At 68.9% G+C, this 57,671-nt stretch carries 47 protein-coding genes and 1 tRNA gene (2 of these 48 only partly in view); 27 read left to right on the top strand and 21 right to left on the bottom strand.

Annotated elements, in window-relative coordinates:
• Positions 1-365: the 3' portion of a GNAT family N-acetyltransferase gene (locus ACZ63F_RS28150; RefSeq protein ID WP_352355821.1), read on the top strand. The gene continues 88 nt to the left of window position 1, outside the view; 365 of the gene's 453 nt are visible here — the last part of the coding sequence; the start codon falls outside the window, past its left edge; the stop codon is at positions 363-365.
• A gap of 97 nt (positions 366-462) precedes the next feature.
• Here the strand turns inward: ACZ63F_RS28150 and ACZ63F_RS28145 are convergent, their stop codons facing one another.
• Positions 463-1,848, bottom strand: a complete 1,386-nt coding sequence (locus tag ACZ63F_RS28145) for a serine hydrolase domain-containing protein (protein WP_469714847.1) — start codon at positions 1,846-1,848, stop codon at positions 463-465.
• Between the two features lie 81 nt (positions 1,849-1,929).
• On the bottom strand, positions 1,930-3,405 hold the full coding sequence (dnaB, locus tag ACZ63F_RS28140; protein WP_093500880.1) for a replicative DNA helicase: 1,476 nt from the start codon (positions 3,403-3,405) through the stop codon (positions 1,930-1,932).
• Positions 3,406-3,864: 459 nt separating this feature from the next.
• Here dnaB and ACZ63F_RS28135 point away from each other — a divergent pair, with 459 nt between their 5' ends.
• Positions 3,865-5,202 carry an MATE family efflux transporter gene (locus tag ACZ63F_RS28135; protein ID WP_469714845.1) on the top strand — a complete coding sequence of 446 codons (1,338 nt, stop codon included), beginning with the start codon at positions 3,865-3,867 and terminating at the stop codon, positions 5,200-5,202.
• Positions 5,203-5,371: 169 nt separating this feature from the next.
• Here ACZ63F_RS28135 and rplI read toward each other — a convergent pair whose 3' ends face one another.
• The 4 genes from rplI to rpsF form a co-directional block, all read right to left on the bottom strand.
• Complete coding sequence (gene rplI / locus ACZ63F_RS28130) at positions 5,372-5,818, bottom strand: 50S ribosomal protein L9 (RefSeq protein ID WP_093500876.1); 447 nt, start codon at positions 5,816-5,818, stop codon at positions 5,372-5,374.
• Between the two features lie 18 nt (positions 5,819-5,836).
• A complete protein-coding gene (gene rpsR / locus ACZ63F_RS28125) occupies positions 5,837-6,073 on the bottom strand; it encodes a 30S ribosomal protein S18 (RefSeq protein WP_003949403.1) in 237 nt (78 codons plus the stop codon).
• A gap of 48 nt (positions 6,074-6,121) precedes the next feature.
• Positions 6,122-6,709: a single-stranded DNA-binding protein gene (locus tag ACZ63F_RS28120; protein WP_469714842.1), complete on the bottom strand. Its 588-nt coding sequence runs from the start codon at positions 6,707-6,709 to the stop codon at positions 6,122-6,124.
• 75 nt (positions 6,710-6,784) lie between these two features.
• A complete protein-coding gene (gene rpsF / locus ACZ63F_RS28115) occupies positions 6,785-7,075 on the bottom strand; it encodes a 30S ribosomal protein S6 (RefSeq protein WP_093500872.1) in 291 nt (96 codons plus the stop codon).
• A gap of 262 nt (positions 7,076-7,337) precedes the next feature.
• On the opposite strand from rpsF, the gene ACZ63F_RS28110 reads away from it, so the two are divergent.
• From ACZ63F_RS28110 to ACZ63F_RS28100, 3 genes are all read left to right on the top strand, one after another.
• Entirely contained in the window at positions 7,338-7,640 is a 303-nt protein-coding gene (locus ACZ63F_RS28110; protein ID WP_382725158.1) for a hypothetical protein, read from the top strand.
• A 161-nt stretch (positions 7,641-7,801) separates the two neighbouring features.
• Complete coding sequence (gene femX, locus ACZ63F_RS28105) at positions 7,802-8,923, top strand: peptidoglycan bridge formation glycyltransferase FemX (protein ID WP_469714839.1); 1,122 nt, start codon at positions 7,802-7,804, stop codon at positions 8,921-8,923.
• Between the two features lie 83 nt (positions 8,924-9,006).
• Positions 9,007-10,038, top strand: a complete 1,032-nt coding sequence (locus tag ACZ63F_RS28100; protein WP_093500866.1) for an alanine racemase — start codon at positions 9,007-9,009, stop codon at positions 10,036-10,038.
• A gap of 109 nt (positions 10,039-10,147) precedes the next feature.
• Here the strand turns inward: ACZ63F_RS28100 and ACZ63F_RS28095 are convergent, their stop codons facing one another.
• Both ACZ63F_RS28095 and ACZ63F_RS28090 read right to left on the bottom strand, forming a co-directional pair.
• Positions 10,148-11,647 (bottom strand): glycosyltransferase family 87 protein, encoded by a 1,500-nt coding sequence (locus ACZ63F_RS28095; RefSeq protein ID WP_469714837.1) that lies wholly within the window; start codon positions 11,645-11,647, stop codon positions 10,148-10,150.
• A 131-nt stretch (positions 11,648-11,778) separates the two neighbouring features.
• Positions 11,779-14,421 carry a transglycosylase domain-containing protein gene (locus ACZ63F_RS28090; RefSeq protein WP_469714835.1) on the bottom strand — a complete coding sequence of 881 codons (2,643 nt, stop codon included), beginning with the start codon at positions 14,419-14,421 and terminating at the stop codon, positions 11,779-11,781.
• A 362-nt stretch (positions 14,422-14,783) separates the two neighbouring features.
• Between ACZ63F_RS28090 and ACZ63F_RS28085 the strand changes: the two genes are divergently transcribed.
• From ACZ63F_RS28085 to ACZ63F_RS28075, 3 genes are all read left to right on the top strand, one after another.
• Entirely contained in the window at positions 14,784-15,467 is a 684-nt protein-coding gene (locus ACZ63F_RS28085; RefSeq protein WP_352355804.1) for a PadR family transcriptional regulator, read from the top strand.
• 43 nt (positions 15,468-15,510) lie between these two features.
• Entirely contained in the window at positions 15,511-16,593 is a 1,083-nt protein-coding gene (locus ACZ63F_RS28080; protein WP_469714832.1) for an inositol-3-phosphate synthase, read from the top strand.
• Positions 16,594-16,732: 139 nt separating this feature from the next.
• Positions 16,733-18,007 (top strand): MFS transporter, encoded by a 1,275-nt coding sequence (locus ACZ63F_RS28075; RefSeq protein WP_469714830.1) that lies wholly within the window; start codon positions 16,733-16,735, stop codon positions 18,005-18,007.
• A 117-nt stretch (positions 18,008-18,124) separates the two neighbouring features.
• On the opposite strand, the gene ACZ63F_RS28070 is transcribed toward ACZ63F_RS28075, so the two are convergent.
• Positions 18,125-19,567, bottom strand: coding sequence for a CCA tRNA nucleotidyltransferase (locus ACZ63F_RS28070; protein ID WP_469714828.1), 1,443 nt, complete (start codon positions 19,565-19,567; stop codon positions 18,125-18,127).
• Between the two features lie 288 nt (positions 19,568-19,855).
• Between ACZ63F_RS28070 and ACZ63F_RS28065 the strand changes: the two genes are divergently transcribed.
• From ACZ63F_RS28065 to trxA, 7 genes are all read left to right on the top strand, one after another.
• Positions 19,856-22,288, top strand: coding sequence for a DUF6049 family protein (locus ACZ63F_RS28065; RefSeq protein ID WP_469714826.1), 2,433 nt, complete (start codon positions 19,856-19,858; stop codon positions 22,286-22,288).
• A gap of 45 nt (positions 22,289-22,333) precedes the next feature.
• On the top strand, positions 22,334-24,631 hold the full coding sequence (gene murJ, locus ACZ63F_RS28060) for a murein biosynthesis integral membrane protein MurJ (protein WP_469714824.1): 2,298 nt from the start codon (positions 22,334-22,336) through the stop codon (positions 24,629-24,631).
• A 118-nt stretch (positions 24,632-24,749) separates the two neighbouring features.
• Complete coding sequence (locus ACZ63F_RS28055; protein ID WP_469714822.1) at positions 24,750-26,474, top strand: protein kinase family protein; 1,725 nt, start codon at positions 24,750-24,752, stop codon at positions 26,472-26,474.
• A 35-nt stretch (positions 26,475-26,509) separates the two neighbouring features.
• On the top strand, positions 26,510-27,235 hold the full coding sequence (gene sigM, locus ACZ63F_RS28050) for an RNA polymerase sigma factor SigM (protein ID WP_469714820.1): 726 nt from the start codon (positions 26,510-26,512) through the stop codon (positions 27,233-27,235).
• Positions 27,232-28,155 carry an anti-sigma factor family protein gene (locus ACZ63F_RS28045; RefSeq protein ID WP_469714817.1) on the top strand — a complete coding sequence of 308 codons (924 nt, stop codon included), beginning with the start codon at positions 27,232-27,234 and terminating at the stop codon, positions 28,153-28,155. Before sigM ends, ACZ63F_RS28045 begins: the two co-directional genes overlap by 4 nt.
• A 191-nt stretch (positions 28,156-28,346) precedes the next feature.
• The gene (trxB, locus tag ACZ63F_RS28040; RefSeq protein ID WP_469714815.1) at positions 28,347-29,315 is read left to right on the top strand and encodes a thioredoxin-disulfide reductase; all 969 of its coding nucleotides are present in this window, start codon (positions 28,347-28,349) and stop codon (positions 29,313-29,315) included.
• Positions 29,316-29,361: 46 nt separating this feature from the next.
• Positions 29,362-29,694: a thioredoxin gene (gene trxA / locus ACZ63F_RS28035; RefSeq protein WP_351956824.1), complete on the top strand. Its 333-nt coding sequence runs from the start codon at positions 29,362-29,364 to the stop codon at positions 29,692-29,694.
• A 52-nt stretch (positions 29,695-29,746) separates the two neighbouring features.
• Here trxA and ACZ63F_RS28030 read toward each other — a convergent pair whose 3' ends face one another.
• From ACZ63F_RS28030 to rpmH, 9 genes are all read right to left on the bottom strand, one after another.
• Positions 29,747-30,364 carry a GNAT family N-acetyltransferase gene (locus tag ACZ63F_RS28030; RefSeq protein ID WP_469714813.1) on the bottom strand — a complete coding sequence of 206 codons (618 nt, stop codon included), beginning with the start codon at positions 30,362-30,364 and terminating at the stop codon, positions 29,747-29,749.
• Between the two features lie 328 nt (positions 30,365-30,692).
• Positions 30,693-31,814, bottom strand: coding sequence for a ParB/RepB/Spo0J family partition protein (locus tag ACZ63F_RS28025; protein ID WP_469714811.1), 1,122 nt, complete (start codon positions 31,812-31,814; stop codon positions 30,693-30,695).
• A complete protein-coding gene (locus ACZ63F_RS28020; protein ID WP_352355881.1) occupies positions 31,811-32,884 on the bottom strand; it encodes a ParA family protein in 1,074 nt (357 codons plus the stop codon). The genes ACZ63F_RS28025 and ACZ63F_RS28020 overlap by 4 nt, the downstream gene beginning before the upstream one ends.
• Positions 32,885-33,182: 298 nt before the next feature.
• Entirely contained in the window at positions 33,183-33,899 is a 717-nt protein-coding gene (gene rsmG / locus ACZ63F_RS28015; protein WP_469714809.1) for a 16S rRNA (guanine(527)-N(7))-methyltransferase RsmG, read from the bottom strand.
• 116 nt (positions 33,900-34,015) lie between these two features.
• Positions 34,016-34,528, bottom strand: coding sequence for a Jag family protein (locus tag ACZ63F_RS28010; protein ID WP_294009301.1), 513 nt, complete (start codon positions 34,526-34,528; stop codon positions 34,016-34,018).
• 15 nt (positions 34,529-34,543) lie between these two features.
• Positions 34,544-35,881 (bottom strand): membrane protein insertase YidC, encoded by a 1,338-nt coding sequence (gene yidC, locus ACZ63F_RS28005; protein ID WP_469714807.1) that lies wholly within the window; start codon positions 35,879-35,881, stop codon positions 34,544-34,546.
• Between the two features lie 3 nt (positions 35,882-35,884).
• Complete coding sequence (gene yidD / locus ACZ63F_RS28000) at positions 35,885-36,250, bottom strand: membrane protein insertion efficiency factor YidD (RefSeq protein WP_294011403.1); 366 nt, start codon at positions 36,248-36,250, stop codon at positions 35,885-35,887.
• Positions 36,247-36,618, bottom strand: a complete 372-nt coding sequence (gene rnpA / locus ACZ63F_RS27995; RefSeq protein ID WP_469714805.1) for a ribonuclease P protein component — start codon at positions 36,616-36,618, stop codon at positions 36,247-36,249. Before rnpA ends, yidD begins: the two co-directional genes overlap by 4 nt.
• 21 nt (positions 36,619-36,639) lie before the next feature.
• A complete protein-coding gene (gene rpmH / locus ACZ63F_RS27990) occupies positions 36,640-36,777 on the bottom strand; it encodes a 50S ribosomal protein L34 (protein ID WP_015659252.1) in 138 nt (45 codons plus the stop codon).
• A gap of 373 nt (positions 36,778-37,150) precedes the next feature.
• On the opposite strand from rpmH, the gene dnaA reads away from it, so the two are divergent.
• The 9 genes from dnaA (at position 37,151) to ACZ63F_RS27945 (ending at position 50,112) form a co-directional block, all read left to right on the top strand.
• A complete protein-coding gene (gene dnaA, locus ACZ63F_RS27985; protein WP_469714803.1) occupies positions 37,151-39,166 on the top strand; it encodes a chromosomal replication initiator protein DnaA in 2,016 nt (671 codons plus the stop codon).
• Between the two features lie 930 nt (positions 39,167-40,096).
• A complete protein-coding gene (gene dnaN / locus ACZ63F_RS27980) occupies positions 40,097-41,227 on the top strand; it encodes a DNA polymerase III subunit beta (RefSeq protein ID WP_189262851.1) in 1,131 nt (376 codons plus the stop codon).
• Positions 41,228-41,413: 186 nt separating this feature from the next.
• Positions 41,414-42,289, top strand: a complete 876-nt coding sequence (gene gnd / locus ACZ63F_RS27975) for a phosphogluconate dehydrogenase (NAD(+)-dependent, decarboxylating) (protein ID WP_469714800.1) — start codon at positions 41,414-41,416, stop codon at positions 42,287-42,289.
• A gap of 91 nt (positions 42,290-42,380) precedes the next feature.
• Positions 42,381-43,502, top strand: a complete 1,122-nt coding sequence (gene recF, locus ACZ63F_RS27970; RefSeq protein ID WP_469714797.1) for a DNA replication/repair protein RecF — start codon at positions 42,381-42,383, stop codon at positions 43,500-43,502.
• A complete protein-coding gene (locus ACZ63F_RS27965) occupies positions 43,499-44,032 on the top strand; it encodes a DciA family protein (protein WP_351956815.1) in 534 nt (177 codons plus the stop codon). Before recF ends, ACZ63F_RS27965 begins: the two co-directional genes overlap by 4 nt.
• Before the next feature lie 374 nt (positions 44,033-44,406).
• Positions 44,407-46,488, top strand: a complete 2,082-nt coding sequence (gene gyrB, locus ACZ63F_RS27960; RefSeq protein ID WP_469714793.1) for a DNA topoisomerase (ATP-hydrolyzing) subunit B — start codon at positions 44,407-44,409, stop codon at positions 46,486-46,488.
• Between the two features lie 42 nt (positions 46,489-46,530).
• The gene (gene gyrA / locus ACZ63F_RS27955; RefSeq protein WP_469714790.1) at positions 46,531-49,125 is read left to right on the top strand and encodes a DNA gyrase subunit A; all 2,595 of its coding nucleotides are present in this window, start codon (positions 46,531-46,533) and stop codon (positions 49,123-49,125) included.
• Between the two features lie 19 nt (positions 49,126-49,144).
• On the top strand, positions 49,145-49,924 hold the full coding sequence (locus ACZ63F_RS27950) for a DUF3566 domain-containing protein (RefSeq protein ID WP_469714788.1): 780 nt from the start codon (positions 49,145-49,147) through the stop codon (positions 49,922-49,924).
• Between the two features lie 111 nt (positions 49,925-50,035).
• A tRNA-Ile gene (locus ACZ63F_RS27945) sits at positions 50,036-50,112 on the top strand.
• A gap of 255 nt (positions 50,113-50,367) precedes the next feature.
• Here the strand turns inward: ACZ63F_RS27945 and ACZ63F_RS27940 are convergent.
• From ACZ63F_RS27940 to ACZ63F_RS27930, 3 genes are all read right to left on the bottom strand, one after another.
• Positions 50,368-54,438 carry an nSTAND1 domain-containing NTPase gene (locus ACZ63F_RS27940; RefSeq protein ID WP_469715179.1) on the bottom strand — a complete coding sequence of 1,357 codons (4,071 nt, stop codon included), beginning with the start codon at positions 54,436-54,438 and terminating at the stop codon, positions 50,368-50,370.
• A 344-nt stretch (positions 54,439-54,782) separates the two neighbouring features.
• Positions 54,783-55,310 (bottom strand): hypothetical protein, encoded by a 528-nt coding sequence (locus tag ACZ63F_RS27935; RefSeq protein ID WP_469714786.1) that lies wholly within the window; start codon positions 55,308-55,310, stop codon positions 54,783-54,785.
• 124 nt (positions 55,311-55,434) lie between these two features.
• On the bottom strand, positions 55,435-55,884 hold the full coding sequence (locus tag ACZ63F_RS27930; RefSeq protein ID WP_469714783.1) for a DoxX family protein: 450 nt from the start codon (positions 55,882-55,884) through the stop codon (positions 55,435-55,437).
• Positions 55,885-56,112: 228 nt separating this feature from the next.
• Here ACZ63F_RS27930 and ACZ63F_RS27925 point away from each other — a divergent pair, with 228 nt between their 5' ends.
• The 3 genes in view from ACZ63F_RS27925 to ACZ63F_RS27915 are tightly spaced (at most 49 nt apart) and all read left to right on the top strand, a layout consistent with a single transcriptional unit that may run on beyond the window.
• Complete coding sequence (locus ACZ63F_RS27925) at positions 56,113-57,324, top strand: amidohydrolase family protein (RefSeq protein WP_469714781.1); 1,212 nt, start codon at positions 56,113-56,115, stop codon at positions 57,322-57,324.
• A gap of 49 nt (positions 57,325-57,373) precedes the next feature.
• Positions 57,374-57,589, top strand: coding sequence for a ferredoxin (locus tag ACZ63F_RS27920; RefSeq protein WP_351956807.1), 216 nt, complete (start codon positions 57,374-57,376; stop codon positions 57,587-57,589).
• Between the two features lie 3 nt (positions 57,590-57,592).
• On the top strand, positions 57,593-57,671 hold the 5' portion of the coding sequence (locus ACZ63F_RS27915) for an FkbM family methyltransferase (RefSeq protein ID WP_469714779.1). 911 nt of this gene lie beyond the right edge of the window; 79 of the gene's 990 nt are visible here — the first part of the coding sequence; the start codon lies at positions 57,593-57,595; its stop codon lies beyond the right edge, outside the window.

Here is a 57,671-nt window from a genome sequence, read left to right as displayed (position 1 = left end):
GTGAGACTCCGGACGACCTGGCGCCCTATCTGAGCGCCCTGGAACGGCTCAGTGCCGATCCCAACCAGCAGCTGGTCGTCGCCGTCCGAGAAGGCCGCGTCGTCGGCACGCTGCAGCTCACGATCATCCCCGGACTGTCGAGGCGGGGCGCCACCCGGTCGATCATCGAGGGTGTCCGCATCCACGCCGACGAACGCGGCAGCGGACTGGGCACCCGGTTCATCGAGTGGGCCATCGACGAATCCCGCCGCCGGGGCTGCCAGTTGGTCCAGTTGACCTCGGACACGTCACGGGTCGACGCCCATCGCTTCTATGAGCGGCTCGGTTTCACCGGATCCCACACAGGCTTCAAGCTCGAAATCTGAACCCCAGCGGCTCACAGCCGAACCGAGGGAGAGGGCGGGGGGGGGGGGGGGGGGGGGGGGGCCCCCCCCCCCCCCCCCCCCCCCGCCCTCTCGTCCGCTAACCGATCCCCCGCCACCCCTCGGGATCGACGCCACCGGGCACGGGAGACGTCTCGTCGTACGGCTGACGCGTGAACACGAACGATCCGAGGTCCAGATGGCTCACGGTGCCGTCCGGCCGCCGTACGGGCCGTAGCAGCTCTCCGGCGTAGTAGCCCTCCAGGCCGGTCCAGGTTCCGTCGCCGTTGGATCGGAAGCGGGCCCGGCGACCGGTGCCGGTCAGCGGCCCCAGTGAGACAAGCCCGTCGGCCGCCACGCGGAGCACGAAGGCATGGGTGCCCCAGTACCACGGGCCTGCCAACTCCAGGACGGAGGGCTCGACCTGGGCCAGCGGGCGCCATGGGTCGGGGATGCGCGGCTCGGCCTCCGCGACGATACGGACGAGATCGGCACCGGTGGCGGACAGGAGTGGGCCGGACGTGCAGTTCGCCAGGACCACCGCCGCCACGTCGTCGTCCACGCTGATGGTGAGGCTGGCCAGGAAGCCGGGCAGCGAGCCGGAGTGCCCGACGAGGAGCCTCCCGTCACAACGCTGGATCTGCAGCCCGAGGCCATAGGTGGCGCCGTCCAGTACGTCGGCGGACTCGGCGGGGGCCGCCGGGGTGCGCATCTCCCGCACCGACTCGGCGCTCAGCACCCGGTCGTCGCCGACCGCCAGGAACACCGCGAAGCGGGCGAGGTCGCCCGTGGTCGACCAGAGCTGCCCGGCCGGTGCCATCCGGCCGAGGTCCTCCAGCGGTTCCGGGAGCAGGACGTCGGCCCAGGGGTGCACGGCCCAGCCGCCCGCGTGCGGCGCCTGCGGCTGAGCGGCTGTGCGGTCGAGGCCCAGCGGTTCGAGTACCTCTCGCCGCAGTACCTCCTCCCAGGGGGCACCGCGGAGTTCCTCGACCAGTGCACCGAGCAGGGTGTACCCGGGGTTGGAGTAGTGGTGGCGGCGGCCCACGGGATGCAGGACGGGCTGTTCACCGAGCACGTCGCTGAGTTCCGGGCGCAGTGAGCCCGGAGTGCGTTCCCACCAGGGTGCCGGGGACTCGGCCGCCAAGCCGCCGGTGTGCGCAAGGAGGTCGGCGATGGTCGCCTCCCCCGCGCCGGTGCCCGGCAGATGCTTCTCCAACGGGTCACCGAGGTCGAGCAGCCCTTCGTCACGCAGTCTGAGCACCAGAACGGCCGTGAAGGTCTTGGTGATCGAGCCGATCCGGTACTGCACGTTCTCGTCCGGCCCATGCCCGTCCACCGAGGTCCGCGCCCCATGCCAGACGGCCCGTCCGCCTCGCACGACCGCCGCCACCAGTGACGGCGCCCGGCCTTCGGACTGGGCCACGGCGATCCGATGCAGCAGCGCCCGCCGGGTGGCGGGGAGCAGCTCTTCCTGGAATGTCGTCATGCGCCCAGTCCACCTGGTGGGCGGACCGGCGTCGAGTCCATTTCCCCGGCACGGATCAAGCCGGTGCCGGCTCGCCTCGGATCAGGTCTGCGCCATGTCCACGAAGCGGGAGTAGTGGCCCTGGAAGGCCACGGTGATGGTCGCCGTCGGACCGTTTCGGTGCTTGCCGACGATGATGTCCGCCTCGCCCGCGCGGGGCGACTCCTTCTCGTAGGCGTCCTCGCGGTGGAGCAGGATGACCATGTCGGCGTCCTGCTCGATGGAGCCGGACTCACGCAGGTCGGACACCATCGGCTTCTTGTCCGTGCGCTGCTCGGGACCACGGTTGAGCTGCGAGAGCGCGATCACCGGAACCTCCAGCTCCTTGGCGAGCAGCTTGAGGTTTCGCGACATGTCCGATACTTCCTGCTGGCGGCTCTCGGACCGCTTGCCGCCGGACTGCATCAGCTGGAGATAGTCGATGATCACGAGCTTGATGTCGTTGCGCTGCTTCAGGCGACGGCACTTGGCGCGGATCTCCATCATCGACAGGTTCGGGGAGTCGTCGATGTAGAGCGGTGCGGCCGAGACGTCCGGCATCCGGCGGGCCAGCCGGGTCCAGTCCTCGTCGGTCATCGTGCCGGACCGCATGTGGTGCAGGGCGACCCGGGCCTCGGCGGACAGCAGACGCATCGCGATCTCGTTGCGGCCCATTTCGAGGGAGAAGATGACGCTGGGCAGGTTGTGCTTGATCGACGCGGCGCGTGCGAAGTCCAGCGCGAGGGTGGACTTGCCCATGGCGGGACGCGCGGCGATGACGATCATCTGGCCGGGGTGCAGGCCGTTGGTGAGTGAATCCAGGTCGGTGAACCCGGTGGGCACGCCGGTCATCTCACCGGTACGGGAGCCGATCGCCTCGATCTCGTCGAGGGCACCCTCCATGATGTCGCCGAGGGGCAGGTAGTCCTCGCTGGTCCGTTGCTCGGTGACGGCGTAGATCTCGGCCTGGGCGCTGTTGACGATCTCGTCGATGTCGCCGTCGGCCGCGTATCCCATCTGTGTGATGCGGGTGCCTGCCTCGACCAGGCGCCGCAGCACCGCCCGCTCGTGGACGATCTCCGCGTAGTACTCGGCGTTCGCCGCCGTCGGCACTGTCTGGACGAGAGTGTGCAGATAGGAGGCGCCTCCCACCTTGTTGATCTCGCCGCGTTTGGTGAGCTCGGCGGCGATGGTGATCGGGTCGGCCGGCTCGCCCTTCGCATAGACGTCGAGAATCGCCTGGTAGATCGTCTCGTGCGCGGGCTTGTAGAAGTCGTGGCCCTTGAGGATCTCGACGACGTCGGCGATGGCGTCCTTGGAGAGCAGCATGCCGCCCAGGACGGACTGTTCGGCGTCCAGGTCCTGCGGGGGGACCCGCTCGAAGGTGGTGCCCCCGCCGTCCCATTCCCCACTGTCCCGGCCCCGGTCGTGCCGGTCGTCCCGGCCGCGGCCACCCTCGTCCCGTCGGCGGGAGGCGGGCAGACGATCACCCGGACCGGCGTCGGCCCACGGATCGTCCAAGGGCTCGGAAATGCTCACCGAGCCACCTCCTCCCGTCCGCACCGCGGACCTCGCCATGCCCTCTTTTCTACGGCACGGCACTGACAACTAGGACGCCCCATTCCGGTTCTGGACGCGTCGGTTTTGTGAGGTTTCCGAGGCCGCGACAAGGAGCGGGTGCCGGACCACGTTAGGCCCGCGGGCACCGTCAGCCAATCTGGTTATCCACAGGCCATGTGGACGACCGCCCGTATGCTGTGGAGAACCCGCCAAAACCTGTGCACGACGCGGTGGACAGTCCTGTGAACAAGCCCTCGCTCCCTGTCCTCAACAGGCTCTGAGCTGCGCTTTTACCATCCACCGGCTGTGCAGAAGAAAAACTTTTCCAGTCGGATCAAGATCGCTTCGAACAACGCGCGACGGCGCGGGCAACACAACCGAAGGTAAGGGTCACTAAGCATTTGCATCACTTACCTGTGGACGATTAGATTAGCGCCCATGTCACAGGCTCCCGCGACCACCGAAGCCACCCGACGGGGGCACGACCGAGAGATCATCGCACTGGCCGTCCCGGCCTTCGGCGCACTCGTCGCCGAACCGCTTTTCGTCATGGCCGACAGCGCGATCGTCGGCCATCTCGGCACCGCACAACTCGCCGGTCTCGGAATCGCCTCGGCCTTGCTCACCACTGCCGTGAGCATCTTCGTCTTTCTCGCCTACGCCACCACCGCCGCCGTCGCCCGCCGGGTCGGCGCAGGCGATCTCCAGGCGGCCGTCCGCCAGGGCATGGACGGCATCTGGCTGGGCCTGCTGATTGGTGCCGCGGTCATCGTCGGCGTCCTGCCTTTCGCTCCCGGCATCGTGGACGTCTTCGGCGCCTCCGCCACCGCAGCCCCCTACGCGACCACCTACCTGAGGATCTCCTCCCTCGGCATCCCGGCCATGCTCGTCGTGCTCGCCGCCACCGGCGTCCTGCGCGGCCTCCAGGACACCCGGACACCGCTGTACGTAGCGGTAGCGGGGTTCATCGCCAATGCGGGGCTCAACGCAGCGCTCGTCTACGGCGCCGGACTGGGCATCGCCGGCTCGGCCTGGGGCACGGTCATCGCCCAGTGCGGGATGGCGGCGGTCTACCTGACCGTCGTCGTCCGTGGCGCCCGCAGGCACGGGGCATCGCTGCGCCCCGACGCCGCCGGGATACGGGCCTCGGCACAGGCCGGCGTGCCCCTGCTCGTCCGGACGATCTCACTGCGGGCCGTCCTGATGATCGCCACCGCCGTGGCGGCGCGGCTGGGCGATGCCGACATCGCCGCCCATCAGATCGTGCTGTCCCTGTGGAGCCTGCTGGCGTTCGCCCTGGACGCGATAGCGATCGCGGGGCAGGCCGTCATCGGACGCTATCTCGGGGCAGATGACGCCGCCGGCGCTCGCGAGGCGTGTCGTCGGATGGTGCAGTGGGGCATCGCCACCGGAGTGGTCCTGGGCCTGCTCGTGGTCGCCGCCCGGCCGCTCTTCCTCCCGTTGTTCACCGGCGACCCAGCCGTGCGCAACACCGCGGTGCCCGCGCTGCTCATCGTGGCGCTCTCCCAGCCCATCTCCGGCGTGGTCTTCGTCCTCGACGGCGTGCTGATGGGTGCCGGAGACGGGCCGTATCTCGCCGGAGCCATGGTCCTTACGCTGGCGGTCTTCGCGCCGGTGGCCCTGCTCGTCCCCACCCTCGGCGGTGGGCTGACGGCGCTCTGGGGGGCCATGACGCTGATGATGACCGTACGGATGCTCACCCTCTGGCTGCGCGCCCGGTCGGGCCGGTGGATCGTGACAGGCGCGACGCGCTGACCGATGGGTGCTGCCGACGGTTTCACGTGAAACATCGCGGGCTGTCACGTTTCACGTGAAACACCCATGGCCCCACACCATGGCCGCCCCAGAGAGTCGACGCAAAAACAGGGCCGCACCCTTCACGGGTGCGGCCCCTGTTCAGCTACCGCTCAAGCCGAGCGTGGCGTCAGCCCGCGACGACCTCGATGTTGACCTTGGCGGCAACCTCGGGGTGCAGACGCACGGACGTCTCGTGGGCGCCCAGGGTCTTGATCGCAGAACCGACCTCGATGCGGCGCTTGTCGACCTCGGGACCACCAGCAGCCTTGATCGCCGAAGCGATGTCGGCCTGGGTGACGGAACCGAAGAGGCGACCGGCGTCGCCGGCACGGACGGCCAGACGGACCTTGACGCCCTCGAGCTGGGCCTTCACCTGGTTGGCCTGCTCGATGGTCTGGATCTCGTGGATCTTGCGAGCACGACGGATCTGCTCCACGTCCTTCTCGCCACCCTTGGTCCAGCGGATCGCGAACTTCCGCGGGATCAGGTAGTTGCGTGCGTAGCCGTCCTTGACGTCGACGACGTCGCCGGCGGCGCCGAGGCCAGAGACCTCGTGGGTCAGGATGATCTTCATGAGTCGGTCACCCTTCCCTTAGCGCGCGGTGGAGGTGTAGGGCAGCAGCGCCATCTCACGGCTGTTCTTGACGGCCGTGGCGACGTCACGCTGGTGCTGCGTGCAGTTGCCGGTCACGCGGCGGGCACGGATCTTGCCGCGGTCGGAAATGAACTTCCGCAGCATGTTCGTGTCCTTGTAGTCCACGTACGTGACCTTGTCCTTGCAGAAAGCGCAGACCTTCTTCTTAGGCTTGCGCACAGGCGGCTTCGCCATGGTGTTTCTCCTGTGTGATCAAGAAGTGGGGATGCGAGCCCTGGTCCCTTAGAAGGGAGGCTCGTCCGAGTAGCCGCCACCGCCGCCGGAGCCGGAGCCGCCGCCCCAGCCGCCGCCACCCTGGTTGCCGCCACCGGCGGGAGCGCCGGAAGCCCAAGGGTCGTCGTTGGGGGCGCCGCCCTGGTTGCCGCCACCGGAGCCACCGCCCCAGCCGCCGCCACCCTGGCCGCCACCGCCGCCGTAACCGCCCTGGCCACCGCGGCCGCCGCCACCGGCGGTCTTGGTGACCTTGGCCGTGGCGCTCCGCAGGCTGGCGCCGACTTCCTCGACGTCCAGCTCGTAGACCGTGCGCTTGACACCCTCACGGTCCTCGTAGGACCGCTGCTTCAGCCGGCCCTGCACGATGACGCGCATGCCTCGCTGGAGCGACTCCGCGACGTTCTCCGCCGCCTGACGCCAGACCGAGCAGGTCAGGAACAGGCTCTCGCCGTCCTTCCACTCGTTGGTCTGACGGTCGAAGGTGCGGGGGGTGGACGCGACGCGGAACTTCGCGACCGCCGCACCGGAGGGGGTGAAGCGCAGCTCGGGGTCATCGACAAGATTGCCGACGACCGTGATGACGGTCTCGCCTGCCATGGGGGAACCTCTCGGCGGGTTTGCTGCTGGCTGCTTGTGCTGCTACTCGAAATCCCGAGATCGGCTGAGCGGAGCTCAGTGGGTCTCGGGGCGGAGGACCTTGGTCCGGAGGACCGACTCGTTCAGGTTCATCTGGCGGTCGAGCTCCTTGACGACCACAGGCTCGGCCTGCAGGTCGATGACCGAGTAGATGCCCTCGGGCTTCTTCTTGATCTCGTACGAGAGACGACGACGGCCCCAGGTGTCGACCTTCTCGACCTTTCCGTTGCCCTCACGGACGACGGAGAGGAAGTTCTCGATCAGGGGGGCGACAGCGCGCTCCTCCAGATCGGGGTCGAGGATGACCATCACCTCGTAGTGACGCATGTGGAACCCACCTCCTTTGGACTCAGCGGCCACGGTCGTTCCGTGGCAGGAGGGTTGTGATGCGTGCGCAACGGTAGCGCCGGCCACTGACATTCGGGGGTCCCGCTGGGATCCCGGACAGGGCATGGGCAGACACCGGTGCAGACGCTACAGACTACCCGCACACCCGCTTCCGGTTGAAATCCGGCGGCCGGGACCCTCAATCTGTACACATCGGGTGTGTACGGCGCTACGATGCGCCGCCTTCCGCAGGAGGTGCCCTATGGCACAGGCATTGCGACCCAACACCGCCGGCTCCCTGTTCGCCACCGACGGCAAGACCCATGCGCTCCAGGACTCGCTGATGGCAGTGACGCTGGTGCTCGGGCTGATCGCCTTCATCACGTCGTTCTTCCACGGCCTGCATCTGCTCAGCTCCTGGACCGGCCTGATCGGTCTCTTCACCGGTCTGTACGGGCAGTGGGTCTCGATCACCACGCGCGAGCGTTTCGGCCTGATCCTGGGTCTCGGTGCCTCGGGCATCGGCTTCTTCATCGGCATGGCGCACGGCGGTCTGTTCGGCTGAGACCGGCACCCCGCACCACCGTCGAACGCCCCGGCCGGGCAGCGGCCGGGGCGTAGGTGCCGTACGGCCAGTCGGGCCGCGGGAAAGGCGCAGTAGGCTTCGGCGCGAGAGCCGGAGCCCCTGTACCCATGGGGACACACCAGCCCGAGGAGCGCCCCGACATGAGCCTGACCCTGAGGACCATCAGCCGCGAACAGCATCTGGCGTACATCCAGAGCCTGCCGGCGGCTAGCCACATGCAGGTCCCGGCCTGGGCCGATGTCAAGGCGGAGTGGCGTTCGGAGAACCTCGGCTGGTTCGACGAGCGCACCGGCGAGATGGTCGGCGCGGGTCTGGTGCTGTACCGCCAGCTGCCCAAGATCAAGCGCTACCTCGCCTATCTCCCCGAGGGCCCGGTCATCAACTGGTTCGCGCCGAACCTCGACGAGTGGCTCCAGCCGATGCTGGCGCACCTCAAGCACCAGGGCGCGTTTTCGGTGAAGATGGGCCCGCCGGTGATCATCCGCCGCTGGGAGTCCAACTCCATCAAGCAGGGCATCCAGAACCCGGACGTGAAGCGGCTGCGCGACATCGAGGCCGACTTCATCGAGCCGCGCGCCTTCGAGGTGGCCGACAAGCTGCGCCGGATGGGCTGGCAGCAGGGCGAGGACGGCGGCGCCGGCTTCGGTGACGTGCAGCCGCGCTACGTCTTCCAGGTGCCGCTGGCGAACCGTTCCCTGGAAGAGGTCCACAAGAACTTCAACCAGCTGTGGCGGCGCAACATCAAGAAGGCCGAGAAGGCCGGCGTCGAGGTCGTCCAGGGTGGTTACCAGGACCTGGCGGAGTGGCAGCGGCTGTACGAGATCACGGCCGTGCGCGACCACTTCCGCCCGCGCCCGCTGTCGTACTTCCAGCGCATGTGGACGGCGCTCAACACCGAGGACCCGAACCGGATGCGGCTGTACTTCGCCCGGCACAACGGGGTCAACCTCTCCGCGGCGACCATGCTGATCGTCGGCGGACACGTCTGGTACTCCTACGGCGCGTCCGACAACATCGGCCGTGAGGTGCGACCCTCGAACGCCATGCAGTGGCGGATGCTGCGCGACGCCTACGCGCTCGGCGCCACCGTCTACGACCTGCGCGGCATCTCGGACTCGCTGGACGAGACGGACCACCTCTTCGGCCTGATCCAGTTCAAGGTGGGCACCGGTGGCCAGGCCGCCGAGTACCTCGGCGAGTGGGACTTCCCGCTGAACAAGCTGCTCCACAAGGCGCTCGACATCTACATGTCGCGCCGCTGACGTCACGCTCCGTGCTTCTATAGCCCTGACACACCGCAGTCCTCTGGCAGTCGCCAGCACGCAGAAAGGTTCCAGGTCCGGCCATGGCGCTCACGCTCTACGTCGACACCGCGCGCTGGCGGGCGCACCACAAGCACGTGCAGGAGCAGTTCCCGGGTCTGGTGCCGGTCTGCAAGGGCAACGGCTACGGCTTCGGGCACGAGCGGCTGGCGGAGGAGGCCACGCGGCTGGGCTCGGACATCCTCGCCGTCGGCACGACGTACGAGGCCGCACGCATCAAGGACTGGTTCGGCGGCGACCTGCTGGTACTGACCCCGTACCGGCGGGGCGAGGAACCCGTGCCGCTGCCCGACCGGGTCATCCGCTCGGTGTCGTCCATCGACGGCGTGTACGGCCTGGTCGGTGCCCGCGTGGTCATCGAGGTGATGTCCACGATGAAGCGGCACGGCATCAGCGAGCAGGACCTGCCGCAGCTGCACTCGGCCATCGAGAACGTCCGGCTGGAGGGCTTCGCCATCCACCTGCCGCTGGACCGCACCGACGGCTCGGACGCCGTCGAGGAGGTCATCGGCTGGATGGACCGGCTGCGTGCGGCCCGGCTGCCGCTGCACACGATGTTCGTCAGCCACCTCAAGGCCGACGAACTCGCCCGGCTGCAGCAGCAGTTCCCGCAGACCCGGTTCCGGGCCCGGATCGGCACCCGGCTGTGGCTGGGGGACCACGACGCCACCGAGTACCGCGGGGCGGTCCTGGACGTCACCCGCGTGGCCAAGGGCGACCGGTTCGGCTACCGGCAGCAGAAGTCCGCCTCGGACGGCTTCCTGGTGGTCGTGGCGGGCGGTACGTCGCACGGGGTGGGCCTGGAGGCGCCGAAGGCCCTGCACGGCGTCATGCCGCGCGCCAAGGGCGTCGCACGGGCCGGCCTGGCCACGGTGAACCGGAACCTTTCTCCGTTCGTCTGGGGCGGCAAGCAGCGCTGGTTCGCGGAGCCGCCGCACATGCAGGTGTCGATCCTCTTCGTGCCCTCGGACGCCCCGGAGCCGAAGGTCGGCGAGGAGCTGGTGGCCCATCTCCGGCACACCACGACCCAGTTCGACCGGATCGTGGACCGCTGACGCGCCGCTACACAGAGAGCACACCACCTGACCTCTCCCAGGACAGGCAAATGGGCCGCACACGGACTCCGTGTGCGGCCCATCTCCGTTCAGGACCCGGGGCGTTCGCTCAGAGCGAACCATCCTCGGAGGACCGGCTTCCCCATTCCACCTGCGGCCCCTCGAAGTGGGCCGCGTGGCGCGGGGGACGGGCCGCCGCGCCAAGCACGAAGACGTCCTCCGCACCGTCCAGCACCCCACCGGAGGGATCGTCCTCCCCGCCGCGGCGCACCACGTCCCGCTCGGGCATGAGGATGTCGCGCACGACCATGCCGCACAGGTAGAGCGTGCCCAGCAGGTGCACCGCGATGGCCCAGTGGTAGCCATCGGTCGGCAGCCCCTTGTGGGCGTCTCCGCTGGTCGTGTACGCGAGGTACATCCAGATCCCCAGGAAGTACGCCACCTCGCACGCCTGCCAGATCAGGAAGTCCCGCCACTTGGGCCGGGCAAGGACGGCCAGCGGCACCAGCCACAGCACGTACTGCGGGGAGTAGACCTTGTTGGTGAGGATGAAGGCCGCCACCACCAGGAAGGCCAGCTGGGCGAAGCGCGGCCGGCGCGGGGCGGTGAGGGCCAGGGCGGCGATGCCCAGGAAACAGAGCAGCACCAGGACCGTGGCAGCGGTGTTCACGAAGTCGGTGCTGGGCGGAGTGGTCGTGTTCTGCGCCCAGATCAGCCAGAAGGAACCGAAGTCGACGCCCCGCTCCTGGCTGAACGTGTAGAACTTCGACCAGCCGTCGAACGCGAAGATCATCACCGGCAGGTTCACGACGAGCCAGGCGGCCACCGCACCGCCTGTGGCAACGAAGAACTCCCGCCACTTGCCCGCGCGCCAGCACAGCAGGAACAGCGGCCCCAGCAGGAACACGGGGTACAGCTTGGCGGCTGTGGCGAGCCCCAGGAGGACGCCGAAGGCGAGCGGACGGCTCCGGGACCACATCAGCATCGCCGCGGCCGTCAGAGCGACCGCCAGGAGGTCCCAGTTGATGGTGGCGGTCAGGGCGAAGGCAGGCGCGAGGGCGACCAGCAGCCCGTCCCAGGGGCGGCGGCGATGCGTACGGACCACGCACACCGCGATGACCGCGGCGCACAGCATCAGCATCCCGGCGTTGACGAACCAGTACACCTGCTCCTGGAGCATGATGCTGCCGCTGCCGGGCGTGAGCCAGGCGGCCACCTCCATGAACACACCGGTCAGCACCGGGTATTCGAGGTAGTCCATATCGCCCGGAAGCTTGTCGAAGTACGGCACCAGACCGTCGGCGAAACCGCGTCCCTGGTAGAGGTGCGGAATGTCCGAGTAGCAGGCATGGGTGTACTGGGAGCTCGCGCCGAAGAACCAGCCGCTGTCATAGCAGGGCAGCTTCTGCACCATGCCGAGGGCGAACATCCCGACCGCCACGATGACGACCACCCTGAGCGGCGTCCACCAGGACGTGCCGAGCAGGGCACGCCGCCCGATGGGGCCGCCGATCAGCTCACTCCCGGCCGCGGCGACCTCGTCTTCCCTGGTCGGCCGCACCGGATCCGGCTCGCGCACGCCCGCGGGCGTCGTCTCTGCACTGGGCATGGGGCCCATCCTGCCGCACCTCTCTAGGAATACGCCGAGGGCCGCCGCACCTCACCGGGTGCGACGGCCCACGTTTCACGTGAAACAGACTTCGGCGGGCGAAATGGTCACCAGCCGGTCAGACCGCGCGGCTAGCCGGTTGATCCGCCGAAGAAGTTCCCTCCGCCGTTGGCATTGCCTCCGTTGTTGCCCACCCCGGTCGTATCCGTAGCTGAGGGCGAGGACGTCGTACCCGACGTGCTGCCGCCAGTGTTACCACCGCCGGTCGAGCAGTTCCAGGCGAACCGGCAGGTCTCCGTCACCGTGGGCGACGGGGGGGCGATCGTCTCGCTCGGAGTGGCGCTCGGCGTCTCGGTGGGCGTCTCGCTCGGCGTGATGCTGGGAGACGGCGTCGGGGAAGGAGCCCCGGCCTCGTCGGCGATCTGACCGATCTTGGTCGCCTCGGGGAAGCCCAGGTCGTTCTTGCCCTTCAGCGCGGCCTTCATGTACTCGGTCCACACCGAGGTCGGGATGTCACCACCGTGGATGGACGCCACGCCGGCGGTGCCGTTCATGGAGAGCAGTTCGGCGTCCTTGGGATTCTCACGGAACATGGCGACCGACGTGGCCAGCTGCTGGGTGTAGCCGACGAACCAGGCCGACTTGTTGCTGTCGGTGGTACCGGTCTTGCCCGCCGCCGTACGGCCCAGGGCCTTGGCATTGGTACCCGTACCGTTCTGGATGACGTTCTCCAGCGTGTCCGTCACGTTGTTCGCGACGTCCTCGGGCATCGCCGTCGTGACCTTCGGCTTGCTGAAGCCCTGCAGGTCCTGCCCGTCCTGCTTGACCTCGGTCACCGAGTAGGGATCCGCGTGCTTGCCGGACGCCGCGAAGGTCGCATAGGCGTCGGCCATGCGGATCGCGCTCGGAGTCGACGTACCGAGAGCGAAGGACGGGTTGAGAGTCGCGAAGCTGCTGTCCAGGATGCCGGACCGGCTGGCGACATCCCGCACCTTCGACATGCCGACATCCCAGCCGAGCTGCACGAACGGCGTGTTGATCGACTGCTCCATCGCCTTGCGCAGGGTGATGTACCCCCAGCGATAGTTGCTCTCGTTGTTCTGGAAGAACGTCGAGCCGTCCTTGTTCAGGACGTAGCTGCCGTCCTCGTTACTGACCTTGAGATGGTCGTTGCCGTTGTACTTGCTCAGCGGCGAGACCCCTTCGGGGGAGGTTTTGTACGTGCCGTACTGCATGGCGGCGGCCAGGACGAACGGCTTCCACGTCGAACCGACGGGGACACCTGAGGTGTCGGCGTTGTTGGTGAAGTGGTTGTTCTCGTAGCCGGCGCCGCCGTACAGGGCGACGATCTTGCCGTCGTTGGGCACCACCGACGCGGCACCGAACTGGACGTACTTGTCCTTCTCCCGGTTCTTCGGATCCAGCCTCGCCTTCTGGACCTTCTCCACGGCCGCGCTCAACGCGTTGACCTTGTCCTTGTCGAAGGTCGTATAGATCTGGAAGCCGCCCTGGTCGAACTGCGTCTCCGTGATGTTGGAGTGCGCGAGGACGTACTTCTTGGCCGTGTCGGCGAGGTAGCTGATCTGCCCGGTCATGCCCTTGACCGCCTTGCGGCCCTGGGGCATCGGGTACTTCTTGATGGCCGTCTGGTACTCGGCATCGGTGAGGTGCTGGTCCTTGTGCATCTCCTCGAGGATCCAGGCCCAACGGTCGTGAGAGCGCTGGTAATTGGCCTTCTGGGAGGCGGCAGGATCGATGTCCGGGTTGCCCGCGGGGTCGTAGTACGTCGCACCCTTGAGCAGAGCCGCCAGGACGGCACACTGGCTCGGGGTGAGGTCCTTCGCGTCCACGCCGTAGTAGGTCTGCGCGGCGGCCTGGATGCCGTATGCGCCGCGGCCGAAGTACGAGGTGTTCAGGTAGCCCTGGAGGATCTGCGGCTTCGTGAACTTCGTGCCGACCTTGATGGAGATGAACATCTCCTTGAACTTGCGGGTGAGCGTCTGGTCCTGGCTGAGGTAGGTGTTCTTGACGAACTGCTGGGTGATCGTCGAACCACCCTGCGTCTCACCGCCCTGGGCCATGTTGACGAGCGCGCGGGCGATGCCCTTGAAGTCGACGCCCGGATCCGTGTAGAAGCTCTTGTTCTCCGCCGAGATCACGGCGTTCTGCATGGCTTTGGGGATCTCGGCGATGTTGACGTTCTGCCGGTTGACACCGGTGCCCGTCGCGACCATCTGCTTGCCGTCGGCCCAGTAGTAGACGTTGTTCTGGGACTGTGCCGCCGTGTTCTCGTTCGGGACGCCCACCATGGCGTAGCTGACACCGACCAGCGCCACCAGGCTGCCGAAGAAGGTGATGCACAGCCCGGAGACGAGTTTCCAGGAGGGGACCCAGCGGCGCCAGCCGAACCTGTTCGCCCTGGGGTAGTCGATCAGGCGCTTCTTGCCGGGCGCCGTCGACGCCCGGCCTCTGCCACGCCCGGGCCCGGCAGGACCACCCGGACCGCGCCCTCCGTTGTCGGCGGTTCTGCGGCGGCTGTTTCCCGTACTTCTCTGCGCCGCACGGCGGGCCTCGGCACGGCCACCGTACGGGCGCTCCTCACCTCCCGAGCCAGCGTCCGACCCATAGGAACTGGACCCATAGGAGTCGGAAGGCGACCCGGTGGCGCCTCGCGGTGCCGCGCGGCGGCCGGAGGACGGTCCGGACTGGCCGCGTCGGGCCGCGGCACGTCCGCCTCCCTGCGGCGGCGGCGGTTTGCGACGGTGCTCGCTCATCGAACGATTACTCCTCGGGCAGGCGCACCCGTGGGCGCCTGGAACGGCGGCTGATTTCCGGTCCCCCCGACATACGGATGTGGTCGGTCCTGCATTCACCCGTACGGCACCGAGGACGTGGACGCCCCCCTGGCGTCACTTGGTTCCCGGTGGTGTGCATGCCGCACAGACTACGCACCAACAAAACCCGCCGAGCCCCGAAGTTCACCCCAAATCAGGCAAGTTGCCTCCAACGAATCGGTGATGTGATCCCGTTCACCGTCGTTCCTCTTGTCGCAGAGGGAAAGCCGATCTATCGTCGGGATGTATCGAGTCGATACATCAGAGCGAGATAAGCAAGCCGAAGACGAGAGGAGGCGACCATGAGCCGGCGTTCCGGCATCCTTGAGTTCGCCGTCCTCGGCCTGCTCCGCGAGTCCCCGATGCACGGCTATGAGCTGCGGAAACGGCTCAACACATCACTCGGCGTGTTCCGCGCGTTCAGCTATGGAACGCTCTATCCCTGCCTCAAGACGCTGGTCACCAACGGCTGGTTGATCGAGGAACCGGGTAGTACCGCCGAGGATGCTCTCGCCGCGCCGCTCGCCGGCCGCCGCGCCAAGATCGTCTACCGGTTGACGGCCGAAGGTAAGGAGCACTTCGAGGAGCTCCTGTCCCAGACCGGCCCCGACGCTTACGAGGACGAGCACTTCGCGGCACGGTTCGCCTTCTTCGGGCAGACCTCGCGGGATGTGCGGATGCGCGTGCTGGAGGGCCGCCGCAGCCGGCTGGAGGAGCGCCTGGAGAAGATGCGCGCCTCGCTGGCGCGGACCCGGGAGCGCCTCGACGACTACACGCTTGAGCTCCAGCGCCACGGGATGGAGTCCGTGGAGCGCGAAGTGCGCTGGCTGAACGAGCTCATCGAGAGCGAGCGGGCCGGACGGGACCTGAAGGGTCCTGCCTCCGGGGGGTCCGCTCAGCAGAACACCAACAATGGAGCGCCGGGCGCCCTGCCCCGGTCCGGAGATTCCCTCCGGCCGGATGCGTCCGACGACACCGCCACGTGAGACCCGCTCAGGGCCTCACTCGTACACACAGGGAGCAACCGGAATGGGTTCGGTTCGCGTAGCCATCGTCGGCGTGGGCAACTGCGCCGCATCGCTGGTGCAGGGCGTCGAGTACTACAAGGACGCCGACCCGGCGTCCAAGGTCCCCGGCCTGATGCACGTGCAGTTCGGCGACTACCACGTCAAGGACGTGGAGTTCGTCGCTGCGTTCGACGTGGACGCCAAGAAGGTCGGCCTTGACCTGGCGGACGCCATCGGCGCCTCCGAGAACAACACCATCAAGATCTGCGACGTGCCCAGCACCGGTGTCACCGTCCAGCGCGGCCACACCCTCGATGGTCTCGGCAAGTACTACCGCCTGACCATCGAGGAGTCCGAGGCCGAGCCGGTCGACGTCGTCCAGATCCTCAAGGACAAGCAGGTCGACGTCCTCGTCTGCTACCTGCCCGTCGGTTCTGAGGACGCGGCGAAGTTCTATGCCCAGTGCGCCATCGACGCCAAGGTCGCCTTCGTCAACGCCCTTCCGGTCTTCATCGCCGGCACCAAGGAGTGGGCCGACAAGTTCACCGAGGCCGGTGTGCCGATCGTCGGTGACGACATCAAGTCGCAGGTCGGCGCGACCATCACGCACCGCGTCATGGCGAAGCTGTTCGAGGACCGGGGCGTCATCCTGGACCGCACGATGCAGCTGAACGTCGGCGGCAACATGGACTTCAAGAACATGCTGGAGCGTGAGCGTCTGGAGTCCAAGAAGATCTCCAAGACGCAGGCCGTCACCTCCCAGATCCCCGACCGGGACCTCGGTGAGAAGAACGTCCACATCGGCCCGTCCGACTACGTCGCCTGGCTCGACGACCGCAAGTGGGCCTACGTCCGCCTGGAAGGCCGCGCCTTCGGTGACGTCCCGCTGAACCTGGAGTACAAGCTCGAGGTCTGGGACTCCCCGAACTCGGCCGGTGTGATCATCGACGCCCTCCGCGCCGCGAAGATCGCCAAGGACCGCGGCATCGGCGGCCCGATCCTCTCCGCGTCCAGCTACTTCATGAAGTCCCCGCCGGTCCAGTACTTCGACGACGAGGCCCGCGAGAACGTCGAGAAGTTCATCCGCGGCGACGTCGAGCGCTGACCCGGAACACCGCCGGGCACTGAAGCTCCACAGCTCAAGCTCGCAAAAAACGCTCCTGCCAGGGCTCAGAAGGGTCCCCGGGTCATTCGATCCGGGGACCCTTCTCCTGTGCGGGGCCCCATATGTGAGGCTGTGCCCCATGCCCGTCGTCCGCGACCTGCGTGTCCTGCTGCGCCTGCGGAACTTCCGCCGTCTCCTCCTCATACGCCTGCTCTCCCAGGGAGCCGACGGCGTCTACCAGATCGCCCTCGCCGCCTACGTCGTCTTCTCCCCGGAGAAGCAGACCTCACCGGCCGCGATCGCCTCGGCCATGGCCGTCCTGCTCCTCCCGTACTCCCTCGTGGGCCCCTTCGCCGGCGTCCTGCTGGATCGCTGGCGCCGCCGCCAGATCTTCCTCTACGGCAATCTGGTGCGTGCCCTGCTGGCGGCGGCCACCGCGGTCCTCATGGTCAGCCAAGTCCCCGACTGGCTCTTCTACGCCTCCGCCCTGTGTGTCACGGCCGTCAACCGCTTCGTCCTCTCCGGCCTGTCCGCCGCGCTGCCACGGGTGGTCGACACCGACCGGCTGGTGCTCGCCAACTCCCTCTCCCCGACCGCCGGCACTCTGGCCGCGACCGCCGGCGGCGGCCTTGCTTTCGCCGTACGGCTGGTGGCCTCCGATTCCGATGCCGCGGTGGTATTGCTGGGCGCCACGTTGTACCTGGGCGCGGCGTTCGCCTCTCTGGCCATGGCCCCCGACCTCCTCGGCCCGGACCGGCATCCGACTCAGCCGAGCCTGGGCGCGGCCGTGATCACCACGGCACGCGACCTGCTGGAGGCGATCCGGCATCTCGGCGCACCGGGCCGCCGTGAGGCGGCCTGGGCTCTGGTCAGCATGACGGCGATGCGCTTCTGCTACGGCGCACTGCTCGTCCTGGTGCTGATGCTCTGCCGATACACCCTCTCCTCGGACCCGGACGACGGACTCGGCTTGCTGGGGCTGGCCCTGGGCGTCTCCGGCGCGGGTTTCTTCGCCGCCGCCGTGGTGACGCCATGGGCCGCGGGGCGGCTCGGCCCCGGCCGCTGGATCGTCGTATGCGCTGCGTCGGCCGCCGTGCTGGAGCCCGCCCTGGGCCTCCCGTTCACGACCGTCCCCATGCTCGTCGCCGCCTTCGTCCTGGGGCTCATCACCCAGGGCGCGAAGATCGCCACGGACACCCTCGTCCAGTCGTCCGTCGACGACGGCTTCCGCGGCCGGATCTTCTCCGTCTACGACGTGCTCTTCAACGTCGCCTTTGTCGGGGCAGCCGCGGTAGCCGCGCTGATGCTTCCGCCGGACGGCCGCTCCGCGACGCTCGTCATCACGGTCGCCCTCGTCTACGCAGTGGTTGCTGCGGCCATGACCCGCTTCGAGCGCGACCGCCGGCCGCAGTAGGATCACGCAGCTCCACAGTGAAGAGTGAAGAGGGGCGATGTTTCACGTGAAACATCGCCCCTCGTTGCGTCACAGCGGGGTCATGTTTCACGTGAAACATGACCCCGCTGTACCCCCTCAGCCTTGCGCGGCCCACCACTCCTTGAGCGCGGTCACCGCTGCGTCGTGCCCCATAGGCCCGTTCTCCAGCCGAAGCTCCAGCATGTGCTTGTACGCCTTACCGACCTCCGGACCGGGGCGGATACCCAGGATCTCCATGATCTGGTTGCCGTCGAGGTCCGGACGGATCGCGTCGAGTTCCTCTTTCTCCTGAAGTTCGGCGATGCGCTGTTCCAGGCCGTCGTACGCACGGGAGAGAGCCGCGGCCCTCCGCTTGTTGCGGGTGGTGCAGTCGGACCGGGTGAGCTTGTGCAGGCGGTTCAGCAGCGGGCCCGCGTCGCGGACGTAGCGGCGGACCGCCGAGTCCGTCCACTCCCCGGTTCCGTAGCCGTGGAAGCGCAGATGGAGTTCGACCAGCTGCGAGACATCCTTCACCAGTTCGTTGGAGTACTTCAGGGCCGTCATGCGCTTCTTGGTCATCTTCGCCCCGACCACCTCGTGGTGGTGGAACGAGACCCTGCCGTCGCTCTCGAAGCGACGCGTGCGCGGCTTGCCGATGTCGTGCATCAGGGCGGCGAGCCGGAGGGTCAGGTCGGGGCCGTTCTCCTCCAGCGCCATGGCCTGTTCCAGGACGATCAGCGTGTGGTCGTAGACGTCCTTGTGCCGGTGGTGCTCGTCACGCTCCAGGCGCAGTGCGGGCAGCTCGGGCAGGACGTGGTCGGCGAGACCGGTGTCGACGAGCAGGGTCAGCCCCTTGCGGGGGTGGGCCGAGAGGATCAGTTTGTTGAGCTCGTCCCGGACCCGCTCGGCCGAGACGATCTCCAGACGGCCGGCCATGTCCTTCATCGCCGCGACGACCTCGGGGGCCACCTCGAAGTCGAGCTGCGCGGCGAAGCGGGCGGCCCGCATCATCCGCAGCGGATCGTCCGAGAAGGACTCCTCGGGCGTCCCCGGGGTGCGCAGCACGCGCAGTGCGAGGTCTTCCAGACCGCCGTGGGGGTCGATGAACTCCTTCTGCGGCAGCGCCACCGCCATCGCGTTGACCGTGAAGTCACGGCGGACGAGGTCCTCCTCGATGGAGTCCCCGTACGACACCTCGGGCTTGCGCGAGGTGCGGTCGTAGGCCTCGGAGCGGTAGGTGGTGACCTCGATCTGGTAACCCTGCTTCTGCGCACCGACCGTGCCGAAGGCGATCCCGACCTCCCAGACGGCGTCCGCCCAGGGCCGGACGATCTTCAGTACGTCCTCGGGACGGGCGTCGGTCGTGAAGTCCAGGTCGTTGCCGAGCCTGCCCAGCAACGCGTCCCGAACCGAGCCGCCGACCAGGGCGAGGGAGAACCCGGCCTCCTCGAATCGGCGGGCGAGGTCGTCAGCGACCGGCGCCACCCGCAGCAGTTCGCTCACCGCGCGCTGCTGCGCCTGGCTCAGGACAGTGGGAGTGTCTTCATTGGCGTTCGGCACAACAGAACAGGGTACGTGCCCCAGCCGGTCCGAAGCGCCGCCATATTCCGGCAGCGCCCCGTGTGAAGCCTCCCTGTGCGGAGAGTGGGACACCTCACTCCGTACCCGCACAAGCACAGCTTTCGCCGCTTAAACGAGTCTCACGGCGATACTGGATATAGGGGACGGTCCGCTCTCCTCTCCCGATCTTGTGAGGCAGACCGCGGCACTTCCGTTCAGCGCACCTCGTTACCATGCGTGGACGCACATTCCGACGACCACTGACGACGACGAGGGACGGACGAGCGCGTGGCCGAGGCGGCAGACATCCAGGGGACGCCCTCACCTGCCCGCCGCTGGTTGCGGCGCACCGGGGCACTGCTCGCGGGTGCGCCCCTGCTGGCCGGACTGATGCAGTTGCCCGCGGCGGTACCGGCACAGGCTGCCGGGTCGGACACCGTGTCCGTCGCCCTGGACTCCCTGAGCCCCAGCGCCCCCACGGACGGGGACACGCTGACGGTCTCCGGCACGGTGACCAACAACGGCAAGCAGGCCGTCTCGGACGCCCACGTGGACCTGCGGACGGGCGCCCTGCTCAGCACGCGCTCGGAGATCGACACGGCCGCCCGGCACTCCGACGACCTCCAGTCGGCCCTGGGCACCGAGGTCGGCGACAAGTACACCGAGGACTTCGACTCGCTCCCGCCAGGGGTCGCCGAGCACTTCAGCATCTCCGTGCCGGTCGACAAGCTGGACCTCGGCCAGGACGGCGTGTACCAGTTCGGCGTCTCGGTCTCCGGCAAGACCTCCGCGCAGCAGTGGGACCAGGTCCTCGGCATCCGGCGGACGTTCCTGCCGTGGCAGTCCTCCGAGGCCGACACGAAGACGAAGACGACGTACCTCTGGCCGCTGATCTCCACCGTCCACGTGACGGCGAAGACGGGCGCCGGCGAACTGCAGACGCCGGTCTTCCAGAACGACGACCTCGCCAAGGAGATCGCGCCCGGTGGCCGGCTGGCCCAGATGCTGGCGCTCGGCAAGGACCTCGACGTGACCTGGGTCATCGATCCGGACCTGCTGGCCTCCGTGGACGCGATGACGCGCAACTACCGGCTCCAGGGCGCCGGCGACACCACCACCGCCGGCACCCATCAGGCGGTGGCCAAGCAGTTCCTGGCCGACCTGCAGGACGCCGTGGCGGACAAGGAGGTGGTGGCCCTCCCCTTCGCCGACCCGGACCTGGCCTCCCTCGCCCACAACGGCACCAGCGTGACCGGCTCGCTGAGCCACCTCAAGGACGCCACAGAGGTCGCCTCCACCACCGTGAAGACGGTGCTCCATGTCACACCGAACACCGACTTCGCATGGCCCGTGAACGGCGCCGTCGACCCCTCGATCATCAAGGTCGCCACCTCGGCCGGTGCCGACAAGGTGATCGCCCGCAGCGACAGCCTCCAGGAGACCGGCGGGCTGACGTACACGCCGTCGGCAGCGCGTCCGATCGGAGGCGGCACGACGGCCGTGGTCGCCGACGCGCGGCTGTCCACGGCGTTCCAGGGCGATCTCACGGATGCCGACTCGTCGACGCTCGCGGTGCAGCAGTTCCTCGCCCAGAGCCTGGCGCTGAACACCCAGACCGGACAACAGCGCAGTATCGTCATCGCGCCGCAGCGAATGCCGTCGACCAGCCAGGCCGAGGCGATGGCGACGGCGATCACCGCACTGCAGGACAGCAACTGGTCGCAGTCCCAGGATCTGGAGGCGGCCGCCAAGGCCAAGCCCGATCCCGGCGCGACCACCAAGATCCCCTCGTCGTCCGCGTACCCCTCCGCGCTGCGCAGGCAGGAGCTGCCCCGGACGGCCTTCGAGCAGATCGCCCGCACGCAGGACAAGCTCGACAACTTCCAGGTGATCCTCACCGACGAGTCCCGGGTGGTGACCCCCTTCGGGCGGGCCATAAACCGCGAGATGACCACGTCGTGGCGGGGCCGCGGCAGTGAGGCGGACAGCTTCCGCACGAGCGTGGAGTCCTGGCTCGACGACCTCACCAGCCAGGTCAAGCTGATCGACAAGTCCGAGACCAAGCTCTCCGGCCGCAGCGCCACCATCCCGGTGACCGTCCAGAACAACCTGGTACAGGGTGTCGACCACCTCGTGCTGCGGCTCACCTCGACCATGCCGACCCGGCTGGAGATCGGCGGCAAGCCCTACTACGAGCAGCAGGTCGAGGTCTCCGGCGGCCACAGCCAGTCCGTGAAGTTCTCCACCTCGGCCAACGCCAACGGCCGGGTCGAGGTCACCGCCCAGCTCTACACCGAGGACGGGCAGGAGTACGGCGCGCCCGTCAGGTTCGACGTGAAGGTCACCGAGGTCACCCCGACGGTGATGCTGGTCATCGGCGGCGGCGTGCTGCTGCTGGTGCTCGCCGGCTTCCGGATGTACACCCAGCGCAAGCGGGCGGCCGCCCGGCGGGCCGAAGAGGACGGCCCCGACGCGGAGGGCAAGGGCACTCCGGAGACCCCCGGCGACCCGGAGGCTCCCGGCACCTCGCAGGCCGCGAACCCAGGGGACACCGAGGACGCAGACGGTCCGGGGAACCCCGCCGCCCGTGAGGATCGTCTCCAGGAGGAATCCGTCGCCCGGCCCCGGGAAGACGACCCGGAGCAGCCGAGTGACCCGACACCGGACACCGCCCCGGAAAGCGCCGACCCGTCCGAGACGGGTGAGAGAGTGGACCGTTGAGCGATGTCGTGGCCGGTGGGCCCGGGACGATGAGGTGGGGTAACCATGAACGCGCCGTACAACGGTGAAAGCGGCCAGGGCGCGGCCGGTTCGGGCTACCCCGAACCGCCGCCGGAGCCCGGCCAGGTCCCGCCGCAGCACGCGGCTGACATGTACCTCCAGGACGCCTACGACCAGGACCCCTACCGGGCACGCGACCTCTCCGCCCAGGACCCGGTCGCCGAGGCACTCTACGACCGTGCTGCGCACCCCCCGCCGGCTCCGGGCAGCTACCCGCAGCAGCCCCTGTACGGCCAGCCCCCCCAGTCGCCCTACGCCCCCGACCCGCAGGTGTGGGCCCAGACCCCGGCGCCGGAACCGGACAGCCCGAGCCAGTACCTGCCGTACGGCGACAACCCGCGCACGACCCAGTACGTGGGCGTGGACGACCTGGTCTCGCACTCCGGTGAGGAGCGTCACGAGCCGGACGCCTTCGCGCATCTCTTCCGCGATCAGCAGCAGAGCGGCTACCGGGACCCGCAGCAGGGCGGCGGCCAGCGGCCGCCGGAGCCCCCGTCGGTACCGGGTCCGACGGCCGCCCCGGGAGGGCCCGCCCAGGTGCCGCCGTACCAGGCACCGACGCCACCGGCCGCTCCGACGGCCGCGGTCGACCAGACCCTGAACCTCGGTGCCGTACCCGCCGCGGCCCCGCCGCCCGCCCCCGCGAAGAAGGGCGGAAAGGCCGCGGGCCTGCTCAAGTCGAGCGCCGTCATGGCGGCGGGCACGATGGTCTCCCGCCTCACCGGCTTCGTCCGCTCCGCACTGATCGTCTCCGCGTTGGGCGTCGGCCTGCTCGGCGACACCTTCCAGGTCGCCTACCAGCTGCCGACGATGATCTACATCCTGACCGTCGGCGGCGGCCTCAACTCCGTCTTCGTGCCGCAGCTGGTGCGAGCCATGAAGGAGGACGACGACGGCGGTGAGGCCTTCGCCAACCGCCTGCTGACCCTCGTCATGGTGGCGCTGGGACTGCTCACCGCGGCCACCATCGCGGCCGCGCCCCTCCTCATCCGCCTGCTGTCCGACTCGGTCGCCAGCGACCCGGCGGCCAACCAGGTCGGCATCACCTTCGTCCGCTACTTCCTGCCCTCGATCTTCTTCATGGGCATCCACGTGGTGATGGGTCAGATCCTCAACGCGCGCGGCAAGTTCGGCGCGATGATGTGGACCCCCGTCCTCAACAACATCGTCATCATCGTCACCCTCGGCCTGTTCATCTGGGTCTACGGCACCGCCGCACACTCCGGCATGAAGGTCACGAACATTCCGCCGGAGGGCCAGCGGCTGCTCGGCCTCGGCGTGCTGCTCGGCCTCGTGGTCCAGGCCCTGGCGATGATCCCCTACCTGCGCGAGACCGGGTTCCGGCTGCGGCTGCGCTTCGACTGGCGGGGCCACGGCCTCGGCAAGGCCGCGACCCTCGCCAAGTGGACCGTGCTGTTCGTCCTCGCCAACCAGGCGGGCGCGCTCGTCGTCTCCCAGCTGTCGACCTCGGCCGGCAAGAGCTCCCCGATCGACGGCACCGGCTTCGCCGCCTACGCCAACGCCCAGCTGATCTGGGGCCTGCCGCAGGCCATCATCACCGTCTCCCTGATGGCCGCCCTGCTGCCGCGGATCTCCCGCTCGGCCGCTGAGAACGACACGGGCGCCGTCCGCGACGACATCTCGCAGGGCCTCAGGACGACCGCCGTCGCGATCGTCCCCATCTCCTTCGGCTTCCTGGCCCTCGGCGTGCCGATGTGCACCCTGATCTTCGGCTCCTCGGGCATCAGCGAAGCCACCAACATGGGATTCATGCTGATGGCCTTCGCCCTCGGCCTGATCCCCTACTCGGTGCAGTACGTCGTTCTGCGCGCCTTCTACGCCTACGAAGACACCCGCACCCCCTTCTACAACACGGTCATCGTCGCGGCGGTCAACGCAGGTGCCTCGGTCGCCTGTTACGTGCTGCTCCCGGCCCGCTGGGCGGTGGCCGGCATGGCGGCCTCCTACGGCCTGGCCTACGCGATCGGCGTCGGAGTGGCCTGGCGGCGGCTGCGCAAGCGGCTCGGCGGCGACCTGGACGGCTCCCGCGTCACCCGCACCTATGCCAGGCTCTGCATCGCGTCCGTACCGGCCGCGCTGCTCAGTGGTGCGGCCTGCTACGGCATCGGCCACACCCTGGGCCAGGGCGTGATCGGTTCCTTCGCCTCGCTGCTGGCCGGCGGGGCGGTCCTGCTCGGCGTCTTCTACGTCGCCGCGCGCCGCATGCGCATCGAGGAGCTCAACTCCCTCGTGGGTATGGTGCGCGGGCGTCTGGGTCGCTGAGACGGGGGTAAGCGCACAACCATCGTTCGCCGCCGCGTGTCGTGCATAGCGGGGGACTGTGGGCACAATTGGTTTCGGCGTCGGACAGCGTGCAACGGATGGGGAGGCAGGGACGACGGTGGCGGAACGGAGCACGGCTGCCGTCGACGTGGCAGACAACAGCGGTGACAAGCCGCTGACCGCCAAGGCGGACCAGTCCACGGCCGACGGGGTGGCCAAGAACCCGGAGCGGGACACGGACAGCGACGAAGCACAGGGAAACGGCATGGCCGCGGGTGCTGAGAAGCAGGCCGCGCCCCCCGAACTGCACAGCGGGCACAAGCTCGCCAGACGCTACCGTCTTGAGGAGTGCGTCACCCGTCTGGACGGATTCAGCAGTTGGCGTGCGGTCGACGAGAAACTTCGCCGTGCCGTAGGCGTCCACATCCTGCCCTCCGACCATCCGCGGACCCGCGCGGTGCTGGCCGCCGCCCGGTCCGCCGCGCTGCTCGGCGATCCGCGCTTCGTCCAGGTCCTGGACGCCGTCGAGGAGAACGACCTCGTCTACGTCGTCCACGAGTGGCTGCCGGACGCCACCGAACTGACCCCGCTGCTCGCGGCCGGACCACTGGAGCCGCACGACGCCTACCAGATGGTCAGTCAGGTCGCCTCCGCCATGGCGGCCGCGCATCGCGAGGGACTGGCTCATCTCCGCCTGAACCCGAACGCCGTGCTGCGCACCTCCACCGGGCAGTGGCGCATCCGCGGCCTCGCGGTGAACGCGGCCCTGCGCGGTATCAGTTCCGACACCCCCCAGCGCACCGACACCGAGGCGATCGGCGCACTGCTGTACGCGGCGCTGACCCAGCGCTGGCCGTACGAGAGCGACGCCTACGGGCTGGCCGGGCTGCCCAAGGACGTCGGCCTGATCGCACCCGACCAGGTGCGTGCCGGTGTCCACCGCGGCCTGTCCGAGCTCGCCATGCGGGCCCTCGTCAACGACGGCGCCACCGCCTCCCGCCACGAGTCCGCGTGCACCACGCCGGAGGAGCTGGTGAAGGCGATCGGCGAGATGCCCCGCGTCCGCCCGCCGGAGCCCGCGTTCACCGCACCGCCCGAGTACCAGCGCACCACGTACCAGCAGGGCACCTACGGCCGCTCCACGCCGCCCGGCGCGACGCCGGTCATCCAGGCCCCGCCGCCCCCGCTGCAGAGCCGCACCGGCAAGGCGCTGAAGTGGGCCGTCTCGGCTCTCCTCATCGCCGCCCTGGGCCTCGGCAGCTGGCAGCTCGCGGACGCCCTGATGCACCAGGGCGACAAGTCCGGCGGTGACACCACCAACACCCAGACGACGGACGACGGCGACAAGAACACCGCCAGCCCGGCGGCCGCCGCCGCGATAAAGATCCACGACGCGCAGGAGTACGTCGCCAAGGGCGATGCCCAGCATCCGAACGACGTCAGCAAGACGTACGACGGCAGCACCTCGACCTACTGGAGGACGAACACCTTCCTGAGCGGGCCGGAGCTGGCTCCGTACAAGCCGGGCGTGGGAATCGTCTACGACCTGGGCTCCGCCAAGGAACTCGCCACGGGAACCGTCTCCCTTCGCTACTCTGGCGATCACACAACGGTCGCGTTGTACGCCGCCGACTCGCTGAGCCCGGGGTCGATCAGCTCGATGACGAAGATCGGCAGCGTCACCACCACCGGGAACACCGCCACGGTGAAGGTCAGCAAGAAGGTGAAGAGCCAGTTCGTGCTCATGTGGATCACCGCCGTGCCGAATTCCGGCGCGGATCCCGACGCGTACGCACAGGCCGGCTACAAGCAGGCCGTCACCGAGGTGAAGTTCACCGGCTGACGTCTCACCGGCGGCACCGAAGGCGGAGGGGGCAGATGACGGAGGGGGCCGGATACGGCGGAGTGAGCGACCAGGAGCTGCTCGCCCGCCACGTGGAAGGCGACCCCGATGCCTTCGGTGAGATCGTGCGGCGGCACCGGGACCGGCTCTGGGCGGTCGCCCTGCGGACCCTGGGGGACCGCGAGGAGGCCGCTGACGCCGTCCAGGACGCCCTCGTGTCCGCCTACAGGGCCGCCCACACCTTTCGGGGCCAGTCGGCCGTCACAACGTGGCTGCACCGGATCACGGTCAACGCCTGCCTCGACCGCGCCCGCAAGGCGGCCTCCCGCAAGACCGCCCCCGTCGACGACACCGAGCGGCTGGAGCAGCTGCTGGAGCCGCATGAATCGGCCTCCGCTCCGGCCGAGCGGAACGATCTGCATCGCCAGCTCCTCGAAGCCCTCGGCACCCTGCCCCACGATCAGCGGGCCGCCCTCGTCCTGGTCGACATGCAGGGCTATCCGGTCGCCGAGGCGGCCCGGATCCTCGATGTCCCCACCGGGACGGTGAAGAGCCGCTGCGCTCGCGGCAGAGCCAGACTCCTGCCGCTGCTCACCCATCTACGGCCGGAAAACACCGCCGACGAGAACGACCCGGCCCGGGCACGGAACCGGGCGGAGGGGACATCCGTCCCACCCGCAGCGGGGCCTCGGAACGAGGACCCACAGGACACCGGGCCGAGTGATTCAGCCGCAGTGAAGGGCGGAGGTGGGCGAGCGTGACGTCGACGACAGACACGGCCGGGCACCCGGACGTCGCGGAGATCTCCGACCTCACCGAGGGTCTGCTCCCACCCGCCCGGACGGAGGAAGTACGACAGCATCTGGACGGGTGCGACCTCTGCACCGACGTCCACGCCTCGCTGGAGGAGATCCGGGGCCTGCTGGGCGCACTACCGGATGCTCCGCAGATGCCGGCCGACGTCGCGGACCGCCTCGACGCCGCTCTCGCCGCCGAGGCTCTGCTCGACGCAGCAGCTCCCGTGACTCATGTTTCACGTGAAACATCGCCCCAAGAAACGTCGCCCCGAGAAACGTCGCCTCGCGAGACGTCGCCCGCGGGAGACCGCCCCGCCGGACGACCGAACGGCTCCGCGGGTCCCGGCCGCAAGGACCGCGGACGCGACCGCGGACGACGCCGCCGGACCATCGTCCTGGGCACTGTGCTGACTGCCGCCGTCCTGGGCGCCGGTTCGTTCTTCCTCCAGTCGCTCGGAGGCGACGGTACGACGACCGCGCAGGGCAAGCCGACCAGCTCTGCCGGGACCTTCTCCAAGAGCACTCTCCAGAGCCAGGTGCAGGATCTCCTCGGCCCCAGGACGAACACACCCCGCGGCTCTCAGAAGCCCTTCGGCATCGAGTCACAGCCCTCGGGAGCCGGCTCCACGGAAACCCCGTACACCACCCGGATCCAGCCCTCGGTGCCCGTTCCGACGTGTGTCCGTTCAGGTATCAGCCAGAACGGCGATGTCATCGGCGCGAAGCAGGGGACGTACGAGGGGAAGGACGCCTTCCTCGTCGTTCTCCCCGACGCCTCCGACGCCTCACGGGTCACGGCCTTCATCGTCGACGCCACCTGTGACGGCAAGGGCTCCGCCTCTCCCGGCAAGGTCCTGCTGACGGAGTCCCTGGCGCGTCCCTGAGCGTCCGCCGGCACGGCCCTCAGACGGAGAACGCATCTCTTGCTCCGGCGCGGAAATCCGTACGGTAGGGGATGCCCGTGTGCCCGGACACACCGGGAATGCGCGCCCCTTAGGATCCGTTGGGTGGGGTGAGAGCTTCTGAGGAGTTCCCACCGGTCGAATGACGTAGACCAGAGACGAGGAATCAAGCCGTGAGCGACGTCCGTAACGTGATCATCATCGGCTCCGGGCCCGCCGGCTACACGGCGGCGCTCTACACCGCGCGCGCGTCGCTGAAGCCCCTGGTGTTCGAGGGGGCCGTCACCGCGGGCGGTGCGCTCATGAACACCACCGAGGTGGAGAACTTCCCGGGCTTCCGCGACGGCATCATGGGCCCCGAGCTCATGGACAACATGCGGGCGCAGGCCGAGCGCTTCGGCGCCGAGCTGATTCCGGACGATGTCGTCTCGGTCGACCTGACCGGTGAGATCAAGACCGTCACTGACACCGCCGGCACGGTCCACAAGGCGAAGGCCGTCATCGTCACCACCGGTTCCCAGCACCGCAAGCTCGGTCTGCCGAACGAGGACGCCCTCTCCGGACGCGGCGTCTCCTGGTGTGCCACGTGTGACGGGTTCTTCTTCAAGGACCAGGACATCGCCGTGATCGGCGGCGGCGACACCGCGATGGAGGAGGCCACCTTCCTCTCCCGCTTCGCCAAGTCCGTGACGATCGTCCACCGCCGGGACACCCTGCGCGCCTCCAAGGCGATGCAGGAGCGGGCCTTCGCCGACCCGAAGATCAAGTTCGCCTGGGACAGCGAGATCGCCGAGGTGCAGGGCGACCAGAAGCTGGCCGGTCTGAAGCTGCGCAACGTCAAGACCGGTGAGCTCTCCGACCTGCCGGTGACCGGTCTGTTCATCGCGATCGGCCACGACCCGCGCACCGAGCTCTTCAAGGGCCAGCTGGACCTCGACGAGGAGGGCTACCTCAAGGTTGCCTCTCCTTCGACGCACACCAACGTGACGGGTGTCTTCGCCGCCGGTGACGTGGTGGACCACACCTACCGTCAGGCGATCACCGCGGCCGGTACCGGATGTTCCGCCGCTCTCGACGCCGAGCGTTTCCTCGCCGCCCTCGCGGACGAGGAGAAGGCCGAGCCCGAGAAGACCGCCGTCTGATCTTTCCTCTTCCGCCCCACCGCACGATCAAGTAAAGGAGCCCGCCGTGGCCGGCACCCTGAAGGCAGTAACCGACGCGACGTTCGACGAGGACGTCCTCAAGAGCGACAAGCCCGTCCTGGTGGACTTCTGGGCCGAGTGGTGCGGCCCGTGCCGCCAGATCGCCCCGTCGCTCGAGGCGATCGCCGCCGAGCACGGCGAGAAGATCGAGATCGTCAAGCTGAACATCGACGAGAACCCGGGCACGGCGGCCAAGTACGGCGTCATGTCGATCCCGACCCTGAACGTCTACCAGGGCGGCGAGGTCGCCAAGACCATCGTCGGTGCCAAGCCGAAGGCAGCGCTTCTCCGCGACCTCGAGGACTTCATCGCCGAGTGATGTTTCACGTGAAACACGAATGGGCCAACCCCTGGGGGTTGGCCCATTTGCTTTAGAGCGGCCGCAGCGCCGGCTCCTTCTGTACGGCCCCCAGAAGCCTGTCGAGCGCCAGCTCCACGTCTTCCTTCCAGGAGAGTGTCGTCCGCAGCTCCAGCCGCAACCGAGGATGCGCGGGGTGCTGTCGAACCGTCTTGAAGCCCACTGCCAGCAGATGATCGGCAGGGAGCAGGCAGGCCGGTTCCTTATAGCGGGCGTCACCGAACGCCTCGATCGCCTTGAAGTTCCGCCGCAGCAGATCCTTGGCGACCGTCTGCACCATCACACGTCCGAGCCCCTGTCCCTGATAGCCGGGCATGATGAAGCCGGTCATGAGCTGCACGGCGTCCGATGACACCGGGCTCGTCGGGAACGCTGTGGAGCGTGGGACGTAGGCGGGCGGAGCGTAGAGCACAAAGCCCACCGGAACGTCGTCGACATAGACCACTCGGCCGCACGACCCCCAGTCGAGGAGGACGGCGGAGATCCAGGATTCCTTCTCCTGCGCGGCTGTGCCCGCTCTCACCGCTGCTTCGCTGCTGACGGGGTCCAGTTCCCAGAAGACACACGAGCGACAGCGCTGGGGAAGGTCCTGAAGGTTGTCCAGCGTGAGCGGTACGAGCCGACGCCCCATGAAGGCTGTTCCTCGCTTCCTTCGCCCGCGGCGTCGCGAGCGGCTGTCAGAGCACTGCGTTCCCTGAGCAGACTGCCGAAGAATCCGACGGTCGCGCCCAGTCCCAGACCCGCGCTCACCAGTCCGGTGCGGCTCATCGATCGCATGGCCCCGCCTCTCCGAGGTGCTGCCAGCTGCCAGGTGGATGCGCCATACCGAACGCATCGTATCCACACAGCGTTTCCATCGATACCGCCAGAAAGCAAAGAGCGGACCGTGTTCCAGCACATCGGACACGATCCGCTCTCTGGCGACAGGACGCCGGCCGGGCGGGAGCCACCCGGGACGATCAGTCCTCGGGCTCCTCGGGGGCCGAGGAATCGCCGTCGTGGAGGCCTTGGTGCAGGACCGGCCCTTCGCCCGGGGCAAGGGTGCCGAGGATCCGCTCAAGGTCTTCCATGGAGGCAAACTCGACGGTGATCTTTCCCTTCTTCTGGCCCAGGTCGACCTTCACCCGCGTCTCGAAGCGGTCCGAGAGCCGGGTCGCGAGGTCGGTCAGGGCCGGGGAGACCCGAGCACCGGCCCGCGGTCCCTTGGCGCGTGTCGCCGTTTGGGGCCGCGAACCCATGAGGGTCACGATCTCCTCGACGGCCCGTACCGAGAGGCCCTCGGCGACGATCCGGTGGGCCAGCCGGTCCTGCTCCTCCGAGTCGTCGACGGAGAGCAACGCCCGGGCGTGCCCGGCCGACAGAACTCCGGCGGCCACCCGGCGCTGGACCGCCGGGGAGAGCTTCAGCAAGCGCAGAGTGTTGGAGACCTGCGGGCGGGAGCGACCGATACGGTCGGCCAGCTGGTCATGCGTGCAGTTGAAGTCCTTCAGCAGCTGGTCGTAGGCGGCGGCCTCTTCCAGCGGGTTCAGCTGAGCACGGTGCAGGTTCTCCAGCAACGCGTCCAGGAGGAGCTTCTCGTCGTCCGTCGCTCGGACGATCGCCGGGATCGCCTCCAGGCCGGCCTCACGGCAGGCCCGCCAGCGCCGCTCGCCCATGATGAGTTCGTAGCGGGAAGGGCCCAGCTGCCGTACCACGACGGGCTGGAGAAGGCCGACCTCCTGGATGGAGGTGACCAGCTCCTGGAGAGCGTCCTCGTCGAAGACCTCACGCGGCTGACGCGGGTTCGGCGTGATGTCGTCGAGAGGGATCTCCGCGAAGTGGGCGCCCATCGGAGGAGCAGGCGTCTCCGTGCCTCCCCCTCCGTCCCCGAACACCGAGGGTTCCTCGGTTTCATGTGAAACAGCCGGCAGTGTCGTCACCTTGGCCGCGGCGACGCCACGGTCGGTCGTCAGCAGCGGAGCCGCAGCGGGAGACGGAACTGCCGCTCCCCCCACGGCCGTCTGAGCCGGGGTCTTCTCGGTCGGGGCAGCTGGGATCAGTGCACCGAGACCACGACCCAGCCCCCTCCGTCGCTCGCTCACTGGATGCCCTCCACCATGCTCGGGTTGGTCTGAGCGCCGATATGGGCCTGCGTCGGGTCGTAGCTGACCCCGATGCCCTTCAGCGCGATTTCTCGGGCCGCCTCAAGGTACGAGAGGGCACCGCTCGATCCAGGATCGTAGGTCAGTACCGTCTGCCCGTAGCTCGGCGCCTCGGAGATACGGACCGAGCGGGGAATGCTCGTCCGCAGCACCTCGTCGCCGAAGTGGCTGCGCACCTCGTCCGCGACCTGGGAGGCGAGACGCGTCCGGCCGTCGTACATGGTGAGCAGGATGGTCGACACGTGCAGGTTGGGGTTGAGGTGCCCCCGTACCAGGTCGACGTTGCGCAGTAGCTGACCCAGGCCCTCCAGCGCGTAGTACTCGCACTGGATCGGGATGAGCACCTCGGCGCCCGCGACGAGCGCGTTGACCGTCAGCAGGCCGAGCGAGGGCGGGCAGTCGATGAGGATGTAGTCCAAGGGCTGCTCATACGCCTGGATCGCCCGCTGCAGCCGGCTCTCCCGCGCCACCAGGGACACCAGCTCGATCTCCGCACCGGCGAGATCGATCGTGGCGGGGGCACAGAAGAGACCTTCGACGTCCACCACCGGCTGGACGACCTCGGCCAGCGGCTTGCTCTCGACCAACACATCGTAGATGGACGGGACTTCGGCGTGATGGTCGATCCCCAGCGCAGTGGACGCATTGCCCTGTGGGTCGAGGTCGATCACCAGAACGCGGCCGCCGTGCAGGGCCAGGGACGCGGCAAGGTTGACGGTGGTCGTCGTCTTGCCCACGCCGCCCTTCTGGTTGGCGACCACGATGACTCTGGTCTGCTCCGGACGTGGCAGTCCTTCGCCGGCGCGGCCCAGAGCCTCCACCGCGAGTTGGGCAGCACGACCGATGGGAGTGTCGTCCATCGGAGGCGGTGTTTCACGTGAAACATCCGCCCCCATCGACTCGGTACGGGGACCGGGGACCGGATCGGTCATCGGTCCCGCGATGTTGGCGTCGGACCGCAAGGATTCACTCTCCTCGACTTCAGGCTCGCAATGAACAGAGCCTCCCATGTCTTCGGGGTCGTGAACCAGTGAGGCCTGGTGTTCTGTGGAGAAATCCACCTCTGTGGACAACTCCGCGCCCCGCAGGGAGGACGGAGCGTCACCAGAGGCTCCCTCTCTGAGGGATCCGAGGGGCTTTCGGTCGCGCGGTTCGGCCGCGGCGCGGCCCCGGCCGATGATGCCGTGTAGCAGTGAGCGACGTTTCACGTGAAACACGATGCACAGCGAGCAGTACCGAAAAGCCGCGACACTCCGTCATGCGTAGGTTTGGCAGCTTGTGTGGAGTACGTCTGGTCGTCAGGACGGATCAGCGGCGCCTACGTGCCCTCCCCGTCCGGGCCGCCTTAGCCCGCTTGGCCGCGAAGCGCACACCGCCCGGGCTCTCCCCGACCTCCACACGGACGACCGTGGACGGCGGATCCACCACGCCCTCACCCACATGCAGGATGGACGTGGCCACCGCACCGAGCTTGGTCAGCGCGGTGGCCGCGGCCTTCAGCTCCTCCTCCGCCGTGTCTCCCTTGAGGGCGAGCATCTCGCCGTAGGGGCGCAGCAGGGGGACGCCCCAGGTGGCCAGCCGGTCCAGCGGGGCCACGGCACGAGCCGTCACCACGTGCACCGGGGGCAGCTTCCCCATGACCTCCTCGGCACGGCCGCGCACCACGGTCACATGGTCCAGGCCGAGCAGCTCGACGACCTCGGTCAGGAAGTTGGTTCGTCGCAGCAGAGGTTCCAGCAGAGTGATGTTGAGGTCCTCCCGGACCAGCGCCAGTGGAATGCCCGGCAGACCGGCTCCGGAACCCACGTCGCACACCGTCACCCCCTCGGGGACGGCCTCCGAGAGCACCGCGCAGTTCAGCAGGTGCCGCTCCCACAGACGGGGCACTTCCCGTGGGCCGATCAGACCACGCTGCACGCCTGCCTCGGCGAGCAGTTCCGCGTAGCGGACCGCATCGGCGAAGCGCTCGCCGAACACTTCCCGCGCCTGCTCGGGCGCCGGGGGGAGCTCCGCAGCCTCCGTCACGGGGACCGTCCTTCCGTACCGCGCCGGCGCTCCGCGCACCGGCCATCAGAACTACCAGGCTGACAAAGTTCGGCCCCGCCTGCTCAACAGACGGGGCCGGTCATGCGGGGGACCGCTCAGGCGGGCAGCACGACGACGAACCGCTGCGGCTCCTCGCCCTCCGACTCGCTGCGCAGCCCGGCGGACTTGACCGCGTCGTGCACGACCTTGCGCTCGAACGGGGTCATCGGCTTGAGCTTCACGGGTTCGCCGGTGCTCTTGACCTCGGCGGCGGCCTTGGCACCCAGCTCTGAGAGCTCGGCACGCTTCTTGGCGCGGTAGCCCGCGATGTCGAGCATCAGCCGGCTGCGGTCACCGGTCTCCCGGTGCACGGCCAGACGGGTCAGCTCCTGGAGCGCCTCCAGCACCTCGCCGTCGCGGCCGACCAGCTTCTGCAGGTCACGGCCGCCCGAGTCGCTGATGATCGACACGGAGGCGCGGTCTGCCTCGACATCCATGTCGATGTCGCCGTCGAGGTCGGCGATGTCCAGCAGACCTTCGAGATAGTCCGCCGCGATCTCGCCCTCCTGCTCCAGGCGGGTCAGGGTGTCTGCACCCTCGGCAGCGGCGGAGGTGGTGCCTTCCGTCACGGGATGGGCTCCTTCTTACTTCTTGGACGGGGACTTGGGGCGCTGCGGACCGCCCTTGCGCTGACCGGACTGGGCCCTGCTGCGGCCGTTCGAGCCGCTCTTCGGGGCCTGCTTGGCGGCCGGCTTGGCGTCCTGCGGCTCGTCGGACTTCTCCAGCGAGGTCGTCTTGCCCTCCGAAGCCGACGGGCCCGTGGAGGCCGACGCGTCCGAGGCAACCGACGCGTCCGAGGCAACCGAGGCGGAGTCGCCGGCCGCCTTCGCCGCGCCGGACTGCCGCTGGGCCTTGGTCTGACGCTTGGGCTGCTGGCGCCTGGCGGCGCCGGTGGTCGTGACGCCGTCCTCGGTCTGCGCGACGGCCTGAGCCTCGCCCTTCACCACGGTGCCGTCGGCCTGGGCCACGAGGCCCGCCTTGGTCAGCGCGTTGATGAACGAGCGCTCGAACTCGTTGCGGTCCCGGCCCTTGGCGACGATCGCCTTGACGATGGTCTTCTCGCTGCGCCGACGGGTCTTGCCGTGGTGCGTGACGTGCTTGGTGAGGCGCTCCAGGTAGGCGGCCTGGGCCTTGGAACCTGGGGTCGGGTTGTTGCGGATGACGTACATCTGCTGGCCCATGGTCCACACGTTGGTGGTCAGCCAGTAGACGAGGACACCGACCGGGAAGTTGATGCCGAAGACGGCGAACATGACCGGGAAGACGTACATCAGCATCTTCTGCTGCTGCATGAACGGCGTCTTCACCGTGGTGTCGACGTTCTTCGTCATCAGCTGGCGCTGCGTGTAGAACTGCGACGCCGACATCAGGACGATCATGACCGCAGTGACGACCCGGACGTCCGTGAGGGAGGCACCGAGCGCCTCCACCTTCGAGGAACCGTCCGTGAACTTCGCGGCGAGCGGTGCCCCGAAGATGTGTGCCTTACGGGCGCTGTTGAGCAGCGACTCGTTGATGACGCCGATCGTCGAGCCCGTCGCGATGCCGTTGAGCACGTGGTACAGGGCGAAGAAGAACGGGGACTGCGCCAGGATGGGAAGGCACGAGGAGAGCGGGTTGGTACCCGACTCCTTGTACAGCTTCATCATCTCTTCGGACTGACGCTGCTTGTCGTTCTTGTAGCGCTCCTGGATCTTCTTCATCTCGGGCTGGAGCGTCTGCATGGCCCGGGTCGCCTTGATCTGCTTCACGAAGAGCGGGATCAGGCAGATGCGGATCAGGATCACCAGGGACACGATGGACAAGCCCCAGGCCCAGCCCGTGTCGGGACCGAAGATCTTCCCGTACACCGAGTGGAACTGGACGATGACCCATGAGACGGGTGTCGTGATGAAGCTGAACAGGCTGGCAATCGTGTCCACTAATCATGCTCCTTGGGCATGGGACGAAGTCTCTGCGGCCGGGCTCGAAGGAAGCTCGGAGGGAGTCTTCTCCTCGGTGGCCGGTTCGGCGGCGGAGGGCCCGCCCCTGCGTGCACGCCAGGCGTCACGCAGCATTTCGTGCCACCGCGGGCGCTTGCGCGGCGGAACATGGTCCACACCGCCCAGCGACCACGGATTGCACCGCAGGATGCGCCAGGCCGTGAGTGCCGTGCCCTTGATCGCACCGTGCCGGTCGATGGCCGTGTAGCCGTAGTGGGAGCACGACGGGTAGTACTTGCACACCGGCCCCAGCAGCGGACTGATCGTCCACTGGTACAGCTTGATCAGAGCCAGTAGCGGGTACTTCATCGCGCGCCCCCTCCCAGCAGCCGCTCGATGGCGGCATCCAGGTCTCGGGCCAGCTGTGCATGGTCGGCGTCGCCCGCTCCGGGCAGCGCTCGTACGACTACCAGGCTACCGGGGGGGAACAGGGCGATTCGCTCACGCATCAGATGGCGCAGTCTGCGCTTCACTGTGTTGCGCACAACGGCACCACCCACGGCCTTGCTCACGACGAAACCCGCACGCGTCGGGGGAGCGCTCTCCCCAGGCGCGTGCGGGTCCGTGGCACCGCTACGAAGGTGGACGACGAGGGACGGGCGGCCTGCCCGGCGCCCCCGTCGTACCGCGGTCGCGAAGTCCTCGCGCCGCCTCAGCCGATGCTCGGTAGGCAGCACGACGTCATGACCTGATCGGGATCAGGCGGACAGGCTGGCGCGACCCTTGGCACGACGGTTCGCGAGAATCGCGCGGCCGGCACGGGTGCGCATCCGCAGGCGGAAGCCGTGGGTCTTCGCGCGACGACGGTTGTTCGGCTGGAAGGTGCGCTTGCTCACTCGGGGGCTCCAGAAATCAATCGGTGGTGGCGGGTGCCGTCCTGGCTGTCACCGTGCGCCCACGAGTAGCTCGCATCACGCCCGAGTGCACCGCTTCCCGATCACCTTCAGCGATCTGTGCCCATCGGAGGCAGGCGGCAGCAGCCATCGACAACTCGACCTGGTTACGGTACGCGGGGCTACGCCATTCGGTCAAACCAGCAGTGCCCGAGAGACACTATCCACAGGCTGGGGACAACAACTTGAACCGCACCCGCCACGCTGACTACCGTGGCTGAACTCCGATTCGTTCCTTTATCCCCGCCCGACCTGATATTCATCCCGACCCGTCCTCGAACCACACGTTCGTGGGACCTGTGAGAGAGCGTGCCCTGTGGCTGACGTACCTGCCGATCTTGCCGCAGTGTGGCCACGAGTACTGGAGCAGCTCCTCGGCGAGGGCCGCGGTCAGGGTGTGGAGGCGAAGGACGAGCACTGGATCAGGCGCTGCCAGCCGCTCGCGCTGGTGGCGGACACCGCTCTCCTCGCCGTACCGAACGAATTCGCGAAAAACGTACTGGAGGGCCGTCTCGCACCGATCGTCAGCGAGACCCTGAGCCGCGAGTGCGGGCGCCCGATCCGGATCGCGATCACCGTGGACGAGTCCGCGGGCGAACCCCCGGCCCCGCCGGCACCCCCCGTGCAGAAGCAGCGCTACGACGAGCCCGAGCCCCCGTCGTCGCAGTACGACGGCGGGTACGGCCGGCACCGCGCCGAACAGCTGCCGGACCAGGGCGGCCGTGACCAGCTGCCCACCGCCCGCCCCGCCTACCCCTCGGAGTACCAGCGCCCCGAGCCGGGCGCATGGCCGCGCCCCGGGCAGGACGAGTACAGCTGGCAGCAGCCGCGGCTGGGCTTCCCGGAGCGCGACCCCTATGCCTCGCCGTCCCAGGACGGGTACCGCTCGGACGGCTACGGCGGCCAGGACTCGTACGCCCAGGAGTACCGCCCACAGCAGCCGCTGGACCGGCCCCCGTACGAGCAGCAGCGCACGGAGTACGAACCGCCGCGCCCCGACTACGAGCGGCCCGAGTACGACCGCCCCGACTACGACCGCTCCGATTACGAGCGGCCCGCCCACGAGCGGCCCGCCCACGACCGGCCCACCCACGACCGGCCCACCCACGACCGGCCCACCCACGACCGGTCCGACTACGACCGGGACTCCGGGCGCCGTGAGCTGCCCGAGCCCTCGGGCGGGCCGGGCCAGGGGCACCGCGGTGGTCCCGGACGGCCGGACCTGCCGACCATGCCGAGTGCCGGCGGTCCCGGGCCGCTGGGCGCGAAGCCCGCGCCGGCCGGCGGCCCCGGTGAGCCGACCGCCCGCCTGAACCCGAAGTACCTCTTCGACACGTTCGTCATCGGCGCGTCCAACCGCTTCGCGCACGCGGCCGCGGTCGCCGTCGCCGAGGCGCCCGCGAAGGCGTACAACCCCCTCTTCATCTACGGGGAGTCCGGCCTCGGCAAGACGCACCTGCTGCACGCCATCGGGCACTACGCGCGGAGCCTCTACCCGGGCACGCGCGTGCGGTACGTGAGCTCGGAGGAGTTCACCAACGAGTTCATCAACTCCATCCGCGACGGCAAGGGCGACAGCTTCCGCAAGCGCTACCGGGAGATGGACATCCTGCTCGTCGACGACATCCAGTTCCTCGCGGACAAGGAGTCGACGCAGGAGGAGTTCTTCCACACCTTCAACACGCTCCACAACGCGAACAAGCAGATCGTGCTCTCCAGCGACCGGCCGCCCAAGCAGCTGGTCACGCTGGAGGACCGGCTGCGCAACCGGTTCGAGTGGGGCCTGATCACCGACGTCCAGCCCCCGGAACTGGAGACGCGGATCGCGATCCTCCGCAAGAAGGCGGTCCAGGAGCAGCTGAACGCCCCGCCGGAGGTGCTCGAGTTCATCGCCTCCCGCATCTCGCGCAACATCCGTGAGCTGGAGGGCGCGCTGATCCGGGTGACGGCGTTCGCGTCGCTCAACCGGCAGCCTGTCGATCTCGGGCTGACCGAGATCGTCCTGAAGGACCTGATCCCCGGCGGGCAGGACTCCACTCCGGAGATCAGCGCGACGGCGATCATGGCGGCGACCGCTGACTACTTCGGGCTCACCGTCGAGGACCTGTGCGGGAGCTCGCGCGGCCGGCAGCTGGTCACGGCGCGGCAGATCGCCATGTACCTGTGCCGGGAGCTGACGGACCTGTCCCTGCCGAAGATCGGGGCACAGTTCGGGAACCGGGACCACACGACCGTGATGCACGCCGACCGGAAGATCCGGGCGCTGATGGCGGAGCGGCGGTCGATCTACAACCAGGTCACCGAGCTGACCAACCGCATCAAGAACGGCTAGTTCCACGGCGTTCAGGGCGCCCTTGGGAGAGATCCCGGGGCGCCCTTTGGCGTCCTGGGGTGGTGCGGAGGGGAGTCCGGTGCCGGTCGGTGGGGGCTGGTCGCGCAGTTCCCCGCGCCCCCAGGCGGCGCTCGAGCGAGGTCCGCTGTTCGATTAGCGGCCTGGTTACGGGCGTCCTCCACAGATTTACCGGCTTTCTTGCGTCCACACCCTGGGGACTGTGAAGTTGTCCCGAAGGTCGTCCACAGGCTGGGGGTCGAAACCGCATCGAGGCAGCTCAGGTGGCTGTGGAATCGTGGACAACGGATCTCCACAGACTGTGGACGAAGAAAAGATCCACAGGCTGTGTACGAAGTTGTCCACCGGTCGCCCACAGGGTGAGGGGCGGTTGTCCCCAGCGATCCCCAGCTTCTCCACACCGCTGTCCACTGTTCGGCAACGCGACGCGCCCGCTCACCGGGTCGAGTGAAAGGCGTCACACAAAGGTGCCGGGATGGCCTGTGGGAAAGGTGGGTAAAGCTGGGGACGGTGTTGGGGGTAAGTCCCCCCGGGCTGTGCACGGCGTGTGCAGAACTTTCTGTTCTCCACAGCGACACCAAGTTGTCCACGGGGTCCGCCCACAGGGGCAGTGGACAAAATCTCGGCCCTGAGCTGGGCAAACGAGGTTATCCACGGTATCCACAGCCCCTACTACTACTGACAACTAGAGAGAGCTGGGAATCCGTTTCGAAGAGGGCCCTGTGCACAACTCGCTCTCCGGCCTCTGACCGCGCCTCGTCACGACTTGACCGCGAGAGGCACCAGCTGTCAGTGCGGTGCGTCAGACTGGTCCCCGGTGTTCTTCCCCTCCCCGGGGCCGGCGACACCGGGACAGACGACGAAGACGCAGCAGGGCGAGAAGCCCCGGCGACAGCAGGAGGCGGGCTTACGGTGAAGATCCGGGTGGAACGCGACGTACTCGCGGAGGCAGTGGCGTGGGCGGCACGCAGCCTCCCGGCCCGTCCGCCGGCGCCGGTCCTCGCCGGCCTGCTGCTGAAGGCCGAGGACGGCCAGCTGAGCCTGTCCAGCTTCGACTACGAGGTCTCCGCGCGGGTCAGTGTCGAGACCGAGGTCGAGGAGGAGGGCACGGTCCTCGTCTCCGGCCGGCTGCTCGCCGACATCTGCCGCGCGCTCCCCAACCGGCCGGTGGAGATTTCCACAGACGGTGTACGGGCCACGGTGGTCTGTGGATCGTCCCGGTTCACGCTGCACACGCTGCCGGTGGAGGAGTACCCGTCCCTGCCGCAGATGCCGAACGCGACGGGCACGGTCCCCGGCGAGGTCTTCGCCTCCGCGGTCTCCCAGGTGGCCATCGCGGCCGGACGTGACGACACGCTGCCGGTGCTCACCGGCGTGCGCATCGAGATCGAGGGCGACACGGTCACCCTGGCCTCCACCGACCGCTACCGCTTCGCGGTCCGCGAGTTCCTGTGGAAGCCGGAGAACCCGGAGGCCTCCGCGGTCGCCCTGGTGCCCGCCAAGACCCTCCTGGACACCGCCAAGGCCCTCACGAGCGGCGACAGCGTCATCCTGGCGCTCTCCGGCTCGGGCGCGGGCGAGGGGCTCATCGGTTTCGAGGGTGCCGGCCGCCGTACGACCACGCGGCTGCTCGAGGGCGACCTGCCGAAGTACCGCACGCTGTTCCCGACCGAGTTCAACTCCGTCGCCGTGATCGAGACCGCCCCCTTCGTGGAGGCCGTCAAGCGCGTCGCCCTGGTCGCCGAGCGGAACACCCCGGTGCGGCTCAGTTTCGAGCAGGGTGTGCTGATCCTGGAGGCCGGTTCCAGCGACGACGCACAGGCTGTGGAAAGGGTCGACGCGCAGCTGGAGGGCGACGACATCTCGATCGCCTTCAACCCGACGTTCCTGCTGGACGGCCTGAGCGCGATCGACTCCCCGGTGGCCCAGCTGTCGTTCACGACGTCCACGAAGCCGGCGCTGCTGAGCGGCAAGCCCGCGGTGGACGCCGAGGCGGACGAGGCGTACAAGTACCTGATCATGCCGGTGCGGCTCAGCGGCTGACCAGCGGCCGGTTGTCCACAGCTGTGCACGGTGCCGGGTGTCCCTTGTGGATGTCCGGCACCGACGTCCGGTGGTTTCCCCAGGTGAGCGGCTATGCCCACAACTGTGCGCAAAGGGCCGGGATTAGGCTCGGAGGCGGGCACGAACGTGCCTCTCCTGCCACACCGCAACCTAAGGAACCAACTGATGGAGCTCGGTCTCGTCGGCCTCGGCAAGATGGGCGGCAACATGCGCGAGCGGATCCGCCGCGCGGGCCACACCGTCGTCGGATACGACCGCAACCCGGACCTCGCCGATGTCCACAGCCTGGAAGAGCTTGTGGGCAAGCTCAGCGGGCCGCGCGTGGTGTGGGTGATGGTCCCGGCCGGGGCGCCCACCCAGTCCACGATCGACGAGCTGGCCGAGCTCCTGGAGCCCGGTGACGTGGTCGTCGACGGCGGCAACTCCCGCTGGACGGACGACGAGAGGCACGCCGAGGAGCTGGCGGCCAAGGGCATCGGGTTCGTCGACTGCGGTGTCTCCGGCGGCGTCTGGGGCCTGGAGAACGGCTACGCCCTGATGTACGGCGGCGACGCCGGGCACGTCGAGAAGGTCCGGCCGGTCTTCGACGCGCTCAAGCCCGAGGGCGACTTCGGTTCGGTGCACGCCGGCAAGGTCGGCGCGGGCCACTTCGCGAAGATGGTCCACAACGGCATCGAGTACGCGATGATGCAGGCCTACGCCGAGGGCTGGGAACTCCTGGAGAAGGTCGACTCCGTCACGGACGTGCGCGAGGTCTTCCGCTCCTGGCAGGAAGGGACGGTCATCCGTTCCTGGCTGCTCGACCTCGCGGTGAACGCCCTCGACGAGGACGAGCACCTGGACAGGCTGAAGGGTTATGCACAGGACTCCGGCGAGGGCCGGTGGACTGTGGAAGCCGCCATAGACAACGCGGTGCCGCTGCCCGCGATCACCGCCTCGCTGTTCGCGCGGTTCGCCTCCCGGCAGGACGACTCGCCGCAGATGAAGATGATCGCCGCGCTGCGCAACCAGTTCGGCGGCCACGCCGTGGAGGCGAAGTAGCACCGCAGCGGAACCAGAAGAACCAGCAGAACCGAGAAGCAGTACCGAGCAGAGACGAAGCAGCAGGTCACGGGGAGGTCGGCGAGAACCCATGCACGTCACGCATCTGTCGCTGGCCGACTTCCGCTCCTATGCCCGGGTCGAGGTCCCGCTCGACCCGGGCGTCACCGCCTTCGTGGGCCCCAACGGCCAGGGCAAGACCAACCTCGTCGAGGCCGTCGGCTATCTCGCCACCCTCGGCAGCCACCGGGTCGCCTCCGACGCTCCCCTGGTCCGCATGGGCGCCGACCGGGCGATCATCAGGGCGCAGGTCCGGCAGGGCGACCGGCAGCAGCTGGTCGAGCTCGAGCTGAACCCCGGCAAGGCCAACCGAGCCCGCATCAACAGGTCCTCGCAGGTCAGGCCGCGTGACGTGCTGGGGATCGTACGGACCGTGCTGTTCGCGCCCGAGGACCTCGCGCTGGTGAAGGGCGATCCCGGGGAGCGGCGCCGCTTCCTGGACGAGCTGATCACCGCGCGGTCGCCGCGGATGGCGGGCGTGCGGTCCGACTACGAGCGGGTGCTCAAGCAGCGGAACACCCTGTTGAAGTCCGCCGCCCTCGCCCGGCGGCACGGCGGCCGTTCCATGGATCTGTCCACGCTCGACGTGTGGGACCAGCACCTGGCGCGGGTCGGCGCCGAGCTGCTCGCCCAGCGGCTCGACCTGGTCGCCGCGATCCAGCCCCTCGCGGACAAGGCGTACGAGCAGCTGGCGCCGGGCGGCGGTCCCGTGGCGCTGGAGTACCGGCCGTCGGCGCCCGGCGAGGCGCACACCCGCGAGGATCTGTACGTCCAGCTGACGGCGGCGCTGGCGGACGCCCGCAAGCAGGAGATCGAGCGGGGCGTCACCCTGGTCGGCCCGCACCGCGACGACCTGGTCCTCAAGCTGGGGCAGCTGCCCGCCAAGGGCTATGCCTCGCACGGGGAGTCCTGGTCGTACGCGCTGGCGCTGCGCCTCGCCTCGTACGACCTGTTGCGTGCCGAGGGGAACGAGCCGGTGCTGGTGCTCGACGACGTGTTCGCCGAGCTGGACGCCCGGCGCCGGGAGCGGCTGGCGGAGCTGGTCGCGCCCGGGGAGCAGGTGCTGGTCACCGCCGCCGTGGACGACGACGTTCCGCACATCCTCACGGGTACGCGGTACGTGGTGGCCGACGGGACGGTGGAGCGGGCATGAGCACCGAAGGACCCGCGCCCGGGCCACGGGAGGAACCCTCCGGTGTCGACCTCGCGCGCGTGGCGCTCAGGGCGGCCAAGGAGGCGGCACGCGCGCGTGGTGACGCGGCGCAGCAGAAGAAGCAGGCGCGGCGCGGTGGCCTGCGCTCCGGCGCGCGCGCCGACGGCCGCGACCCCATGGCGCTGGGTTCCGCGATCAACCGGCTGATCACCGAGCGCGGCTGGGAGACGCCGGCCGCGGTGGGCGGGGTGATGGGCCGGTGGCCGGAGATCGTCGGCGAGGATCTGGCCAAGCACTGTGTGCCGCAGCGCTACGACGAGGACGAGCGGGTGCTGGTCGTCCAGTGCGACTCCACGGCCTGGGCGACCCAGCTGCGTCACCTCGCGCCCGCGTTGGTCGCCCGCCTGAACGAGGACCTGGGGCACGGCACCGTACGCCTGATCAAGGTGCTCAATCCCGGCGGTCCGGCCCGGCGCTACGGCCCGCTGCGCGCCCCTGGGAGCACGGGTCCCGGGGATACCTACGGGTGAGTTACGTCACGGTCCCGGCCGGGTGCGGTGCCGTTCCACGGCCTGCCCGGCTGATCGTCGTACGACCGCACGCGGTTGCGAATCGCGACCTGACGCCGGAGTAGCCAAGGGTTGACAGCAGGAAGCGCTGAGTGCCTCCGTGAGCCTCTTGGAGCCCCCATCCGTATATCGGGAGTCGGCACAGGCCGGTTCAGGGCGGCACATGCGGACTCAGGTACCGGCAAACCCCCATCACTGTCGGCGCTACCGGTAGACTGGAAGACAATCCCGCCCCGAACGTGGGGACCGTCCGGGAAAAGCTGAGCAACGCTGATCAAGGCTTACCAACGCAACATGCCGCAGCCGCTCCGGCAACCCGCCGACGAGCCCGGCTCGTGCTGTGCCAGAAAGGGCGCTTCGTGGCCGATTCCGGCAACCCCAACGAGAACATCCCGTCCACCGACGCCGGCGCGCACGGTGAGGCCGCTGGTTCTGGCGCCGCCTCCGGTTCGTACGACGCCAGTGCCATCACCGTGCTCGAAGGGCTGGACGCGGTCCGCAAGCGGCCCGGTATGTACATCGGCTCGACCGGTGAGCGCGGCCTGCACCACCTGGTGTACGAGGTTGTGGACAACTCCGTCGACGAGGCCCTGGCCGGCTACGCGGACACCATCGACGTGACGATCCTGGCCGACGGCGGCGTGCGCGTCGTGGACAACGGCCGTGGCATCCCGGTCGGCATCGTGGCGTCCGAGGGCAAGCCGGCCGTCGAGGTCGTGCTGACCGTGCTGCACGCGGGCGGCAAGTTCGGCGGCGGCGGCTACGCGGTCTCCGGCGGTCTGCACGGCGTGGGTGTGTCTGTCGTGAACGCGCTCTCGTCCAAGGTGTCCGTCGAGATCAAGACCGACGGTCACCGCTGGACGCAGGACTACAAGCTGGGCGTCCCGACGGCTCCGCTGGCCAAGCACGAGGAGACCGGTGAGACCGGTACCTCGGTCACGTTCTGGGCCGACCCGGACATCTTCGAGACCACCGAGTACTCCTTCGAGACGCTGTCGCGGCGTTTCCAGGAGATGGCGTTCCTGAACAAGGGCCTGACGATCCGGCTCACCGACGAGCGCGAGTCGGCGAAGGCCGTGGCCGGGGCCGACGAGGCGGGTGCGGACGAGAAGGCCGAGGTCAAGACCGTCACGTACCACTACGAGGGCGGCATCGTCGACTTCGTGAAGTACCTGAACTCCCGCAAGGGAGACGTGGTGCACCCCACGGTCATCGACCTGGAGGCCGAGGACAAGGACAAGAGCCTGTCCCTCGAGGTCGCCATGCAGTGGAACAGCGGCTACAGCGAGGGTGTGTACTCGTTCGCCAACATCATCCACACGCACGAGGGCGGTACCCACGAGGAGGGCTTCCGCGCCGCGCTGACCTCGCTGATCAACAAGTACGCGCGCGACAAGAAGCTGCTCCGCGAGAAGGACGACAACCTCACCGGTGACGACATCCGCGAGGGTCTGACCGCGATCATCTCGGTCAAGCTGAGCGAGCCGCAGTTCGAGGGCCAGACGAAGACCAAGCTGGGCAACACGGAGGCCAAGACCTTCGTGCAGAAGGCGGTCTACGAGCACCTGAACGACTGGCTGGACCGCAACCCGGTGGAGGCCGCGGACATCATCCGCAAGGGCATCCAGGCGGCCACCGCGCGCGTGGCGGCCCGCAAGGCCCGCGACCTCACCCGCCGCAAGGGCCTCCTGGAGAGCGCCTCGCTGCCGGGCAAGCTCTCCGACTGCCAGTCGAACGACCCCACCAAGTGCGAGATCTTCATCGTCGAGGGTGACTCCGCCGGCGGCTCGGCCAAGTCCGGCCGCAACCCGCAGTACCAGGCGATCCTCCCGATCCGCGGCAAGATCCTCAACGTCGAGAAGGCGCGGATCGACAAGATCCTGCAGAACCAGGAGATCCAGGCGCTGATCTCGGCCTTCGGCACGGGTGTGCACGAGGACTTCGACATCGAGAAGCTCCGCTATCACAAGATCATCCTGATGGCGGACGCCGACGTCGACGGCCAGCACATCAACACCCTGCTGCTGACCTTCCTGTTCCGCTTCATGCGGGACCTGGTGGAGCAGGGGCACGTGTACCTGTCCCGTCCCCCGCTGTACAAGATCAAGTGGGGCCGGGACGAGGTCGAGTACGCCTACTCCGACCGCGAGCGCGACGCCCTCCTTGAGCTCGGCCGGCAGCGCGGCAAGCGGGTCAAGGAGGACTCGATCCAGCGCTTCAAGGGTCTCGGCGAGATGAACGCCGAGGAACTGCGCGTGACCACCATGGACGTCGACCACCGCGTCCTCGGCCAGGTCACCCTCGACGACGCGGCCCAGGCCGACGACCTGTTCTCGGTCCTGATGGGCGAGGACGTCGAGGCCCGCCGCCAGTTCATCCAGCGCAACGCCAAGGACGTCCGCTTCCTCGACATCTGAGTCGGTCTCAGCTGACCGCACCAGGAAGGATCTTCACCAGCAATGGCCGACGAGAACACTCCTGTCACCCCTGAAGAGGGCGGCGACGTCGTGATGCGCATCGAGCCCGTCGGGCTCGAGACGGAGATGCAGCGCTCGTACCTCGACTACGCGATGTCCGTCATCGTCTCGCGCGCGCTGCCCGACGTCCGGGACGGTCTCAAGCCCGTCCACCGGCGTGTGCTGTACGCGATGTACGACGGCGGCTACCGCCCGGAGCGCGGCTTCTACAAGTGCGCCCGTGTCGTCGGAGACGTCATGGGCAACTACCACCCGCACGGCGACTCCTCGATCTACGACGCCCTGGTCCGCCTCGCCCAGCCCTGGTCGATGCGGATGCCGCTCGTCGACTCCAACGGCAACTTCGGCTCCCCGGGCAACGACCCGGCGGCCGCCATGCGGTACACCGAGTGCAAGATGGCGCCGCTGTCGATGGAGATGGTCCGCGACATCGACGAGGAGACCGTCGACTTCACGGACAACTACGACGGCCGCTCCCAGGAGCCGACCGTCCTGCCGGCCCGCTTCCCGAACCTGCTGATCAACGGCTCCGCCGGTATCGCGGTCGGCATGGCGACCAACATCCCGCCGCACAACCTGCGCGAGGTCGCCGCCGGCGCCCAGTGGTGCCTGGAGAACCCGGAGGCCTCGCACGAGGAGCTCCTGGACGCGCTGATCGAGCGCATCAAGGGCCCCGATTTCCCGACCGGCGCCCTGGTCGTCGGCCGCAAGGGCATCGAGGAGGCCTACCGCACGGGCCGCGGCTCGATCACGATGCGCGCGGTCGTCGAGGTCGAGGAGATCCAGAACCGCCAGTGCCTGGTGGTCACGGAGCTGCCGTACCAGGTGAACCCCGACAACCTCGCGCAGAAGATCGCCGACCTGGTGAAGGACGGCAAGGTCGGCGGCATCGCGGACGTCCGGGACGAGACCTCCTCGCGCACCGGCCAGCGCCTCGTCATCGTGCTGAAGCGGGACGCGGTCGCCAAGGTCGTCCTGAACAACCTGTACAAGCACACCGACCTGCAGACCAACTTCGGCGCCAACATGCTGGCCCTGGTGGACGGCGTGCCGCGCACGCTCTCGCTGGACGCGTTCATCCGGCACTGGGTGACGCACCAGATCGAGGTCATCGTCCGCCGGACCCGCTTCCGGCTGCGCAAGGCCGAGGAGCGGGCGCACATCCTGCGCGGTCTGCTCAAGGCGCTGGACGCGATCGACGAGGTCATCGCGCTGATCCGGGCCAGTGACACGGTCGAGATCGCGCGCACGGGCCTGATGGAGCTCCTGGAGATCGACGAGATCCAGGCCAACGCCATCCTCGAGATGCAGCTGCGTCGGCTGGCCGCCCTGGAACGCCAGAAGATCATCCAGGAGCACGACGAACTCCAGGCGAAGATCACCGAGTACAACGCGATCCTCGCCTCGCCGGTCCGCCAGCGCGGCATCGTCAGCGAGGAGCTGGCCGCGATCGTCGAGAAGTACGGCGACGACCGCAAGACCATGCTGGTGCCCTACGACGGTGACATGTCCATCGAGGACCTGATCGCCGAGGAGGACATCGTGGTCACCGTCTCCCGCGGTGGCTATGTGAAGCGGACCAAGACGGACGACTACCGGGCGCAGAAGCGCGGCGGCAAGGGCGTGCGCGGTACGAAGCTGAAGGAAGACGACATCGTCGACCACTTCTTCGTCTCCACCACGCACCACTGGCTGCTGTTCTTCACGAACAAGGGCCGGGTGTACCGGGCGAAGGCGTACGAGCTGCCGGACGCCGGCCGGGACGCGCGCGGTCAGCACGTGGCGAACCTGCTGGCCTTCCAGCCGGACGAGGCGATCGCCGAGATCCTCGCGATCCGGGACTACGACGCGGCGGACTACCTGGTGCTGGCCACCAAGGCCGGTCTGGTCAAGAAGACGCCTCTGAAGGATTACGATTCGCCCCGCTCCGGCGGCGTCATCGCGATCAACCTGCGGGAGCGCGAGGACGGTTCCGACGACGAACTGATCGGTGCCGAGCTGGTTTCGGCGGACGACGATCTGCTTCTGATCAGCAAGAAGGCGCAGTCGATCAGGTTCACCGCCTCCGACGAGACTCTGCGACCCATGGGCCGGGCCACCTCCGGTGTCAAGGGCATGAGTTTCCGTGAGGGGGATGAACTTCTGTCGATGAATGTTGTTCGACCCGGTACGTTCGTGTTCACTGCCACTGACGGGGGGTACGCGAAGCGGACCCGTGTCGACGAGTACCGCGTCCAGGGCCGCGGCGGCCTCGGTATCAAGGCCGCCAAGATCGTGGAGGACCGCGGTTCGCTGGTCGGCGCGCTGATCGTCGAGGAGAACGACGAGATCCTCGCCATCACCCTGTCCGGCGGTGTGATTCGCACGCGAGTCAGCGGGGTCAGGGAGACGGGCCGTGACACCATGGGCGTCCAACTGATCAACCTGGGCAAGCGCGATGCCGTCGTGGGCATCGCACGTAACGCCGAGGCCGGCAGCGAGGCGGAGGAAGTCGACGGCGTTGACGTCGTGGACGAGACCGCCGAGGGTGTCGCGACCAGCGGCACGGACGAGGGTGAGGCGCCCTCGGCCGAGTAGGCACGAGGAGTGAGTCATCGTGAGCGGAGCCACGGGCGCCGGATCGGCCGGTACCTCGACGGGTACGGATGCGGACGGCGGCGGCCGTGGCTCCGCCGCGTCCGACGGGGGCGGTGCGCCGCAGCAGGCGGACACGCACACGACCCAGCTGAAGGCGATCAAGGCGCCCGCGAAGGCGCCCGCGTCCGACGCACCGGGAGCGCAGGGGGGAACCGTGACCGACACCCGAGGGACGGCCGCGCCGGGCGACCGGCCGGCGCCCGCGCAGCAGCAGGGGGCCTCCCCGCTGCCCGGGGAACGGCGTGCAGAGCAGCCCGCCGGGCCCTACCACCCGCCGCAGGCCTATCCGGCGGCGCAGGCCGCCCAGGCGCCCGCGGGGGGCGTACGGCGGCCGCGCACGGGCGCCGCCGGGGCGCGCACCGCACCGCGCACCCGCAAGGCCCGGCTGCGGGTCGCCAAGGCCGATCCCTGGTCGGTGATGAAGGTCAGCTTCCTGCTCTCCATCGCGCTGGGCATCTGCTCGATCGTGGCGGCGGCGGTGCTGTGGATGGTCCTGGACGCGATGGGCGTGTTCTCGACGGTCGGCGGCACGATCTCGGAGGCAACCGGTTCGAACGAGTCGAACGGCTTCGACCTCCAGTCGTTCCTCTCCCTCCCGCACGTCCTGACGTTCACGGCGATCATCGCGGTCATCGACGTCGTCCTCGCGACGGCGCTGGCGACCCTCGGCGCGTTCATCTACAACCTCTCCGCGGGGTTCGTCGGCGGCGTCGAGCTGACCTTGGCCGAGGACGAGTAACGCCGGTCCAAACCTCTCCTGACGATCCCCCGACAACCGATTTTGGGACTGCCCCGGTCGTGCGCTAATCTTCAGGAGTCAGCGCGCGGGACATACACCGCAGAGCGCGGCGGGGCTATAGCTCAGTTGGTTAGAGCGCATCCCTGATAAGGATGAGGCCACAGGTTCAAATCCTGTTAGCCCCACCAGCACGAAGACCCCCGGTCCGATTGGATCGGGGGTCTTCGCTTTGGTGTTCGTCGTCTTCGTCGTCTTGGTCGTCTTCGTGGTGTTCCCAGCCGGTTCCGGGCATGAAAAGGCCCGGCCGCTGGCGACGGGGGATGCACCAGCGACCGGGTTGTGGCCAGCCTAACAAGGTGGCCTGTGCGGCGGGAGTCAACTTCTCGACCGTCGTGAGCAGTTGTGATCGGGATCACTCAAGTGCGGTCAGGGGTGGGAGTGGATCAGGTATCGCAGGGCGGGTCGTAGGCGAGACGGGGGAGGTACTCGCGCCATTTGGCGGGTGTCAGGACGTTGCGGGTGACCGCGCAGATGCGGTTGACCGCCTGGTCGACATCGAGGCTCCACAGCCGGACCGTGTCGGCGCCGCTGGAGACGCCCAGCATGTTGCTCCGCGGGCTGAAGGAGAGGAAGTTGCCCGTCTTGGCGTTGGGGCTCATGGACTGGCCGATGGGGTGGGCCGAGGACGGAGACGACACGTTCCACAGGCGGACCGTGTTGTCGTTGCCGCCGCTGGCCAGGGTCCTGCCGTCGCGGCTGAACGTCAGGGAGACCACCGCCTCGGTGTGACCGGTGAGGGCGGAGCCGAGCCGGGTCGCGTGGGCCGGGTGGGAGACGTTCCAGAGGCGGACCGTGTCGTCGTCGCTGCCGCTGGCCAGGGTGTGGCCGTCGGGGCTGTAGGCGAGGGTGTTGATGGGGCCCAGGTGGCCCTTCAGGGGGCCGCCCAGGGGCCTTGCGCGGGTCCGGTCGGAGACGTTCCAGAGGCGTACGGTGCCGTCCGCGCTGCCGCTGGCCAGGGTGTCGCCGTCGGGGCTGAAGACGAGCGCGTTGACGTAGCCGGTGTGGCCCTTGAGGGGCTCCCCGAGCCGCGTGGGGTGGGCGGGATCGCTGATGTCCAGGAGTTGGACGGTGCGGTCGTCGTAGTCGGCGGCCACCGTCCGGCCGTCGGGGCTCAGCGCCAGCGCCTCGGCCCCCGCGTACCGCGTGTCCAGCCGGACCGGCGCACCGTACTGGGCGGGGTGCGCGGGGTCGGAGATGTTCCACAGCTGCACCCAGCTGAGGTTGTTCTCGCTGGTCAGGATGATCAGCGTGCGGCCGTCCCGGGTGAACACCATGGACCGCAGGTCCCGCGACCCAGTCGTGAACGGCTTGCCGAGCACGGTGGGCCGGGACGGATCCGTGATGGTCCACAGCCGCATCCTGCTGTCGCCGCCGCCGGTGGCCAGGACCCGGCCGTCCGGGCTGAACGCTCCCGCCGCGCCGGTCATGTCCGAACCCGGGATCGACCACAGCCGCACCTTGCCGTCACCGCTGCCGGTCGCGAGGGTGTGCCCGTCGGGGCTCCAGCCGACGGCGTACATCTCACCGCTGCTGCCCGCGAGCGGCTCACCCACCTGGGAGGGGAAGGCCGGGTTGCCGACGTTCCACAGGCTGGCCGTGGAGTCCGCGCTGCCCGCGGCGAGCATGGAGCCGTCGGGGCTGAAGGCCACCGACCAGACGGGCCCGGTGTGGCCGGTGAGCGGCGCGCCGAGGGCCTTGGCATGTGTCGGGTCGCTGACGTCCCACAGCCGTACGGTGTCGTCCTTGCTGCCGCTGGCGAGAGTCCGGCCGTCCGGGCTGAAGGCCACCGAGTGCACGGTCGCGGTGTGTCCCGTGAGCGGAGCGCCGACGCGCTCGGGACGGCGGGGGTCGGAGAGGTCGTACAGGAGGATCGAGTTGTCGTCGCTGCCGGCCGCGAGGGTGCGGCCGTCGGGGCTGAACGCGATGGAGCGCACGGCCTCGGCGTGGCCGGTCAGGGTGCCCAGCGAGGCGGGGTGGCGCGGGTCGTGCACGTCCCACAGCCGGACGGTGTGGTCCTCGTCGGCGGCGGCCAGGGTCTTGCCGTCCGGGCTGAAGGCGACGAGATAGACGGTGCCGTCGTGCCCGGCCAGCGGTGTGCCCAGGGAGGTGGGGTGCCGCGGGTCGGAGACGTCCCACAGGCGTACGGTGCCGTCGTCGCCGGCGCTGGCCAGGGTCTTGCCGTCCGGGCTGAAGACCGCGCTGGAGACCCAGCTCGTGTGGCCGAGCAGGGGCTTGCCCAGGGGCTTCGGCCGGGTCGGGTTGCTGACGTCCCACAGCCGGACGGTGCGGTCGTAGGCGGCGGTGGCCAGGACCTTGCCGTCGGGACTGAAGGTGGTGAGGTAGACGGCGCCGGTGTGGCCGAGCAGCGGGGTGGCCAGCGGGGCGTTGACGATGGATATCAGGCGGTTGTTGGCGCCCTCGTCGTCCTGGCGCAGGTCGTGGGCCACCAGGTCGAGCTGGGCGGAGAGCGACGGGTCCGAGTACTGGAAGCGGTCGGCCTCCGCGACCACCCGCTCGAACACCGCGTCGTCCCGCTGCTGCCGGGCGATCACGGCCGAACCGGCCGCCAGTACCGCGAGCACGACCAGTGCCGACACGGCGGCCCGGCTGATCCACACCGTGCGCCGGCGCAGCCGTACCGAGGCGGCCAGGAACTCCACCGCGCTGCGGGTCAGGAAGGTGTCACCGGCCGACTTCGCCCAGGTGTGGGCCTGTTCCAGACGGGAGCCCCGGTAGAGCAGCGCGGAGTCCCGCGACGACTCGTCCCAGGCCCGGCCGTCCTCCTCCAGGCGCTGGCGCAGCAGATTGCCGTTGCGGTCCTCGTCGAGCCAGTCACGCAGCCGGGGCCAGGCGTGCAGCAGCGCCTCGTGGGTGATCTCCACGGTCTCGGCGTCGAGGGTCACCAGCCGGGCCCGGACCAGGGCTTCGAGCGACTCCTCCGTCTTGTCCGGGTCGGTGGATTCCGCGGCCAGCTGGCGTCGGGTGCCGCGCCTGCGGGTCGCCTGGGTGTCCTCGCCGAGCCGCACCAGGCGGAGCAGGAGCAGCCGGGCGGCGCTGCGGGCGGCCGGGTCCAGGCTCGACCAGGCACGTTCGGCGGTCGCGGCGACGGCGCCCTGGATGCCGCCGGCCGCCCGGTAACCGGCCAGTGTCAGCCGGCCCGCCTTGCGGCGCTGCCAGGTGGCCAGCAGGGCGTGGGAGAGGAGGGGGAGGACACCGGCGTCGTGGGCGCCACGTGGGCCGTCCGCGCTCACCTCGCGGACGATCAGCTCGGCGAGACCGGGTTCCAGCTCCAGGCCCACGGCCTTGGCCGGACCGGTCACGGCCTCGCGCAGTTCGGTGGTGGTCAGCGGGCCGAGCACCATGTGCCGGTGCTGGAGCGCATCGGCCAGTTCCGGGTAGTCGAGGCACTGCTCGTAGAAGTCGGCGCGGATGCCCAGGACGACGAGGGCGGCCGCCGGTTCGCCGGGGGCGACGGGGGTGCTGGCCGCGTGCAGGAGCTGCACGAAGGAGCGCCGGTCCGCCTCGTCGGTGCAGAGGGTGAAGGTCTCCTCGAACTGGTCGACGATCAGGACCGGGCGGGCCGGCGGAGCCTGAAGGGCTGGAGGAGCCTGAAGGGCTGGAGGAGCCGGAGCCGCAGAGGTCTGCGCGGGCGGTCGTGTTTCACGTGAAACATCGATGGCTGAGCCGGCCGTGGCCTCTCCGGTCCCCGTCTGCTCTGCCAGCTCGGGCAGGCGGCGGGTCAGCTCCTTCACGGGGTCCGTACCTGGGACGAGGTGAAGAATGCGGCGAGGGCGGTCGAGGTCCCCCTCGTCGGCCAGGGCGCCGCTCTGGACCGCGGTGACCAGACCGGCGTTCAGCAGCGAGGACTTTCCCGCGCCCGAGGCGCCGACCAGCATCACCAGGCCGCCACCGCCCGACTCCGCGGCACGGAGCTGGGCGACCAGCGCGTCGGTACTGCGCTCCCGGCCGAAGAACCAGCGGGCGTCCTCACGGCGGTAGGAGGCCAGACCCCGGTACGGGCAGACGCTGTCGACCGACGGGGGCCGTTCCGTCTCCTCGGCCGCTTCCGAAGCGGGCAGTTCGCCAACCGGATCGGCCACGGCCCGCTCCCACAGCTTCTGCCACTGGAGCATGTCGTAGAGTCCGCCGGACACCGGTGTCGGCTGGGCACGACGGGCCTGTGGGATCAGGACCTGCAGGACGGCAGAGAGGGCGACGAACTGTGCGGGTACGTTCTTCGCCCGCCGCCAGTCGCTGATCCGCTGGGCGGAGACCCGCACGGGCCGGCCCCGCTCGTCGACGCGATGCAGCCGGTCGACCGCCTCGGCGACGCGCTTGAGCGGAGGATTACCGGCCTCCCTGTACAGCAACGCGAGGCGTTCCGCGAAAGCTGTGCGTGCCCCAGCGTCGGGACCCAAGGCTCTCCACTCCCTACTTCCCCCGTTGCGCGCCATCCGGACCGGAAAACCCACTTTATATGGCTGACCTGCGGCGAAGCCCTGGACCGGACGTCATGCCCTCCTCATACGGGCCCCTCGGCTGGCAGGATTTCGCCTCAGCGACGCGGTGATCGGGGGGCACCCCGGCAGCCCGACCAGCCCAGCATTGCGCAGAGACAGCACACGGCACCGCACGTTCTCGGTCACCTTCGGCCGGCGGCCCTCCGCCGGAGCGGCGTACGAAGCGAGCTACTCCCGCCACTGAGCCGGACTCCGGTCCCGGGTGGGGGTCCTGCACCTCCCGCGCCGTTCGGCACCGGTCCCCACGTGGGGAGGGACCGGTGCCGAACGGCACGGGATCACATCCAGCCCGCGGTGCGTGCCGCCGCGACGGCCTGTTCCTCCGCGTCGTCCGCCTGCGCGTTCAGGGCCAGGTCCCGTCCGGCAGCGATGCCGGCGGCCGCCGTCGCCGCCGCCTGGGACGCGGTGAGGGCCGCGCGCAGGGCCGAAGCCGTCCGCGTGCGGTCGTCCAAGGAGGCGTCCGCCTGTGCGGCCAGGGAGGCGGCCACCTGTGCGGCCAGCGCCGCGGTGGCGGCGGCGTTGCGGGCGCAGCGGGCGTCCGCCGCCGGGTCGGGTGCGGTGCCGGCGAGGGCGCCGAGCGACTGGGCCGACAACCGGAGGGCGTTGGCGGCTCGGCCGACGGGACTCGTCGGCACGGTCTGGGCGGCGGCGGGGGCGATTCCCGCGTGGCGGCAGGCGGCAACCGCGCGCTCGTAGGCGCTGCGGGCGCGGGACGCGTGCAGCATTCTCAGGGTTTCCGCCGAGTGGGAGCCGGAGGGCGGCGTCGAGTGGGAGCCGGAGGGCGGCGTCGAGTGGTCGGTCGTCATCTGTGCCTCCTCGTGGGGAGTGCCGTGCTGGGGCCGGCCGGACGGTCGCCGCGGGTGCGTGGGGGCTGGGCGCGCAGTTCCCCGCGCCCCTTCGGGGCGCGCCACAGCGGGGGCTCCCGCTTGGTCAGCCGAACAGTCCCAGTGCCGAGTCCACCGACCAGGTCTGCCAGTTCATCGCGAACAGGCCGACCAGGGAGATCAGGGCCATCATCAGGTTCTGCCCCTGTTCCGCCCAGTCGTGGATCATGAGAACCAGGTAGATCAGATTGAGCAGGCACCCGGCCGCCAGCGCGATCGGGGTGAGGAAGCCGACGGCCAGTCCGAGGCCGAGGGCGAGCTCCGCGTAGGCCACGACGTAGGCCATCAGCCGCGGGCGCGGCGCGACGACGGTGTCGAAGCCCCGCCGGACCACCGGCCAGCGGTGCTTCTCCGCGACACCGGCCGCCCACCGGATGCCCCCGCCGCCGAACCACTGCTTCTTGTCCTTGTGCCGCCAGCTCTCCAGCCACCACAGACCGAGCCCGATGCGGAGCACCGCGAACCATTCGGCACCGTTCAGCAAGGCTGATCGCATCACGCACCCTCCCCGGAACCCCGTGGACAACTGTCTGACGGTTCGTCAGTTCAGCGGAAGGCGGCGTGCGTCGCAAGAGGCAGGGCGCGACGAACTCCGGGTGGCGGGCGGGGTGCGGGGTGTGGTGGGCCTTGCTGGTGCGGGCTCCTGGGCCTAGCCTGAATGCCGACGGTTTATCTGATGGACCGTCAGATAATTTCGGAACTCCGCAGGCAGCAGGGGGTAGGCATGGCAGAGAACGCGACCGGCATCCAGGATCTGCCCAGGGTGGTCAGCGTGGACGACCACGTGATCGAGCCCGCCCACCTCTTCGAGCGGTGGCTGCCGGGCAAGTACCGCGACAAGGGGCCGAAGCCCTTCACCGCCGGCATCGGCGAACTCGCCTACGTCGGCGGCAAGTACCGCTTCACCACCGACCCCGCGGGCCAGACCACCGACTGGTGGGAGTACGAGGGCCTGCTCTTCCCGTACAAGCGCATCATCGCGGCCGTCGGCTTCTCGCGGGACGAGATGACGCTCGACGGCATCACCCGCGAGCAGATGCGGCGCGGCTGCTGGGACCCCAAGGCCCGCCTGGAGGACATGGACATGAACCATGTCGAGGCCTCCCTCTGCTTCCCCACCTTCCCCCGCTTCTGCGGGCAGACCTTCGCCGAGGCCGACGACAAGGAGGTCGCGCTGGCCTGTGTCCGCGCCTACAACGACTGGATGGTCGAGGAGTGGTGCGGGGACAGCGGAGGCCGGCTGATCCCGCTCTGCCTGATCCCGCTCTGGGACGTCGACCTGGCCGTCGCCGAGATCCGGCGCAACGCCGAGCGGGGCGTCCGGGCGGTCACCTTCAGCGAGATCCCCACCTACCTGGGCCTGCCGTCCATCCACTCCGGCTACTGGGACCCGTTCTTCGCGGCCTGCGAGGAGACCGGGACGGTCGTCAACATGCACATCGGCAGCAGCTCGCAGATGCCGGCCGCCTCGCCCGACGCGCCGCCCGCCGTCCAGGCATCGCTCAGCTTCAACAACGCCATGGCCTCGATGATGGACTTCCTCTTCTCCGGGGTCCTGGTGAAGTTCCCCCGGCTGAAACTCGCGTACAGCGAGGGTCAGATGGGCTGGATCCCGTACGCCCTGGAGCGCGCCGACGACGTCTGGGAGGAGCACCGGGCCTGGGGCGGGGTGAAGGACCTGATCCCCGAGCCGCCCTCGACGTACTACTACCGGCAGATCTTCTGCTGCTTCTTCCGGGACCGGCACGGCATCGAGGCGATCGAGACGATCGGCGTGGACAACGCGACCTTCGAGACGGACTACCCGCACGTCGACTCGACGTGGCCGGAGACCAAGCGGGTGGCCCAGGAGCACGTGGGCGGCCTGGACCCCGAGATCGCCTACAAGCTGCTGCGCGGCAACGCGATCCGGATGCTGGAGCTGCCGTTCACCTAGCCGGTGCGGCGCCGGTTCAGCGGGTCCCTGGCTGGGCAGGGGACCTTGCATGAAGGTCTCCGTCGACGCCGACGTCTGTTATGGGTCGGGTGAGTGTGCCTTCCGGGCACCCGCTGTGTTCGGTTTCGAGGACGGGTACGGTTTCGTCCTGCCCGGACGCGAGGAGTACGGGGAGCCTGGTGACGACGACGAGCTGATCCGGGACATCGCCGAACGCTGCCCGTCGCAGGCGATCCGGATCAACGGCCGAAGGGTCACCGACTAGCGGATGAGCACCGCCCCCACCGAACCCGGCCGATTCACCGAACCCGGCCGGTTCACCGAACCCAGTCGATTCACCGAACCCG

It is taken from the genome of Streptomyces sp. NPDC104761 (genome assembly GCF_055583445.1).
This window is presented reverse-complemented; position numbering and strand designations above follow the sequence as displayed.

Bases quoted from the DNA above. Each gene is read 5' to 3' on its own strand.
- ACZ63F_RS28145 (WP_469714847.1), bottom strand. From the start codon at position 1,848: ATGACGACATTCCAGGAAGAGCTGCTCCCCGCCACCCGGCGGGCGCTG.
- ACZ63F_RS28135 (WP_469714845.1), top strand. From the start codon at position 3,865: ATGTCACAGGCTCCCGCGACCACCGAAGCCACCCGACGGGGGCACGAC.
- rplI (WP_093500876.1), bottom strand. From the start codon at position 5,818: ATGAAGATCATCCTGACCCACGAGGTCTCTGGCCTCGGCGCCGCCGGC.
- rpsR (WP_003949403.1), bottom strand. From the start codon at position 6,073: ATGGCGAAGCCGCCTGTGCGCAAGCCTAAGAAGAAGGTCTGCGCTTTC.
- ACZ63F_RS28120 (WP_469714842.1), bottom strand. From the start codon at position 6,709: ATGGCAGGCGAGACCGTCATCACGGTCGTCGGCAATCTTGTCGATGAC.
- rpsF (WP_093500872.1), bottom strand. From the start codon at position 7,075: ATGCGTCACTACGAGGTGATGGTCATCCTCGACCCCGATCTGGAGGAG.
- ACZ63F_RS28110 (WP_382725158.1), top strand. From the start codon at position 7,338: ATGGCACAGGCATTGCGACCCAACACCGCCGGCTCCCTGTTCGCCACC.
- femX (WP_469714839.1), top strand. From the start codon at position 7,802: ATGAGCCTGACCCTGAGGACCATCAGCCGCGAACAGCATCTGGCGTAC.
- ACZ63F_RS28100 (WP_093500866.1), top strand. From the start codon at position 9,007: ATGGCGCTCACGCTCTACGTCGACACCGCGCGCTGGCGGGCGCACCAC.
- ACZ63F_RS28095 (WP_469714837.1), bottom strand. From the start codon at position 11,647: ATGCCCAGTGCAGAGACGACGCCCGCGGGCGTGCGCGAGCCGGATCCG.
- ACZ63F_RS28090 (WP_469714835.1), bottom strand. From the start codon at position 14,421: ATGAGCGAGCACCGTCGCAAACCGCCGCCGCCGCAGGGAGGCGGACGT.
- ACZ63F_RS28085 (WP_352355804.1), top strand. From the start codon at position 14,784: ATGAGCCGGCGTTCCGGCATCCTTGAGTTCGCCGTCCTCGGCCTGCTC.
- ACZ63F_RS28080 (WP_469714832.1), top strand. From the start codon at position 15,511: ATGGGTTCGGTTCGCGTAGCCATCGTCGGCGTGGGCAACTGCGCCGCA.
- ACZ63F_RS28075 (WP_469714830.1), top strand. From the start codon at position 16,733: ATGCCCGTCGTCCGCGACCTGCGTGTCCTGCTGCGCCTGCGGAACTTC.
- murJ (WP_469714824.1), top strand. From the start codon at position 22,334: ATGAACGCGCCGTACAACGGTGAAAGCGGCCAGGGCGCGGCCGGTTCG.
- sigM (WP_469714820.1), top strand. From the start codon at position 26,510: ATGACGGAGGGGGCCGGATACGGCGGAGTGAGCGACCAGGAGCTGCTC.
- ACZ63F_RS28030 (WP_469714813.1), bottom strand. From the start codon at position 30,364: ATGGGGCGTCGGCTCGTACCGCTCACGCTGGACAACCTTCAGGACCTT.
- ACZ63F_RS28020 (WP_352355881.1), bottom strand. From the start codon at position 32,884: ATGGGAGGCTCTGTTCATTGCGAGCCTGAAGTCGAGGAGAGTGAATCC.
- yidD (WP_294011403.1), bottom strand. From the start codon at position 36,250: ATGAAGTACCCGCTACTGGCTCTGATCAAGCTGTACCAGTGGACGATC.
- gnd (WP_469714800.1), top strand. From the start codon at position 41,414: ATGGAGCTCGGTCTCGTCGGCCTCGGCAAGATGGGCGGCAACATGCGC.
- recF (WP_469714797.1), top strand. From the start codon at position 42,381: ATGCACGTCACGCATCTGTCGCTGGCCGACTTCCGCTCCTATGCCCGG.
- ACZ63F_RS27965 (WP_351956815.1), top strand. From the start codon at position 43,499: ATGAGCACCGAAGGACCCGCGCCCGGGCCACGGGAGGAACCCTCCGGT.
- gyrA (WP_469714790.1), top strand. From the start codon at position 46,531: ATGGCCGACGAGAACACTCCTGTCACCCCTGAAGAGGGCGGCGACGTC.
- ACZ63F_RS27940 (WP_469715179.1), bottom strand. From the start codon at position 54,438: ATGGCGCGCAACGGGGGAAGTAGGGAGTGGAGAGCCTTGGGTCCCGAC.
- ACZ63F_RS27935 (WP_469714786.1), bottom strand. From the start codon at position 55,310: ATGACGACCGACCACTCGACGCCGCCCTCCGGCTCCCACTCGACGCCG.
- ACZ63F_RS27930 (WP_469714783.1), bottom strand. From the start codon at position 55,884: ATGCGATCAGCCTTGCTGAACGGTGCCGAATGGTTCGCGGTGCTCCGC.
- ACZ63F_RS27925 (WP_469714781.1), top strand. From the start codon at position 56,113: ATGGCAGAGAACGCGACCGGCATCCAGGATCTGCCCAGGGTGGTCAGC.
- ACZ63F_RS27920 (WP_351956807.1), top strand. From the start codon at position 57,374: ATGAAGGTCTCCGTCGACGCCGACGTCTGTTATGGGTCGGGTGAGTGT.